Origin of the sequence: Piscinibacter gummiphilus, assembly GCF_032681285.1 — a bacterium.
Lineage (GTDB): Bacteria > Pseudomonadota > Gammaproteobacteria > Burkholderiales > Burkholderiaceae_C > Rhizobacter > Rhizobacter gummiphilus_A.
In genome coordinates, this window is the sequence record NZ_CP136336.1 from 5,411,433 (window position 1) to 5,467,222 (window position 55,790).

Sequence of the window (55,790 nt, forward strand, 5' to 3'; positions counted from 1 at the left end):
TGAAACGGGCATTGGGGTGGGCGGCCTTGGCGCCGGTTTCCTTGGCGAGCTGGGGCGTCCAGTCCTTGCCTTGCCAGTCGATGCAGTGGGCGGGGGCGTCGCCCATACCTTCCCACCACACGTCGCCGTCGTCGGTCAGCGCCACGTTCGTGAAGATCACGTCGCGGTTCAGGCTGGCCATGCAGTTGGGGTTGGTCAGCGTGTTGGTGCCGGGGGCCACGCCGAAGTAGCCGGCTTCCGGGTTGATGGCGCGCAGCGAGCCGTCGGCTTGCGGCTTCACCCAGGCGATGTCGTCACCGATGGTGGTGACCTTCCAGCCGTTGAATCCGGCCGGCGGGATCAGCATCGCGAAATTGGTCTTGCCACAGGCACTCGGGAAGGCGGCGCCCACGTGGTACTTCTTGCCCTCGGGCGAGGTCACGCCGAGGATCAGCATGTGTTCGGCCAGCCAGCCCTGGGCGCGGCCCATGGTGGACGCGATGCGCAACGCGAAGCACTTCTTGCCCAGGAGCGCGTTGCCGCCGTAACCCGAGCCGTAGGACCAGATTTCCTGCGTCTGCGGGTAGTGGACGATGTACTTCGTCTCGTTGCAGGGCCACGAGACATCCTTCTGGCCGGCCTCCAGCGGGGCGCCGACCGTGTGCACGCAGGGCACGAAGTGGCCGTCTTCGCCCAGCACGTCGAGCACGGCACGGCCCATGCGGGTCATGATCTTCATGTTGACGGCCACGTAGGGGCTGTCGGACAGCTCGACGCCGATGTGCGCGATCGGCGAGCCCAGCGGGCCCATGCTGAACGGCACGACGTAGAGCGTGCGGCCCTTCATGGCGCCCTTGAACAGGGCCTTCTCGCCGGTCTGGAGCAACTCGCGCATTTCGGCCGGGGCCATCCAGTTGTTGGTGGGGCCGGCGTCTTCCTTCTTTTCACTGCAGATGAAGGTGCGGTCTTCGACACGCGCCACGTCGCTCGGGCTGCTGCAGGCGAGGTAGCTGTTGGGGCGCAACTCGGGGTTGAGTTTCTTGAAGGTACCGGCGGCCACGAGCTGGGCGCACAGGCGGTCGTACTCCTCCTTGCTGCCGTCGCACCAGTAAACGTCTTTGGCTTCGGTGAGCGCCGCGATCTCGGCCACCCAGGCAATCAGCCGTGAGTGTTTGACATAGGCCGGTACGTTCAGGCGCAAGCCTTCCATGACGGGTCGGTTCATCGTGGGTCCAATCTGCAAAGTTGATAAAGCGGAATCGGGCGAATCTCATGCACCGGGAGATGCCGGTGCCGGGGGCTCGCCCCATGCCGCTTGGGCTACCGCTGTTGGCGGAGCAATCGACGTGCGACCCAGGGGTGAAACAGGACGCGAAATGATTGTCTTGCCAATGTAATCCGGCGGTAACCACCGGGTCGCAGGGGGTCATGCAAAGTTTGCATTGCGCCATGCAACCCGCATGTGAACTTGTTCCGCAGCGTCGAACGTGCGTGCAGTTACTTCGCGGGCACATGGCTTTTAAGATGCGCGGCATGACGACCTCACGCCGCCTCCTCCTCGCCGCGTTGGCTTCTGCGGGGTGGCCCGCCGCCCAGGCTGTGCAGCGCAAATCGCTCAGCGACCCGCTTCGGCTGGGGGCCGAGCAGGCCTTGATCGAGTCGGGACTCGCGCCGCAGTTTCAGAAGGCCTTCGGGCGTGACACGGGCGTGGCCGTCCAACTGGTGCCGGGTCGCAGCGCCGAGTTGCTCGAGTCGCTCGAGCGCGGCGAGGTCGACGCGGCGATGACCAACGCCCCCGAGCTCGAAACCGCACTCGAAAAGAAGGGCCTGGCGCACGACCGGCGACAGCTGGCCCTCGGCGACTTCGTGCTGGTCGGCCCGATGGAAGGCACCGGCAAAAAGGCCAAGGACCCGGTCGGCATTGCGGGTGAACGCGACGTGGCCGTAGCGCTCGCGCGCATCGCCGAGGCCAAGGCTCGCTTCATCGGCGCCCCCATGGGTTGCGGCGCCCAGATCGGCAGCCTGAAGTTGTGGCACGCGGCCAAGGTCTCGCCGGCAGCGCCCTGGTTTGTGGAAGCGAAAGGCAGCCCGCTCGACCAGGCCTTCGCGGAAGGCGCCTACACGCTGGTGGAGCGTGGCGTGTGGCTCGCCAAGGCGCGCAAGCCCTTCGCCCTGATGGTCGAGGGCGACCCGCGCCTCGCGACCGAGGTGCACGTGATGCGCTCCTTCCGGGTCAACCACCCGGCGGCCAAGCTCTTCAGTCAGTGGGTCGGCGGCCCGCAGGGCGCGCGGGTGGCCGCGAGCGTGCGCGGCTGGAAGGCCGCAACGCGCTGACCGGCCGCCGGCATGCGGCATGATGCGCGCCCATGCCGACCCTGCTCAGCGTCAATGTGAGCCTCGCCCGCGAGGTGGAGATCGCCGGCCGGCGCGTGATGACCGGCATCGGCAAGCGCCCCGTGCCGCACGCCGTGGCGGTCAAGCCACTCGGGCTCGACGGTGATGAACAGGCCGACCTCTCCGTGCACGGGGGGCTGCCGAAGGCGGTCTACGCCTACCCCGTCGAGCACTACCCCTTCTGGCAGACGGTGCGCGCCCAGGCCAAGGTGTCGGCGTGGGACGAGCCCCTGCCACCCGGCTCGATCGGCGAGAACCTGACGATCCGCGGCCTGCTCGAGCATCAGGTCTGGGTCGGCGACGTGCTGCGCTTCCCCGACTGCGAACTCGCCGTCAGCGAGCCGCGCTTCCCCTGCTTCAAGTTCAACCACGCGATGGGCTTCAACCAGGCAACGAAGCTGATGGGGCAGAACGGCTGGTGCGGCTTCTACCTCGCGGTGCGGGTGGCGGGCACGCTGCAGGCCGGGCAGGACTTCGAGCTCGTCCCCGGCCCGCGCGAAGTGGGCATCCGGGAGCTGTTCCTCTCCCGGCTGCACCGCAACAAGCTCTAGAAGCCCTCGAGCACCACCTTGCCGCGCGCCGTGCCGCTTTCGATGAAGGCGTGGGCACGTTTCAGGTTGGCCGCGTTGATGGGGCCGAAGTGCTCGGCCAGCGTGGTGCGCACCTGGCCGTCTTCCACCAGCTGCGCCACACGCTCCAGCAGCTCGTGCTGGGCCTGCATGTCGGGCGTCTGGAACATCGAGCGGGTGAACATCGACTCCCAGCGCAGAGAGAGGCTCTTGCCCTTGAGCAGCATCACGTCAAGCGGCTGGGCCGGGTCGTCGATCAGGCTCAGCCGACCCTGCGGCGCCAGCGCCTTCACGATCTCGGCGTAGTGCAGATGGGTCTGCGTGAGGCTGGCCACATGGCTCACCGCCGGCACACCGATGCGCGCCAGCTCCTCCGACAAGGGCTTGGTGTGGTCGATCACGTGGTGGGCGCCGAGCTCCTTCACCCAGGCCTGCGTCTCGGGCCGCGACGCGGTGCCGATCACGGTGAGCCCGGTCAGCTGGCGTGCCAGCTGCGTCATGATCGAACCGACCCCGCCCGCCGCGCCCACGATGAGCAGCGCGCCTCGCGTGTCGAGATCGATCTCGAGGCGGTCGAACAGCACCTCCCATGCGGTGATCGCCGTCAGCGGCAACGCCGCCCCTTGCGCGAACGACAGGCCCTTGGGCAGGTGGCCGACGATGCGCTCGTCCACACACTGCAGCTCGGCATTGCTGCCGGGGCGGGTGATGTCACCGGCGTACCAGACCTTGTCGCCCGGCTTGAAGAGCGAGACCTGCGCGCCGACCGCCTTCACCACGCCCGCCGCGTCCCAGCCCAGCACCTTCACCTCGCCGGCCAACGGGGCGGCGCGCTTGCGCACCTTGGTGTCGACCGGGTTGACCGAGACGGCCTTCACCTCGACCAGCAGGTCGCGCGGGCCGGGTGTCGGCTCGGGGAGGGTCACGTCGAGCAGCGACTCGGCGTGCTCGATGGGCAGGGACTGGCGGTAGGCAACGGCTTTCATGGTGGCTCCGGCGAAAGGAAATGAGAGTTCAGGCACTGTAGAAGTGCGGCCTGGATTTGATAATCCATCTCGAATCACAATCAGCTTCAACTCACATTTGAAGATGAACCTGCCGCCCGACCTTCAGCTATCGCAACTGCAGCTCTTCGTGCGCCTCGCCAACGCCGGCACGCTGAGCGCGGCCGCGCGCCAGCTGCAGCTGACCCCGGCCGCCGCCAGCGCAGCGCTCAAGCGGCTGGAAGCGGCGCTCTCGGTGCGCCTCGTCGAACGCTCGACCCGCTCGATGCGCCTCACGCCCGAGGGTGAGCTGCTGCGCGAGCACGCCGAGCGGGCCCTGGGCGTGCTCGACGACGCCCGCTCGCTGCTCGGCGCCCAGCGCGAGACGCTGGAAGGCGAGGTGCACCTCGCCGCCCCCGCCGACCTGGGCCGCCAGGTGCTGAGCCCGATGCTCGACGACATCCTCGCCCGCCACCCCGGCCTGCGCATCGCGCTGCAGGTGAGCGACGTGCGCCAGGACCTGCTGCGCGACCGCGTCGACATCGCCGTGCGCTACGGCGAGCTGCACGACTCCAGCCTCGTCGCACGCCGCCTGCATGTGACGCAGTCGACGCTCGTCGCCTCGCCCGCCTACCTGGCGCGCCACGGCACGCCGCAGCACCCGCGCGAGCTGGCCCAGCACAACTGCCTCGCGCTGCACCGCGCCGAGCGGCCACACACGCAGTGGGTGTTTCAGCGCGACGGTGCCGAGATCACGGTCAAGGTGGCCGGGAATCGCCGCGCCGACGACGGCGGCCTGGTGCGTGAGTGGGCGGTGCAAGGCCTCGGCATCGCGCAGAAGGCCCGACTCGACGTTCTGGCCGACTTGCGCGCCGGGCGTCTGGTCGAAGTCCTGCCGCAGTGGCAGGGCCTGCGCTACCCGCTGCACGCCATCGTCACCGCGCAGCGCCACCTGCCGCTGCGGGTGCGGCGCCTGCTCGACGAGCTGGTGGTTCAGTTCGCGGAGATCGATGAGGCCGACAATAGGGCGTCCACCCCAGCCTGAACCACCATGCTCGCCTACCGACACGCCTTCCATGCGGGCAACCACGCCGATGTGCTCAAGCACATCGTCCTCATGCGCGTGCTGCGCTACCTGAACCAGAAAGACAAGCCTTACCGACTGGTCGACACCCACGCGGGTGCGGGCGGCTACTCGCTCGAAGGCCAGTACGCGCAGAAGAAGAACGAATACGTCGAAGGCATCGGCCGGCTCTGGGAGAAGGAAAAGAGCGGCGAGGAGCTGCCCGAAGCCGTGGCCGACTACCTCGCCGCCGTGCGCCAGTTCAACCCCGACGGCAAGCTCACGCAGTACCCCGGCTCGCCGGCCTTCGCGCAGATGCTGCTGCGCCCGCAAGATCAGTTGCGCCTCTTCGAGCTGCACAACACCGACCACCGCATCCTTGCGTCCTACGTCGGCGACGCGAAAGGCGTGCAGGTCTTCAACGCTGACGGCTTCGATGGCCTCAAGGGCCAGCTGCCCCCGCCCTCGCGCCGCGGCGCGGTGCTGATGGACCCGAGCTACGAAGGCCACCACGACTACGGACGTGTGATCGCCTCGCTGCGCGAAGCACTGCTGCGCTTCGCCGAAGGCGTCTACATGGTCTGGTACCCGCAGGTCACCAAGCTCGAAGCGGCCCAGCTGCCGCGGCGGCTGGAGGCGCTCGCGCCCAAGGGCTTCCTGCATGTGCGGCTCACGGTGCAGCCGCTCGACTCGCAGGGCTTCGGCCTCGCGGGTAGCGGCATGTTCATCCTCAATCCGCCCTACACACTGCACGACGAGATGGCGGCATTGCTGCCGTGGCTGGTGGAAGCGCTCGGGCAGTACGACGGGGCCAACTATTTGATAGAACAGCGGGCCGCCTGATTCTTCGACGATCCTTCCCATGTCTTCCGACACCCCCTCCGCTGGCCCGCTGTCTGGGTTGAAAGTGCTGGAGATGGGCCAGCTCATCGCCGGCCCCTTCGCCGCCAAGACACTGGCCGACTTCGGCGCCGAGGTCATCAAGATCGAGCCACCCGGCAGCGGCGACCCGCTGCGCCAATGGCGGCTGCTGCACAACGGCACCAGCGTCTGGTGGCAGGTGCAATCGCGCAACAAGAAGAGCCTGACGCTCGACCTCAAGCAGCCCGAAGCCCGCGAGATCGTGAAGAAGCTCGCCGCCGAGTGCGACGTGCTGATCGAGAACTTCAAGCCCGGCGTGATGGAGGCCTGGGGCCTGTCGTACGAAACGCTGGCCGAGGCCAACCCCAAGCTCATCATGCTGCGCATCAGCGGCTACGGGCAGACGGGGCCCTACAAGGACCGGCCGGGCTTCGGCGTCGTGGCCGAAGCGATGGGCGGCCTGCGCTACCTCACCGGCGAGCCGGGCCGGGTGCCAGTGCGCGTGGGCGTGAGCATCGGCGACACGCTGGCCTCGCTTCATGGGGTGATCGGCATCCTGATGGCGCTGCACCACCGGCAGGCCTCCGGCAAAGGGCAAGTGGTCGACGTCGCGCTCTACGAAGCGGTCTTCAATTGCATGGAGAGCCTGCTGCCCGAGTACAGCGCCTTCGGCGCGGTGCGCGAGGCAGCCGGCTCCGCCCTGCCCGGCATCGCTCCCAGCAACGCCTACCCCTGCACCGACGGCTGGGTGCTGGTCGCCGGCAACGGCGACAGCATCTTCACGCGCCTCATGCGCACCATCGGACGCCCCGACTGGGCCGACGACCCCTCGCTCGTTGGCAACGCTGCCCGCGTGAAACGTGTCGACGAGATCGACGCCGCCATCGGCGCCTGGACGCAGACCCGCAGCGTCACCGAGGTGCTCACCGCCCTCAACGCCGCCCAGGTGCCCGCCGGCCGCCTCTACACCGCCCGCGACATCGCCGAAGACCCGCACTACCGCGCCCGCGGCATGGTCGAAACCGTGACCTCGGCCGACGGCCTCACGCTCGACGTGCCCGGCATCGTGCCCAAGCTCTCGGCCACGCCGGGGCGCATCACCCGCCGCGCGCCGACGCTCGGCGAAGACACGAGCGCCGTGCTGCGCGAGATCGGCATCACGCCCGAGCAGGAAGCCCGCCTGCGCGAACGCGGCGTGCTGTGACCGCGGGCGTGCCGCTCTACGCCCTGGCCGGCGCGCTGCTGGCCGCGGCCACACTCGCGGCCCTGGTGTGGCGCCGCCGGCGCCCACCCGCACGCAGCGACGACGGCAGCTCCCTGCTGCCCGCAGGCACCGACTACGAACAGCTCTTCACGCTGTGTCCCAACCCCATGTTCGCCTACGACGTGGAGACGCTCGGCTTCCTCGCCGTCAACGGCGCGATGCTGCGCCGCTACGGCTACACGCAGGACGAGCTGCTGAAGATGACGCTCGCCGACATCCGGCCGCCCGAAGACGTGCCGGCGATGCAGGCAATGGCGCGGGAGGTGCGTGAAAAGCCGAGCGTGTCGATCCCCGGCGTGTGGCGGCATCGCCGCAAGGACGGCAGCATCTTCCACGTGCGCGTCAGCGGCCACGCCCTCACCTACCGCGGCCGCCCGGTGCGGCTGGTGCAGGTGATGGACGTGAGCGCCGAGGTGGCGCTGCACGCCGAGCGCGAGCAGATGATCGCCAAGCTGCAGCACTCGCGCGAATGGCTGGCGACCGCCATCAACGCCGGTCGCGTGGCGCTGTGGGAGCGCGACCTCGTCACCGGCGGGCTGGTGCTGGGCGGTCGCTGGGCCCAGGTGCTCGGCACCACGCCGAGGGCCTTCGGCGCGGTGACGGTGCAGTCTTTCGAAGAGCGCTGCCACCCCGACGACCTGGCCGCGGCCGGCCAACGGTTCAACGCCTACCTGAAGGACCCGACCGCCGCACCCTACAGCGACGAGTTCCGCATCCGGCACGAAAGCGGCGACTGGATCTGGCTGCTGGCGCAAGGCCGCATCGCCGAGCGCGGCTCCGACGGCCGGGTGCGCCGCGTGGTCGGCACCTTCGTCGACATCTCGCCGCTCAAGGCCGCCCAGCACGCGCTCGCACAGGCCCAGGCCGCCGAGCAGGCGAGTGCGATGAAGACGCAGTTCCTCGGACGCGTGAGCCACGAGCTGCGCACGCCGCTCAACGCGGTGATCGGCTTCTCGCAGCTGCTGCAGCTCGACGAGCGCGCCCCGCTCACCGAGCAGCAGAAGGAACGCGTCGTGCACATCGAGCGGGCCGGCCAGCACCTGCTCGCGCTGATCACCGACCTGATGGACCTGAGCCGCATCGAGCTCGGGGCCGTCGAACTGCAGCCCGAGTCGGTCGACCTGCCGCGCCTGCTCGACGACAGCCTGGCGATGGTGCAGGCGCAGGCCGACGAGCGCTCGGTCACCCTGGAGCGCGAGATCGAGCCGGGGCTGCCGCCCGTGCAGGCCGACCCGCTGCGCCTGCGCCAATGTGTGCTCAACCTGCTGTCGAACGCCATCAAGTACGGGCTCGACCCCGGCCGGCTGCGCGTGAGCGCAGGCCGCACGGCCGCAGGCGAGGTGGCGCTCTCGGTGTGGAACGCCGGCGTCGGGATGACACCGGAGCAGCTGGCGCGCCTGTACGAACCCTTCAACCGGCTCGGCCGCAACGCGAGCCACGGTGAAGGCACCGGCATCGGCCTGGCCATCAGCCGCCAGCTGATCGAGCGCATGGGTGGCCGCATCGAGGCCGAGAGCGAAGCCGGCGCCTGGGCCCGCTTCACCGTGACCCTGCGCACCAGCGAGCGCTGACCGGCCGCGGCGCCGCGGGTAAACCCCGCCGCGCCCGGCTCAAAAACGACAAGCCCGTACAAGTGGCCGCCGCGAGCCGGGCGAAGAATCCGTTCGTGTGCACGAGCGTGCACAAAAAAGAGACAAGAAACACAAATCCGATTGGAGACGTCGTGAACCTGTCAACGCGCGCCCTGGTGCGGGCCCTCAGCCCCTTCGTCACCCCCTGAGGCTTAGTCCTCGCACACGCCCCAGGATCTGCCGTGGACCGCCTGGCCAATTCCCGCCACGCCGCTGCATCGCCCCGGGGGCGCATGCGTCTTTTCGAAGACGGTTTCCTCTACACCAGCACCGGCACCGATTCGCAGAGCGCGCGCCACAGCGCATCGCTCCTCCTGGCGCTCACCAACGCCGACTTCGAGATCGACGTCGGCGGCCAGACGCAGCGCGTGCGTGCGGTCGCGGTGCGCCCCTTCGCTGCCAAGCACCTGCGAGCCTGTGGCGTGCCCTTCGCGTGCATCGATGCCTCGACCGAGCACCCGCTGTACCGTGCCTTCGCCTTCCTGCCCGACCCGGGCTACAAGGTGCTGCCGCCCGAAGCCTTCGAGCCGGCGATGCCGGCCCTCGACGCCTTCCGCCGCGGCGAGATGAGCTCGCGTTCGAGCCGCCTGCTGTACCGCCGCATCTTCGAGCTGGCGCGCGACCTGCTGCCGCCGCCCCCGAAGATCGACCCGCGCGTGGAGCGTGTGATCGCCTTGCTCGACGCCGACCACACGCTGGGCGTGGCCGAGCTGGCCAATGCGGTGTGCGTGTCGCGCGACCGCCTGTCGCACCTCTTCACGCAGGAGATGGGGCTGCCGCTGCGCAAGTACTGCCAGTCGCTCAAGATCCGCGCCGCCGCGCGCCTGCTCGGCTCGGGCATGAACTTCACCCAGATCGCCGCCGCCGCCGGCTTCACCGACTCGGCGCACTTCTCGAAGATCTGGGCCCACGCCTATGGCGCCTCGCCCGCCTACTTCTACACGAGCGGTGCGGTCACCGTTCACCCGCCGCGCGCCGTGCGGATCGAAGGCAGCAGCGCCGTGTCGTCGCGCTTCAGGTCGCGGAACGCCGCAAACAGCCACGACCTCATCCCCACCACCAAGGTGTAGGGCCGCTTCTGGTCGGGCGGCAGCTTCTGGTCAGCCAGGTGCTGCTGGGCGAAGTCCTGCCCCACGCGCTGCAGGCGCTCCATGAAGGTGGCCGCGAGGCTCTTGCCGACTTGGCCGTGCACCAGCATCAGCATCTCGCCTTCGCCGTCGAAGCCGCCGCTGAAGTAGTCGTCGACCACGTGCTCGCGGAAGAAGGCCATCACCGGCCCGTCCGGCCGCCAGCGGAAGGTCTTGGCCAGCTGCAGGCGGTAGCGGTTGAGCGGGCGCAGCTCGATGATGCCGATCCTGTCGAGCTGGGTCAGGTACTTCACGCACTCGGCCTCGGTGAGCGTGTAGGTGGCGACCACCTGCTCGAAGGTCCACTGGCTCATGCAGCAGATGGCCATCAGCAGCAGGCGCTTGTCGGCGACCACCGCCTTCTCTTGCTCCAGCGTGAGCTCGCGGCGCAGCGGCTGCGCATCGGCCACCTTGCGGGCGAGTTCGGCGAAATCCATCTTCAAGACACGCAGCACGTCGTCGATGCGTGAGAGCGGCATGTCGGCCTTGGCAAAGATGCGCTTGATGCTCGACTCCGACATGTCGAGGTGCTCGGCCAGTTCGGCGTAGGTGATGCCGGCGGCCTTGAGTTCGGCCTTCAGCGCCGTGACCAGGTCCTGCGTCGTGCTCATCGAGAAGCCCTCCCAAAGTATCGGCAAACGATACCAGCCAGCCGGAGCCGCGCAACCCCTCCTGGAACGCTTGAACCGGATCGGCCGGGTGCAGATCATCCGCCCCGTGTTCAACGTCACCGAGGATTTCATGCACACCCCCGCCGCCCCCCGCCCCGACACCAAGGCCTGGAAGCTCCAGGTGTGGGTCTCGTTCGGCATCGCCGCCACGCTGTGCGGCACGGGCCTCGCCTACCTGCCCGGCGCCGACCTCGACCGCGCGTTCATGGTGATGGGCTACGTGTTCTGCCTGTCCACCGCCTTCGCGCTCGCCAAGTACGTGCGTGACAACGAAGGCCGCCGCGTCGACACGCCGATGTGGGGCAGCGTGGTCTGGGGCGGCTTCGCGCTCGCGATGGCGCTCACCGGCTGGGGCCTCTACCGCATGGAGATCAACCCGACCTACAAGGCCTACCTCGGCGTGTGCTGGCTGTTCCTGATCTCGAGCGTGTTCACGCTGGCCAAGACGCTGCGCGACGCGCACGAGGTGCTGATCGCCCAGGCCCGCCGCGGCGGCATGGCGATGCGCGGCGCACGGGACACCGAATGAGACGCCAGACCATGAAACGACTCGTCCTGCCCCTGCTGCTCTCGGCCCTGCTCGCGGTGAACCCCGCACGGGCCCACCCGCCCAACGCGTCGGATGCGAGCGCCTTGTCGATGCTGCCGATCGCGGTGTCGGTTGCCGCGCCGGCCGTGCTGCTGTCGGCCGGCGCGATGCTCACCGTCGTCGCCGTCGAAGCCTCGGCCGCTGGCGTGGTGTGCATCCTGGAGCGTGCGTCAGACGGCGCACGGGCCAGCGTCACACTCAGCACGCAAGGCGCGGCGGCCTTGTCGGTCGGCGTCGGCACGGTGGTCACCGTGAGCGCCTTCAGTGCCGGCTGGGTGCTCTCGGCCGCCGGCCGCGCCATCGCCTACATCCCCAACGAGATCGGCGCGGCGCTGCTCTACAACGAGCGGGTGACACGATGAGCCGGAGATGGGCTACCGCCCTGGTGCTGTCGGCACTCACCACCCTCGCCCACGCCGGCCGCACCTGCGAGCCCAAGCCGCCCGAGGCGCGCAACATCGAGCGGGCGATGGTGCTCGCCGAGCGCACCGCGCGTGCGCTCGATGCCAGCGGCGCGCAGGTGGTGGTGCTGGCCCGCGCCGGGCAGGACCTGAGCGAGTACGGCCTGCGCTACTCGCACCTGGGCCTCGCCTACCGCGACAGCGGCAAGTGGCGCGTGGCCCACAAGCTCAACCAGTGCGGCACCGCGCACGCGGCCGTCTACCGCCAAGGCCTGGGCGAGTTCTTCCTCGACGACCTGCACGACTTCCAGGCCGGCGTGGTGGTGCTGCGCGCCGACGTGCAGGCCCGCCTGCTGCCCGTGCTGCGCGACAACCCGCGCCTCGCGCAGCTGCACACCGAGCGCTACAACATGGTCGCCTACCCGTGGGCGCAGCGGTACCAGCAGTCGAACCAGTGGGCCATCGAGACGCTGGCGATGGCGATGGACCCGGGCGCGGTGACCCGTGAGCGGGCCCAGGTCTGGCTGCAGCGCGAGGGCTACCAGCCGACCACGCTGCGCCTCTCGCCCTTCAAGCGCCTGGGCGCACGGGTGACGGCGGCCAACGTCGCCTTCGACGACCACCCCGACGAGAAACGCTTCCGCGACCGCATCGAGACCGTGACGGTCGACTCGGTGTTCTCGTGGCTCGTGAGAACTGGCATGGGAAACCCCGTGCAAGTCATGCGCTGAGCCTGCGTGCGCGCCTGCACAATCGCCCACCATGTCTGTCGTCCGCTCCCCTTTCTTCATCGCCACCACCGCGTCGGCACTGGTGCTCGGCGCCGCCGCGCTGATGGCGCGCCCCGCACCCACCGAGTCTCCGCTTGCCCGCCTGAAAGACGCCTGCGCCTCGAAAGACGTCACCCTGCGTGGCGAGCCACACCGCCTGCTGGCGATGTGCACCCGCAGCGCCCGCGAGTCGGCCCCCAACGACCCCGGCCGCATCGACCTCTACCTGCTCAAGCGCGATGCCGAAGGCTGGCAGCCGGTCGCGCAGCAGCTGGGCCTGGAAAGCGGTCAGATGGGCCGGCCCGGCGAGGTCAACGTGCTGCAGCTCGGCGCGAACCTCTACGGCTTCGAGATCAGCGAAACCTCGGTGAGCCAGGGTTACCTGCTGGGCGGCACCCGCCTGTATGTGCCGCGCGAGGCGGGCTTCCAGGTCGCGCTCGACATCACCTCCACCGTGCGCAACACCGGCACCCACGAGTGCGCCCATGCCACGCCCGCGGTGTGCAGCGATTTCTCGCGCCGCCTGAAGCTCGAGGTACGCGAGGGCGCGGCGGCCTACCCGCTGCGCATCACGAGCCTTGGCCATTTCCGCGGCGCGCCGGTGTCGGCCACGCACGTGCTGAGCTTCGATGCCAAACGCGCGCAGTACAAGCTGCCGGCCGGCTTCGAAGCGCAAGTCGAATAACGATCGCGAGGGATCTCCTTGAGCAGCCACGACCACCCCAACCAGTTCGCGCTGCTCAAGCAGCGCCGCTTCGCGCCCTTCTTCTGGACGCAGTTTCTCGGCGCCGGGAACGACAACCTCTTCAAGTTCGCGCTCACGGTGATGGTGACCTACCAGATCCAGGTGAGCTGGCTGCCACCGTCGCTCGCGGGCCTGGTGATCGGGGCGCTCTTCATCCTGCCCTTCCTGCTCTTTTCGGCCACCAGCGGGCAGCTGACCGACAAGCACGACAAGACCGCCATGATCCGCTTCGTGAAGTGGTTCGAGATCGCCGTGATGGCGATCGCGGCTTGGGGCTTCATGAGCGTCAACATCCCGGTGCTCCTGGCCTGCGTGTTCCTCATGGGCCTGCACTCCACGCTCTTCGGGCCGGTGAAGTTCGCCTACATGCCGCAGCACCTCAACGAGCGTGAACTGACGGGCGGCAACGGCATGGTCGAGATGGGCACCTTCGTGGCCATCCTGATCGGCAACGTGGTGGGCGGGCTGCTCGTCGCGGTGCCGCAGGTCGGGCCGACCTACATCGCCTGGGCCTGCGTCGGCCTCGCCGTGCTCGGCCGTGTGCTCGCACAGGCCGTGCCGCCCACGCCGGCCACCGACCCCGGCCTCAAGATCAACTGGAACCCCTTCACCGAAACCTGGCGCAACCTGAAGCTTGCGCACGAGAACGTGGCCGTGTTCCGCTCGCTGCTGGGCATCTCGTGGATGTGGTTCTTCGGCGCGGTGTTCCTCGCGCAGTTCCCCTCGTTCGCGAAAGAGGTGCTGCATGGCGACGAGCACGTGGCCTCGATGCTGCTCGTGGTGTTTTCCATCGGCATCGGCATCGGCTCGCTGATGTGCGAGATGCTGTCGCGCCGGCATGTGGAGATCGGCCTCGTGCCGCTGGGTGCGATCGGCATGAGCGTGTTCGCGATCGACCTCTACTTCGCCTCGCGCGGCCTGCCGCCGAGCGCGCCGCTCACGGTGAGCGCGTTCTTCGCCCAGCCCGCCCACTGGCGTGTGATGGCCGACCTGCTGCTGCTCTCGCTCTTCGCCGGCATCTACAGCGTGCCGATGTATGCGCTGATCCAGTTGCGCTCGAAGCCCACGCACCGCGCCCGCATCATCGCGGCCAACAACATCCTGAACGCGCTCTTCATGATCGTGAGCTCGATCGGCGTGGGCGTGCTGCTGGCGCTCAAGTTCACCATCCCGCAGGTGTTCCTCATCGTCGGTCTGCTCAACGCGGTGGTGGCGTTCTACATCTTCATGCTGGTGCCCGAGTACCTGCTGCGCTTCGTGGCCTTCCTCGCCACGCGCCTGGCCTACCGCTTCCGGGTGAAGGGCGACGAGCACATCCCGACCGAGGGCGCCGCCATCCTGGTGTGCAACCACGTGAGCTTCGTCGATGCGGTGCTCTTGATGGCCGCGAGCCCGCGCCCCATCGTCTTCATCATGGACCACCGCATCTTCCAGATCCCGGTGCTGGGGTGGATGTTCAGGCTGGCGAAGGCGATCCCGATCGCGTCGCAAAAGGAAGACCCGGCCACCTACGAGCAGGCCTTCGTGCGCGCCCGCCAGGTGCTCGCCGAGGGCGACCTGCTGTGCATCTTCCCCGAAGGCGCGATCACCCGGGACGGCCAGCTCGCCGAATTCAAGGGCGGCATCATGAAGATCCTCGAGACGAACCCGGTGCCGGTGGTGCCGATGGCGCTGCAGAACCTGTGGGGCTCCTTCTTCTCGCGCATCGGCGGCAACGCGATGACCCAGCCCTTCCGCCGCGGCTTCTGCAGCCGCGTGGGCCTGCTGGCCGGCCCGGCCGTGCCGGCGGCGCAGGTGTCGCCCGCGCTGCTCCGGGAGCGGGTGGCCGCGCTGCTGGCCGAGCCACTTCCCGGCGTGCCGGCCGGCGTACCCCGCCCCGCCTAAAATCGCCGGCTTCCCCCAGCCCAACAGCGAGTACCCTGTGGCCGCCACCATCCTCCAGAAACTCCCCGCCGGCGAACGTGTCGGCATCGCCTTCTCGGGCGGCCTCGACACCAGCGCTGCCGTGCACTGGATGCGCAAGAAGGGCGCCACGCCCTGCGCCTACACCGCCAACCTCGGCCAGCCCGACGAGAGCGACTACGAAGACATTCCCCGCAAGGCCAAGGCCTACGGTGCCGACATCGCCCGCCTGGTCGACTGCCGCGCGCAGCTCGTGGCCGAAGGCATCGCCGCCATCCAGAGCGGCGCCTTCCACATCAGCACGGGCGGTGCGACCTACTTCAACACCACGCCGCTCGGGCGTGCCGTCACCGGCACCGCGCTCGTGGTGGCGATGAAGGAAGACAACGTCCACATCTGGGGCGACGGCAGCACCTACAAGGGCAACGACATCGAGCGCTTCTACCGCTACGGCCTGCTCGCCAACCCGGCCCTGCGCATCTACAAGCCCTGGCTCGACCAGACCTTCATCGACGAGCTCGGCGGCCGCAAGGAGATGAGCGAGTTCCTCATCGCCAACGGCTTCGACTACAAGATGAGCGTGGAGAAGGCCTACTCGACCGACTCCAACATGCTGGGCGCCACGCACGAGGCGAAAGACCTGGAGTTCCTCGACAAGGGCCTGCACATCGTCAACCCGATCATGGGCGTGGCCTTCTGGAAGGACGACGTGGTGGTGAAGGCCGAGCGTGTCTCGGTCGCCTTCGAGGAAGGCCGCCCCGTCTCGATCAACGGCGTGCGTTTCGGCAGCGCCGTCGCGCTCTTCGAAGAAGCCAACAAGGCCGGCGGCCGCCACGGCCTGGGCATGAGCGATCAGATCGAGAACCGCATCATCGAGGCCAAGAGCCGCGGCATCTACGAAGCCCCGGGCATGGCGCTGCTGCACATCGCCTACGAGCGCCTGGTGACCGGCATCCATAACGAAGACACCATCGAGCAGTACCGCAGCAACGGCCGCAAGCTCGGCCGCCTGCTGTACCAGGGCCGCTGGTTCGACTCGCAGGCCATGATGCTGCGCGAGAGCGCCCAGCGCTGGATCGCCAAGGCCATCACCGGCGAGGTGACGCTGGAGCTGCGCCGCGGCAACGACTACTCGATCATGAACACCGTGAGCCCCAACCTCACCTATGCGCCCGAGCGGCTGTCGATGGAGAAGGTGGAAGGCGCCTTCCAGCCGATCGACCGCATCGGCCAGCTCACCATGCGCAACCTCGACATCGCCGACACGCGCCAGAAGCTCGGCATCTACAGCGCCACCGGCCTGCTGGGCGACCAGAGCGAAGGCAGCCTGCCGCTCTTGACGGGCGACAAGCCGACGGCTTGATCCCTCAGCGCTGACACCCTTGCGACGGCCCCTCCGGGGCCGTTTGCTTAAGAATCGTCGCCTCAGCCTGAGGAGACGAACATGAGCAGCAACGAAGACCGCGTCCGCATCACCGTGGACGAACGTGGCGTGGCCGAAGTGGCCCTGACCCGCGCCGACAAGATGAACGCCATCGACGCGGCCATGTTCCGCGCGATCAACGACGGCATCGAGCAGCTGAAGGCCGATCCGCGTGTGCGCGTCGTCGTGGTCCACGGCGAAGGCAAGGCCTTCTGCGCCGGCCTCGACATGGGCCGCTTCGCGCAGATGGGCCAGGGCCAGACCAGCGGCACCATGGGCACCGACCTGCTCACCCGCAGCCGCGGCCTCGCCAACGATGCGCAGTACGTGGCCTGGGGCTGGCGCCAGCTCCCCGTGCCGGTGATCGCCGCGGTGCACGGCGTGGCCTTCGGCGGTGGCCTGCAGATCGCGCTCGGCGCCGACATCCGCGTCGTGCACCCCGAGGCCAAGCTCGCGGTGATGGAAGTGAAATGGGGCCTGGTGCCCGACATGGCCGGCATCGTGCTCATGACCGAGCTGATGCGCGCCGACGTCGTGCGCGAGCTGACCTACACCGGCCGCATCGTGTCGGGCGTGGAGGCGCAACAGATCGGTCTCGCCACACGCGTCAGCGACGACCCGCTGGCCGACGCCCGCGCCCTCGCCGCGCAGATCGCGGCGCAGAGCCCCGACTCCGTGCGCGCCAGCAAACGGCTGCTCAACGGCGCCTCGCCGGTGCAAGCCGGCGCGGTGCTGATGGCCGAGTCGATGGAGCAGAAGGCGCTGATCGGCAGCCCCAACCAGCGCGAGGCGGCCCTCGCCGGCCTGGAGAAACGCGCACCGGTGTTCCGCTAGGAGACGCCTCTCAGGCGATCCGCCTTGAACGCTGCGCGGAAGCTCTCGAACCGCCCTTCGTCCAGCGCCAGCCGCACCTCGCGCATCAGGTTCACGTAGTAATGCAGGTTGTGGATGCTGGTGAGCATGGGCCCCAGCATCTCGCCGCAGCGGTCGAGGTGGTGCAGGTAGGCGCGGCTGAAGCCCTTGCAGCAGTGGCAACTGCAGGTCTCGTCGACCGGCCGCTCGTCGGTCTTGTAGCGGGCGTTGCGCAGCCGCAGGTCACCGAAACGGGTGAAGAGGTGGCCGTTGCGGGCGTTGCGGGTGGGCATCACGCAGTCGAACATGTCGACACCCGCGGCCACGCCGTCCACCAGGTCTTCCGGCGTGCCCACGCCCATCAGGTAGCGCGGCTTGTGAGAGGGCAGTCGATGCGGCGTGTGCGCCATGATGCGCAGCATGTCTTCCTTGGGCTCACCGACGCTCACGCCACCGATGGCGTAGCCCGGCAGGTCGAGTTCGACGAGCGCGTTCAAGGACTCTTCGCGCAGGTGCTCGAACATCCCGCCCTGCACGATGCCGAACAAGGCATTCGGGTTCTGCAGTTTCTGGAATTCGGTGAGGCAGCGGCTCGCCCAGCGAAGGCTGAGCTCCATCGAGATGCGCGCTTCCTTTTCGGTGGTGATGTGGCCCTTGGTTTCGTAGGGTGTGCACTCGTCGAACTGCATGACGATGTCGCTGTTGAGCACCGTCTGCACCTGCATGCTCACCTCGGGCGTGAGAAAGAGTTTGTCGCCGTTGACGGGCGACGCAAACTTCACGCCCTCTTCCGAGATCTTGCGCATCTCGCCCAGGCTCCACACCTGGAAGCCGCCGCTGTCGGTGAGGATGGGTTTGTTCCACGCTTCGAAGCGATGCAGGCCGCCGAACTGCTTGAGGATGTCGAGCCCCGGCCGCAGCCACAGGTGGAAGGTGTTGCCGAGGATGATCTGCGCGCCCATCTCTTCGAGCGACGACGGCATCACGCCCTTCACCGTGCCGTAGGTGCCCACGGGCATGAAGACCGGCGTCTCGACGACGCCGTGGTTGAGGGTGAGGCGGCCACGGCGGGCGTGGCCTTCGGTCTTGAGGAGGTCGAACTGCAGCATAGGCGGCGATTGTCGCCGCCCATGAAAAAGGCCCGCCGGATCGGGCGGGCCTCGAACGCCGTGGCGTGACTTACTGGCGAGCCGAGAGCGAGAAGCGCGCGACCTGACCGTTGTGCGCCGGCAGGAACAGCGCGCTCAGGCCGAAGCCCGGAGCCGCGAGGCCGGTGAACGGGCGCACGCCGGTGCCGGCCGGGCGGTTCAAGTAACCGGCGCGACCCGAGTTGTAGGCGAGCGTCTGCGACGTGGTGCCTGCACCGACTTCGACGCTGGTGCGCACGATCGAGCTGGTGGCAGCGTCGACGCTTGCCACCGTGTGGCTCACCGACGTGGTGACGGCCGCAGCCACCAGGTTGCCGTCGACGTGCATCGACCAGTTCGCGTAGGTGTCGCCCACCGACGGCAGGGTCAGCACGCGGCGCTTGACGCCGATCGTCGGCTCGCCTGAATCGGTGAGCCCCACCAGGAGCACGTCACCGTTGCCAGCGCGGTAGGCGTAGACGGTGTCTGACCACTGGTCGGGATCGGCTGCGCCGGCGGCCCAGGTGAAGCTGCCGTTGCTGTTCTTGCTGAGCGCTTCGGCGTAGCCGCTGTCGATCGGCGTGCAGGCGGCCTCGGCCACGCTGAGGGCGTCCTCCCAGCAGCGGAAGGCGTTCACCGCACCGCTGGCCGTGACCGTGGCATAGCCGCCATAGGCCGCGAGCGGGTTGCGGTCGACACCGAGGAAGGCGTACTCGCCGGCCAGGTCGGCGACCGACAGGTCCTGCACCGGCAGGGCGATCATCATGCGAGCCACGCCGCGATCGCCCGTGCCCACGGTGTCGTCGTCGGCGCCGACCATGTGGCGAATCACGATCACCCCGGCCGGCGACACCACCGCTTCACCCTCGGGCAGCGTGTAGCGGCAGGTGCCGTTGGCGGTGAAGGCCATGGTGTCGTTGGGGGAGAACGTGGCGGTCAAGGTGTCGGCGTTGAAGCTCATGTCTTCGTAGGCGGTGCTCGGCGCCGTCGCGGCACCGTTCGACGCAGCGATCTTGATGATGCGGTAGCTGGTGCTGCGCAGCGCGTCGCAGTTGGCGGCCTTGGGACGCAGCAGCAGGTTGGCCGGCAGCGCCGAGGCCGGCGCAGCCACTTCGGTGCCGGGGCCGCTGCCGCCAGCGGTGTTCACCACGGTCTCGGTCAGCTGCGCGAGCGTCGTGCCGCTGCTGGTGAGTGCGGCGCCGAGCGCATCCAGCACACCGTCGTAGCCCGCGCCGGTGCCGGCGGCCAGCGTGCCGCTCACCATGTCGGCACTCGCAAGTGCGGCGGTGTCGAGGCCGGCGGCGGTGAGCGTCGCGATGACTTCCGTCTTTGCGGCGTTGATGTTGGTGGTGGTGACGGTGCTGTTGAGGGAGGTGGCATCGGCCGCCGCCATGAACGTGGCCGGGTCCTGGCCGGTGAGCTGCGCGACGAGCAGCTCCGTGACCGGCGTGACGTTCGAGGTAGCGCTGCTGCCGCTGCCGGTGGCCACCGAGTGCAGGACCAGGCCCGCATCGGCGCCGGTGCCGGTGGCCTCGAGCACGCAGGGCAGCACGCCGCCGGTGATCGTGAGGCTGTAGGTGCCGGTGCCGCTGGTGGTGGCGGGCGAGGCGGTGCCGGCCGCGCACTTGGCGGTGACGGTGGCGCCAGCCAGTGCTGCGCCCTTGGCGACCACGCCGCTCAAGGACAGCGAGCTGCTGCCACTCGGGGCCGGGGTCGATTCGCTGGGCGAGCCGCCGCAGGCGACGAGCAGGCCGGCGGTGGCCATGGCGATGACGAGATTCAGGTGCCGCATGTGTGTTTGCTCCGTTGAATGCATGACTCGTGACGAGTGACGGCAGCTTGCCGGTCGAGGGTCCGTGGAGGCTTCGACCAAACAGCCGATGGCCGACGCCGTCATGCGCAACAGATCACGCTCGCACATCACTTGATGCGGGCGCTTGGGCTGCAGGGCGGGGCAGAATCGTTCGGCCATGCAGTACCCCATGAAGACGCTTCTCATCGACGACCACCCGCTCTTCCGCGAAGGCCTCGCGCTCCTGATGGCCAGTGCCTTTCCCCAACTCGACATCCGCCAGGCCGACAGCATCGGCCAGGCCCTGGAGCGGCTGCAGGGCGAGGCCGACATCCGCCTCGTGCTGCTCGACCTGGGCCTGCCCGACAGCAGCGGCACGCTGAGCCTGCGCCGCCTGCGCGAGGCGGCACCCGAGGTGACGGTGGTGGTGCTTTCGGCCGACGAGACGCCCGAGACGGTGCTCGGTGCCATCGACGAAGGCGCGGCCGGTTTCATCCCCAAGACCTCGCAGCCGGGCGCGATGCGTGCGGCGCTGGAGACGGTGCTGGCCGGGGGCGTCTACCTCCCGCCGCGCGTGCTGGGCCTGCGCACCGAGGCGCCTCCCGTCGAGACGGTGCTCGGCCTGTCGCCGCGCCAGCTCGACGTGCTCAAGCTCCTGATCCACGGCAAGTCGAACAAGGTGATCTGCCGCGAGCTGGAGCTGTCGGAATCGACGGTGAAGACACACCTGGGCGCGATCTTCCGCAAGCTCGACGCCAACTCGCGCACGCAGGCCGTGGTGGCCGCGGCGCGGTTGGGGCTGCGGCTCAGCTGAGTTCGCTCAGCTCGAACACGCCGAGCCCGGCGATGCGCCCGATCGCGGCGAGCAGCTGTTCGGCCGGGAAGGGCTTGTGCAGCACCGGGATGCCGCTCGCGCTGAAGGTGGCGATGTCTTCGGGCGCGGTGTTGCCGGTGACCATCAGCACCGGGATCGGCCCGCAGGCCGCCCGCACTGCGTCGATGACCTGAAGGCCGTTGCCCACCGGCAGGCGGTGGTCGGTGAGCAGCAGATCGGGCAGGAAAGGCCGGTCGGCCAGCCACTGCTGCACGGCGGGCAGGCCGTCGAGCGCGGTGACCTCGGCGCCCCATGCCTCCAGACGCGAGCTGAGCGCGACCCGCACGGTCTCGTCGTCGTCGACCAGCAACACCCGCTGGCGGACGAGCGGGCGCACCGCGCCCGGCCTCACCGCTGCCGCCGGCAGCGCGGGCGCGGCGGGCAGGAGCAGGCCGAAGCACGAGCCGCGGCCCGGCTCGGAGCGCAGCTCGATGCGGCTGCCGAGCAGGTGCGCGCAGCGGGCCACGATGGCCAGGCCCAGGCCGAGGCCGAGCGAGCGGTCGCGGCCGGGGTTGTCGAGCTGCACGAATTCCTCGAACACCTCGGCCTGGCGCTCGCGTGCGATGCCGCGGCCGGTGTCCCACACCTGCACGCAGACCTGGCCGGCCTGTCGGCGCGCGGCGATCAGCACACCGCCGCGGTCGGTGTAGCGCAGCGCGTTGGCCACCAGGTTGCGCAGCAGCTGGTCGAGCAGCAGCGGGTCGGCGCGCACGCTGAGAGTCGTGGGGTGCACCCGCAAGCGCAGCCCCTTGGCCTGCGCGGTGGCGGCCTCGGTGGCGGCGATGGCGTCGAACACGCCCTGCAGGCCCACGCCTTCGAAGCGCGGCTTCACCACGCCGGAGTCGAGGCGCGAGAGATCGAGCAGGCCTTGCAGCAGCTTTTCCATCGCCATCACGGCGTCGTGTGCGCGGTCGATCAGGCGCCGCACGTCGAGGGCCTGCACCTGCTCGCGCACGAGGCCGATCAAAAGGCCGATGGCCACCACCGGCTGGCGCAGGTCGTGGCTGGCGGCCGCGAGGAAACGGGTCTTGGCCGCGTTGGCCGCCTGCAGCGCGGCGGTGCGGTCGGCCACCCGCTGCTCCAGCTCGGCGTTGAGGCGCGACAGGCCCTGCTGCGCATTCACCAGCCGCGCCACCAGCCCCCATGCGGCCGACACCAGCAGCAGCACGCCGCTGTAGTGCGACAGGTAGTAGGCCTCGTAGGGCAGGCGGCTGCCGAGCAGCAGCCCGTCGCGCGCCGACAAGGCGAGGAAGGTGAGCGCGGTGGCCGCCATCAACGCCGACTCGGTGCTGCCATCGCGCCAGCCCTTGCGCAGCAAGAGCCACAGCAGCGGGAAGTAGAGCGCGAAGCCGGGCAGCGCGAGCCAGCGCAGCATGGGTTCCACGAAGCCGGCCGAGGGCAGGCTGTTGGCCAGCGCATAGACAACCAGCGCCACCTTGAAGCCGCGCCACGAGGTGCCGGTGAAGCGCAGCACGAAGAGCCCGAAGAAGGCCGCGAACCACGCATGGCCGCCGCGCACGAGCGTGGCCCAGGCGTCGATCGGCACCGGCAGCTCGTTGAGGTAGAGATTGCTGTTGCGCGCCGCCCAGGCGAGGGTCGCGAGTGCGAACCAGAGGTACATCGGGTCGCGCCGTGTGCGCACCCACAGCAGCAGCATCAGCAGGCCGCCCACCAGTGAGACCACGCTGGAGATCAGCGCCCCATCCTTCTGCCACAGGTTGCGCCAGGTGTAGATGGGCACCAGCGCGTGCTGCGGCGCGAGCTGAACATGCGACAGGCCGGCGCGGTAGCGCGGCAGGCCCTGCACCTGGATCTCGAGCAGGTTGCCCTCGGCGCGGAGCAGGCCGCTCGGCAGCACGAGCAGCAGCGGCGCGTTCCAGCTGAAGGTGTCCTGCGGGCGGGTGCTGCGCCCGTCCCACAGGCGCGAGCCGTTGAGCCACACCTGCCCGCTCGTCGCGAGACGCGGGATGAGCACCGCCGGGTCGTCCACCGCCGCCGCGCTGAAGGGCACGCGGTACCAGACGGCGGGCGGGCCGTCGGGTCGCGTCTCTTTCCAGTTGTCGGGCAGGCGGGTGGGCTGCCACCCGCTCGCCTGGGCCGGCGGGCGCTCGCTCGTCGACACGAGCGACTCGGCCACGTCGAGCCGCTGGCCGGGCCAGCGCTTCACGTCATGCGTCAACGCATCGGCCCACCAGAGCGAGAGCAGCAGCAGCCCGAGGCAGGTGAGAGGCAGCAGCGCGCGGCGCCACGCGTGGCGCAGGGGAGAGATCGGTGCGGTGTCGGCAGGCAAGGGCGAAAGGCTCATGGCGGCACGCAGTATCCGGCGCGTGCCGCGAGGCTGATCGATGGATCAGAACACCGATTTGGTGAAGGTCGTGGTGGGCGCGTACTGCTGGTAGCCCGTGCCGAGGCTGCCCCAGTAGTTGTAGCCCACGCCGTAGATCTCGCCGGCTGCGTTGGCGACGAGCGTGATGCCCGCGCCCGCAGCCACCATCGTCCAGGCGGCGCTGCTCACCTGATGGGGCGACCAGGCATCGACGGTCGTGCCGTCGGCCAGCTGGCCGAAGTTGTTGTGCCCCCAGGTCCACAGCGTGCCGTTGGCCTTGGTCGCGGCCACGTGGTTGTCGCCGGCCGAGATGTGGGTGTAGAGCCCGGGGATCTGCACCGGCGCCGGGCGCGAGGTGGTGGTGCCATCGCCGAGCTGGCCCTTGTCGTTGCTGCCCCAGGCCCACAGCGTGCCGTCGGTCTTGAGGGCGTAGCTGGACTGGAAGCCGGTCGCGATCTGCGCCACGCCGGTCATCACCTGCACCGGCGTCTGCGCGTCGCTGCCGGAGGGTGTGGACTGCACCGTGCGGCCGAGCTGGCCGGCCGTGTTCTGCCAGCCCCAGGTCCACACGCTGCCGTCCTGACCGAGCGCCAGCGCATGGGCGTAGCCCATTGCGACCTTGCTGAAGCCGCTGCCGACGTTCTGCGGCCGGTAGTACGGCGCGGCGGCGTTGATGCGCGAGCCCCAGTGCCACAGCGTGCCATCGGAGCGCACCGCGGTCGTGAAGCTGCCCGACGCGAGCGAGGTGAAGCCGCCCACCACCGCCACCTGCGTGGGTGTGGTGCGAGCGGTGGTGGAGTTGTCGCCGAGCACGCCGGAGGTGTTGTCGCCCCAGCCGTAGGCGTACACACCCGGGCCGTAGGCGAAGCTCGTCTTGTAGCCCACGGCGACGCGGTCGAAGTCGGTGCCGAGCGCGCTCACCTCCATCGGCGTGAAGACGATGCTGTAGCCCGTGGCCTGCGGGCCGAGCTGGCCGATGTCGTTCAGGCCCCAGCTCCACACGGTGTTGTCGGTCTTCACCACGACCACGTGGGCCGCGTTGGGGCTGGTGTGGATGGCCTTGATCTGCGAGACGGGCGGTGGGGGTGGCGGGGGCGGTGTGCCAGCGCCACCCGAGCCACCACCGCCGCCCGATGACCCCCCGCAACCGGCCAGCACCAGGGGCACCAGCGCCATCAGCGCCACGACGCGGCGGCGCACCGCAGGGGTTGTGTTCATCTCAGCTTCATCCTCAGCGTGAATGCGGGCGGCACCTGCGCGCCTGCTGCAATTCATTCTGGAGAGAGCCGCTTGCCGCACCCATCGACCAAACGGCCGAAGCGGCGCCATGCCGCACGCGCAAGCGTGACGCAGTGCTCAGCGTGCGAGCAGCATCGCGTCGCCGTAGCTGAAGAAGCGGTAGCGCTCGGCGACTGCATGGCGGTAGAGCGCCATCACCCGCTCGTGGCCGGCGAAGGCACTGACCAGCATCAAGAGCGTGCTCTTGGGCAGGTGAAAGTTGGTGACGAGCACGTCGACCACGCGGAACGTGAAGCCCGGGGTGATGAAGATGTCGGTGTCGCGGCTGCCGGCTTGCAGCGTGCCGCCGCGCGCGGCCGATTCGAGCGCACGCAAGGTGGTGGTGCCGACCGAGACGACACGGCCGCCGGCAGCGTGCGTCGCGTGGATCGCATCCACCGTCGCCTGCGGCACCTCGAACCACTCGCTGTGCATCTTGTGCTCGGCGATGTTGTCGACGCGCACCGGCTGGAAGGTGCCGGCGCCCACGTGCAGCGTGACACTCGCGCTGCCCACACCACGCTCGCGCAACGCGGCCAACACACCCTCGTCGAAGTGCAGCGCTGCGGTCGGTGCGGCGGCGGCGCCGGGCTTGGCGGCAAACACCGTCTGATAGCGGCGCTCGTCTTCCGCATCGTCGGCATGCGTGATGTAGGGCGGCAGCGGCACGTGGCCGTGGCGCTCGATCAGCGCGAAGGGCTCGGACGGAAAGCGCAGGTGGAAGAGCGAATCCTCCGGCCCGCCGCGGCCCAGCATCTCGGCCTCGAAGTGGCTGGCGCCATCGCCGCTGGTGAATCGCACGACCGCGCCGGCCTTCGGCGACTTGCTCGCGCGCAGGTGCACGAGCACCTCATGGTTCGGCAGCACGCGCTCGACCAAGGCCTCGACCGCCCCGCCGGTGGCCTTGGCGCCGAGCAGGCGTGCCTTGATGACGCGGGTGTCGTTGAACACCAGCAGGTCGCCTGCCTTCAGCAGCGAGGGCAGCTCGCGAAAGATGCGGTCGACGGGCGGCGTGTGCGTGCCATCGAGCAGGCGCGAAGCGCTGCGTTCGGGCGCGGGGTGTTGCGCGATCAGCTCGGGCGGCAGCTCGAAGTCGAAATCGGCGAGTCGCAGGGAAGATGAGGCGGAAGACATATGCCGCAAAATTGTCCCATGCCCCCCGCCACCACCACGCCCGCACGCCAGGAGAAATCGGCTCCGCAGCGGGCGATGGAAAAGCTGGGCCTGGTGCGCGACATCGACCTCGCGCTGCACCTGCCGCTGCGCTACGAAGACGAGACCAAGCTCACCGCCATCGCCGACCTGCGCGACGGCATGACGGCGCAGGTGGAAGGCATCATCACCGAATGCCAGGTGCAGTTCCGCCCGCGGCGGCAGCTGGTGGTCAAGCTGAACGATGGCGGCGACGAACTCTTCCTGCGCTTCCTGCACTTCTATCCCAACCACCAGAAGACCCTCGCCGCCGGCAACCGGGTGCGCGTGCGCGGCGAGGCGCGAGGCGGCTTCTTCGGGCTGGAGATGGTGCACCCGGGCTTCAAAGGCGTGGACGAAGAAACGCCTCTCGCCACCGCGCTGACGCCGGTCTACCCGACCAGCGCCTCGCTGCCACAGGCCTACCTGCGCAAGGCGGTGGCCTCGGGCCTGAAACGCGCCGACCTCTCGGAGCTGGTGCCGCCGGCGCTGCTGCCGCGCGGCAGCTGGGCGCTGAAGGAGGCGCTGAACTTCCTGCACCACCCGGCACCCGACGTGAGCCTCGCCACGCTCGAAGACAAGACCCACCCCGCGTGGCAGCGGCTCAAGTTCGAGGAGCTGCTGGCGCAGCAGATCTCGCAGCTGGAAGCGAAGAACGAGCGGGCGCTGCAACGCGCGCCGCGTTTTGCGGTGCAGCGCGGTGGGCTGCAGGAGCGGCTGCTGGCCGCCCTGCCCTTCGCGCTGACGAGCGCGCAGCACCGCGTGGTCGAAGAGATTGCGCAGGACCTGCAGCGCGAGATCCCCATGCACCGGCTGCTGCAAGGCGATGTGGGTTCGGGCAAGACGGTGGTGGCCGCGCTCGCCGCCGCCATCGCCATGCACAACGGCTGGCAGTGCGCGCTGATGGCGCCCACCGAGATCCTCGCCGAGCAGCACTTCCGCAAGCTGGTGCAGTGGCTGGAGCCGCTGGGCATCCAGACCGCGTGGCTGACCGGCAGCCGCAAGGGCAAGGGCCGCCGCGAGATGCTGGCGCGCGTGGCGTCGGGCGAGGCGCAGCTCGTGGTGGGCACGCACGCCGTCATCCAGGACGAGGTGCAGTTCGCCAAGCTCGGCCTCGCGATCATCGACGAGCAGCACCGCTTCGGCGTCGCGCAGCGGCTCGCCCTGCGCGAGAAGCTGCAGGCGCAGTCGCTCGAGCCACACCTCCTGATGATGAGCGCCACGCCCATTCCGCGCACGCTCGCGATGACGCTCTTCGCCGACCTCGACATCAGCACCATCGACGAGCTGCCGCCCGGCCGCACGCCCATCGTCACCAAGGTGTTCAGCGATGCCAAGCGCGACAACGTCATCGCCACCATCGCCGATGAAGCCGCGCGCGGCCGGCAGGTCTACTGGGTCTGCCCCTTGATCGAAGAGAGCGAGAAGCTCGACCTGCAGAACGCGACGGCCACGCACGAGCAGCTGAGCGCGGCGCTCGCCGGCCACCACGTCGGCCTGCTGCACGGCCGCATGCCGGCCGCCGACAAGACGGCGGTGATGGATCAGTTCAAGGCAGGGGCGATGCAGGTGCTGGTGAGCACGACGGTGATCGAAGTCGGTGTCGACGTGCCCAACGCCAGCCTGATGGTGATCGAGCATGCCGAGCGCTTCGGCCTCTCGCAGCTGCACCAGTTGCGCGGGCGCGTGGGGCGCGGCTCGGTGGCGAGCGTGTGCGTGCTGCTCTACACCTCGCCGCTGTCGGACACCGGCAAGTCGCGCCTGAAGGCGATGGCCGAGACGCAGGACGGCTTCGAGATCGCGCGGCGCGACCTCGAGATCCGCGGGCCGGGCGAATTCCTCGGCGCACGCCAGTCGGGCGCCCCGCTGCTGCGTTTTGCCGACCTCAACGAAGACGCGCACCTCGTGCCACCCGCCCGTGCCGCCGCCGAGCGCTGGCTCGCGAGCGAGCCACAGCGCGCCCGCCAGCACGTGGCGCGCTGGCTGGGCAGCAAGGCCGAATACCTGAAGGCCTAGAGAGCCGCCTCGGCGTCGATGTGACGTTGGTCCTTAGGCAAAGCCGCGCACGGGGACTAGATTTCCGCTCGCGCCGTCGTGTGGCGCTTTGGAGTCACGCATGAACCTCGTCCAACGTGTGCAGGACATCCTGCTGCGCCCCACCACCACCTGGCCGGCCATCGAGCAGGAGCCGGCCGACGTGGCCTCGCTCTACACCCGCTACGTGCTGATCCTCGCCGCCATCCCCGCGGTGGCCGGTTTCATCGGCATGACGCTCATCGGCGTGGGCGGCTTCGGCATGCACATCCGCGTGCCCTTCATGTGGGGCCTCACGAACATGGTGGTGAGCTACGTGCTCTCGCTGGTGATGGTGTTCGTGATCGCGCTGATCGTCGACGCGCTCGCCCCCAACTTCGGCGGCACCAAGAGCCAGATCAACGCGCTCAAGCTCGTGGCCTATGGCGCGACCGCCGGCTTCGTGGGCGGCATCTTCGGGCTGATCCCGTCGCTCTCGGTGCTGGGGCTGCTGGCGGCGCTCTATTCGATCTACCTCGTCTACACCGGCTTGCCGGTGCTGATGAAGTGCCCGCCCGGGAAGGCGGCGGGCTACACCGCGGTGGTGGTGGTGTGCGGCATCGTCGCAGGCATCGTGATCGGTGCGATCTCGGCGGCCGTCACGCCCTCGCGCGGCCTCGGCCGCATGGGTGGCATGCACGGCGAGCGCGACGTGACCATCACCACGCCCAAGGGCGAGGTGACGCTCGACACGAGCAAGCTCGACGAGATGGCCAAACGCATGGAAGAGGCCGGCAAGCGCATGGAAGCGGCGCAGAAATCAGGTGACAGCGCCGCGGCCGGCAAGGCGATGTCGGAGATGGTGGGGGCGATGGCTGGCGCCACCGGCGAAGCACTACCGCCGCAAGAGCTGAAGGCCTTGCTGCCGGAAAGCCTGGGCTCCCTGCGACGTGATTCGATCGAGGCGCAAAGCAACCAGGCGATGGGCGTGGCCGGCTCGTCCGCCAAGGCGCGCTACACGGATGGCTCGCAGCGGGTGGACCTCAGCATCACCGACCTCGGTGGCATGGCCGGGATCGCGGCGCTGGCCGGCTGGGCCGGCACCACGCTCGACAAGGAAACCGACACCGCCATCGAGCGTGTCTACAAGCAAGGCAACCGCACCGTGCGCGAGAAGCACCGCAAGGACGGCAGCCACGGCGAAGTGACGGTGCTGCTGGCCAATGGCGTGGTGGTCGAGGCCGATGGCCGCAAGGTGGAGCCCGCCGCGCTCAAGGCCATCGTCGAAGGGCTGGACCTGGCGCGGCTCGAATCCATGAAGCGCCCCGCCAAGTCCTGAAGCGGCTCAGCCGCCGAAGTGCATCTGGTACTTCGCGCCGTCGGAGAAGAGGCACGCGCCGGTGCCCATCATCGGGCCGGTGATCAGGTATTCGCACTGCACGTTGACGCCCTTGGCGCCGTAGGCATTCGCGATGCCGCGCCGGCCGCTGAAGCTGCGCTGCGGGTTGGCACCCAGCACCTCGGTGTGCACACGGCCGAAGGCGGCGTAGCCGGCATCCACGCGCGAAGCTTCGCCCTGCAGCGCGTCGCCCAGGTAGCTCAGGGTGAAGGTGCCGCGGCCGGTGTTGTTGTCCATCACCACGGCGGTCAGCATGCCGCCCTTGTTGGCTTGAGGGTTGAGGGGGTAGAGCCGGGCGCTCAGGACCGTGGGCTGGGGTGGTGCCGGTGACGCGGGTGGGGTGATGATGGCCACGCTGGCCGGCTGCGAAGCGTCGCGCGGCACCGGGTAGGGCTGGCCGGTGCGCGGGTCGATCGGCACCACGTAGCAGGCCGACAGGGTGGCGGCCGCCAGGGCGGCCACGGTGGCAGAGACGAGAAAGCGCGCTTGACTCATACGGTTTTTCCAGGCGCGGCACATGCCGCGGCGGGAGAATCCGCGAAGCGCCCTCGCCCCTCAAGCGGGAAGTGATGCGGTATCGCAAGGCGATCCCAAGGGGCGCATGACGCGGCACATCGGCTCCGCTATCCTGCGCACCATATGACCCTCACCGAGCTTCGCTACATCGTGGCCGTCGCCAGAGAGAAGCACTTCGGCCGTGCCGCCGAAGCCTGCTTTGTGTCGCAGCCCACGCTGAGCGTGGCCATCAAGAAGCTGGAAGAAGAGCTCGACGTGAAGCTCTTCGAGCGCGGCGCCAACGAGGTCAGCGTGACGCCGCTTGGCGAAGAGATCGTGCGCCAGGCGCAGTCGGTGATCGAGCAGGCGGCCAGCATCAAGGAGATCGCCAAGCGCGGCAAGGATCCGGTCTCGGGGCCACTGCGGCTGGGCGTGATCTACACCATCGGCCCCTATCTCCTGCCCGACCTGGTGAAGGCCGCCATCGAGCGGGTGCCGCAGATGCCGCTCATGCTGCAGGAGAACTTCACCGTCAAGCTGCTCGACATGCTGCGCACCGGCGAACTCGACTGCGCGATCATCGCCGAGCCCTTCCCCGACACCGGCCTCGCGGTCGCCCCGCTCTACGACGAGCCGTTCATGGTGGCGGTGCCCGTTTCGCACCCGCTCGCCAAGCGCCAGCAGATCGCCGCCGAAGAGCTGAAGAAGGAGACCATGCTGCTGCTCGGCACCGGGCACTGCTTCCGCGACCACGTGCTCGAGGTCTGCCCCGAATACGCGCGCTTCTCGAGCAACGCCGAAGGCATCCGCAAGAGCTTCGAAGGCTCGTCGCTCGAGACCATCAAGTACATGGTGGCCTCGGGCATGGGGGTCACGGTGGTGCCGCAGCTGAGCGTGCCGAAAGACCCGCAGCCGCATGTGCACTACGTGCCCTTCAGCGAGCCGGTGCCCACACGCCGCGTGGTGCTCGCGTGGCGGCGCACCTTCACCCGCTACGAGGCCATTGCCGCGCTGCGCAACGCCATCTATGCCTGCCCGCTCGAAGGCGTGCAGCGCGTGTCCTGACCCCTCCCGTCCACCCACCACGACCATGGCCAAGAAGACCAAGACCCCCACCCCTCCTTCGGCAAAGAGCGCGAGCGCGCCGCAGATCAACATCGGCATCGGCGAGAAGGACCGCAAGGCCATCGCCGACGGCCTGTCGAAGCTGCTGGCCGACACCTACACGCTCTACCTCACCACGCACAACTTCCACTGGAACGTGACGGGGCCGATGTTCAACACGCTGCACCAGATGTTCATGCTGCAGTACACCGAGCTGTGGAATGCGGTCGACCCGGTCGCCGAGCGCATCCGCTCGCTGGGCTTCGCCGCGCCGGGCTCGTATGCCCAGTTCGGCGCGCTCGCCTCGATCAAGGATGCGCCGGCCACGCCACCCAAGGCGATGGACATGGTGCGCATCCTCGTCACCGGCCACGAGGCCGTGGCGCGCACCGCGCGCAGCATCTTCCCGCTCGCCGACAAGGCCGGCGACGAGCCCACCGCCGACCTGCTCACCCAGCGCCTCACGGTGCACGAGCAGACGGCGTGGATGCTGCGCAGCCTGCTGGAAGAGTGACCCGCATGGCCGCGCCGATTCCCGTGACCACCCGGGTGGCCATCGTCACCTTCGATGGCTTCAACGAGCTTGACTCGTTCATCGCGCTCGGCCTGCTCAACCGGCTGCGGCCCCACGGCTTCACCGCCGAGATCACCGGCCCCGGGCTCAAGCTGACCTCGATGAACGGGGTGACGGTGGATGTGCAGCAGCCGCTCGAGTTCGCCAACGAAGCCGAGGTCGTGCTCTTCGGCAGCGGCATCTACACCCGCGCCATCGCCGAGAACGCCGCGCTGATGGACCGCCTCACGCTCGACCCGCTGCGCCAGCTGATCGGCGCGCAGTGCTCGGGCACGCTGCTGCTCGCGCGGCTCGGCCTCATCGGCAACATGCCGGCCTGCACCGACCTCACCACCAAGCCCTGGGTGGTGCAGGCGGGCGTGCGCGTGGTCGACGAACCCTTCCACGCGCGCGGCCCGGTGGCCACCGCCGGCGGCTGCATGGCCTCGCAGTACCTGGCCACCTGGGTGATGCTGCTGCGAGCCGGCCAGCAGGCCACCGAACAGGCGCTGCACTACGTGGCGCCCGTCGGCGAGAAAGAGGCTTACGTGCAGAAGCTGATCAGCGTGGTGCAGCCCTTCGTCGCCGAGCCGCTGCGCCCCGATACCCCGCTGACCCCCTAGAACACGCATTCCCCCTAGAACCGCGTGATCCCCCTAGATCACATGAGGATCGCAGGTTAGGCGCTTCCTAGACTGACTCTGCGTGCCCTGTCGAATGGCAGCGCGCGGTCACCAGCCACAGGGAGACTCCATGACCACCTTCACCCGTTCATTGGCCGGCTTGCTGTCGGTCATCGCACTGTCGGCCATCACCACCAGCGGGGCACGGGCCCAGGCGGTGACCAAGCAACCGCCGAGCTTCACGCCCTTGCCCACCGAGCTCATCGGCGTGAGCCCGAGCGACCCGAGGCTCACGCCGATCCAGCGCGACAACGTGCTGCGCTTCAACATCGTCGACAAGCTCGACCTGCTCGACCGCGACTTCAACGTCAAGGTGTGCCTGCCCTCGCCGCCCACCTCGCCCGCCGACATCGACCCGCACCGCTCGCTGATGGTCCACGACCTGTCGACACTCACGGCGCGCGACTTCTCGCTCAAGCGCACGATGGACCAGCTGGCCTCGCAGGTGGTGGCGCAGGTGCCAGGCACCACGGGCGCATCGATCTTCCGGCAGTTCTGGGACACGCAGAACCCGGCCGCGCAGGCGCTCACCACCAGCCCGCGCTGCAGCGATGCGGGGGGCACGCTCAACGGCCTGCCGCACGCCTGCCGGCCGCGCAACTCGGGCGAGGAAGGCAACGAGGCCGTGGGCAGCGATGCCACCATCAACAACCGCATGAACGGCTCCTTCGACCGCTTCAGCGGCTACGTGCCCCTCGCGCTCGTCAACCGCCTCGACCTTGCGCACGAAGGCTGGCGCAATTGCGGCGAGTACCGCATCGTCTACGGCGAGCTGCTGGCCCTGCCCGGCGCGCGCAACCTCATCATCTTCGAAGGCGTGCTGCCCAACCCCACGCCCGGTTGTCGCAGCGGCTGCAAGCCGGTGATGCAGATGTGGAAGTCGCTCTCGGCGATGAGCTCGGCAAGCGACCGCGCCACCAAGCTCGAAGAGTTCTTCTACACCGGCCTGCCCGGCTTCCGGCCAGTGGTGCACGTGGACCACTACAGCAGCAAGGGCGTGACCGGCACCTATGGCGGCTCGGGCAGCGGGCAGATCCGCACCAACCAGTTCGCGACGACCTCGCGCTGGATGCTCAAGGAATTCAAGACCGTGCTCAACTGCAGCAGCACGCCGTGCAAGTTCGAGATCGTGCCGATCCCGGTGAAGGTCAACCCCTGGGGCACGCTGTGGAACGAGGACATCACCAACACGCCAGCCAACCCCTTGAGCCCGGCGGCCCTGGCCTTCCAGAACAGCGCCCTCGGGCAGACCGCCCTGCTCGGCGACCCGACGTTGATGCGCATTGGCTACTCCGTCTCGCCGACGCACAACGCGCCACAGAGCTTCTCGCAGGCGCCGGCCTCGCCCTTCCTCGCCACGCCCTCGTCGCTGCCGCCGTTCGACGTGTGGCATGACCAGTACCTGACGCAGTTCAACGCCGCAGTCGGGCCGATCAACACCTTCCGCACCGGCTTGCAGGGCGGCGCTGCCGTGCACGGCCTCACGGCCACCCAACTGGTGAAGCGCGCCACTGCGCAGAGCTGCGCGGGCTGCCACCAGCCGTCGGCCTTCGGCCTGCTCTCCGCCAACAGCATCGGGCCCGCACTCACACCGACCGGCACCACCGTCACCAGCTGGCCCAACTCGCTCGGTAACTTCGTGCACGTGGAAACCTCGCCCGCCGCGCTGACGGAGCTGTCGACCCCGGCCTTCGCGAGCAACCTGGGGCATGCGCTCTCGCCGGCCTTGCGCGATGTGTTCCTGCCCGATCGCAAGAACTTCCTCGTCGATCAGCTGAACGCGATCACCTGCCCGTGCACACACCGCTTCACGACGCTGGCCACCGAGCTGCGCGAGCCCGCCTTCAAGCGGCAGAACGCACTGCTGGAGCAGCTCGTGCCGCAGGCCACCGCATGGCAGAGCTTGCTCTCGGAGCGTCTGGCACGCAGCCGCACGCTGACACTCGCGGAATCGCTGAAGCTCGATGCGCAACGCGCGTCGATCAGCGAGCAGCAGGAGAAGTCATTGGCCGAGATGCGCAAGGCGTTGGGCATGCCGTCGATCGCCATCGGGCCCGCGTCGCAGCCGGTGACACGCGAGGTGGCGCTCGAGCCCGCCCGGCGCACGACCTCGGGGTCGTTCCGCACGCACTGAGGCGGCGGTGATGAGGCCGCTGCTTACTGCGGCGGCGTCACCGACCAGCGGCGCTGCACTTCGCCCGCGCCGTTGACACTTTCGAGGTGCACGCCGAAACCCCACAGGCGTGCCACGTGCTTGAGCACTTCGTTCGCGCCCTCGTGCAGCGGCCTGTCGTTGTGCTGTGCGTGGCGCAGCGTGAGCGAACGGTCGCCGCGAAGGTTCACGTTCCACACCTGGATGTTGGGCTCGCGCGCGCCGAGGTCGTACTGGTGCGACAAAGCTTCGCGCACACGGCGGTAGCCGCTCTCGTCGTGGATGGCGGCCACTTCCAGCTCTTCTTCCTTCTCGTCGTCGAGGATGGAGAAGAAGCGGAACTCGCGCATCAGGTTGGGTGAGAGGTACTGGCCGACGAAGCTCTCGTCCTTGAAGTTACGCATCGCGTGGTCGAGCGTTTCCAGCCAGTCCTTGCCCGCGATGTCGGGGAACCAGTGGCGGTCTTCCTCGGTCGGGTTCTCGCAGATGCGCTTGATGTCGGTGTACATCGCGAAACCGAGCGCATAGGGGTTGATGCCGCTGTAGTGGCGGTCGGTCACCTTGGGCTGGTAGACGACGTTGGTGTGCGACTTCAGCCACTCGATCATCATGCCGTCGGTGAGGTGGCCGTCGTCGTACATGGTGTTGAGCAGCTTGTGGTGCCAGAAGGTGGCCCAGCCTTCGTTCATCACCTGCGTCTGGCGCTGCGGGTAGAAATACTGTGCGACCTTGCGCACGATGCGCACGATCTCGCGCTGCCACGGCTCGAGCAGCGGTGCGTTCTTCTCGATGAAGTACAGCAGGTTCTCCTGCGGCTCTTCCGGGAAGCGGCGGGTGGCGGTTTCTTCCGCGGCCTTCTCGGCCTTGCGCGGCAGCGTGCGCCACATCTCGTTGACCTGCTGCTGCGCGTAGGCCTCGCGGTCCTTGCGGTCCGACAGCTCCTGCGCGAGCGACTTGCGGCTCGGGCGGCGGTAGCGGTCGACGCCGTGGTTCATCAACGCGTGGCAGCTGTCGAGCAGCTCTTCCACCGCGTCGAGGCCGTGGCGCTCTTCGCATTCGGCCACGTAGTTCTTCGCATAGACCAGGTAGTCGATGATCGACGCCGCATCGGTCCACATGCGGAAGAGGTAGTTGCCCTTGAAGAAGCTGTTGTGGCCGTATGCCGCGTGGGCGATCACGAGGGCCTGCATGGCCATCGTGTTCTCTTCCATCAGGTAGCTGATGCAAGGGTTGCTGTTGATGACGATCTCGTAGGCGAGGCCCATGTGGCCGCGCTTGTAGTTCTTCTCGGTGGAGATGAACTCCTTGCCGTAGCTCCAGTGGCGGTAATTGACCGGCATGCCCACTGAGGCATACGCGTCCATCATCTGCTCGGCGGTGATGATCTCGAGCTGGTTGGGGTAGGTGTCGAGGCCGTAGCGCTCGGCGGTCGCCTTGATGACCTCGTGGTAGCGCTCGATCAATTCGAACGACCAGTCGGAAGGCGACGGCAGCGGCTCATGCGTGCGCTTGGGCGCCACGAGGTCGCTCGCACGGCGGCGTGGCGACACGCTCCATTGCTCCTTGCGTCGTTCGTCGCCCCAGGGTGCGTCGATGGGTGAGTTCATGTGGCCGCCCCCTCCTTCTTGAACAGCTGACGGAAGACCGGATAGATCTGCGAGGCCTCGGTCACCTTGCGGATGGCGAAGTCCTTGGCGTCCTGCGCCAGGGCCGCGTACTCGTCCCACAGGTTCTGCTCTTCCTCGGCCACCTGCACATAGGCGAAGTAGCGGCACAGCGGCAGGATGTTGTTGGCGAGCAGCTCGCGGCAACGGCCGCTGTCGTGGTGCCAGTTGTCGCCGTCGCTCGCCTGCGCGCCGTAGATGTTCCACTCGCTGGTGGGGTAGCGCGCCTTGGCGATCTCTTCCATCAGCACCAGCGCGCTCGACACCACGGTGCCGCCAGTCTCGGTGGAGTGGAAGAAGTTGTGTTCGTCGACCTCCTGCGCCTGCGTGTGGTGGCGGATGAAGACGATGTCGATCTTCTCGTAGTGGCGCGTGAGGAAGAGGTACAGCAGGATGAAGAAACGCTTGGCCAAGTCCTTGCGGGCTTCGTCCATCGAGCCCGACACGTCCATCAAGCAGAACATCACCGCCTTGCTGGTGGGCACCGGCGTGCGCACGCGGCTGCGGTAGCGCAGGTCGATCGGGTCGAGGTAGGGAATGCGTGCGAGGCGGGCTTCGAGGGCTGCGATCCGCTCGGTCAGCTCGGCCACCTTGGCATCGAAGCCGGGCTTGTCTTTCACCTCATCGAGCTCGGCCTCCAGCTCGCGCAACTCGCGGCGCGATTCGTTGCCGAGCGCGATGCGCCGGCCGATGGCGCCGCGCATGCTGCGCACCACGTGCAGGTTGTTGGGCGTGCCGTCGCTGCTGTAGCCGGCGCGGTGGGTCTTGTACTCGGGCGTCTCGGCGAGCACGGTGCGCGTGAGGTTGGGCAGCGCCAGGTCGTCGAAGAAGACCTGCATGAACTCTTCCTTGCTGAGGTGGAAGACGAAGTCGTCGTCCCCCTCGCCGGAATCGCTCGCCTGCCCGCCGCCGCCCCCACCGCCGCCGCCTTTGGGCCGCTCGATGCGGTCACCGCGCACGTAGTCCTTGTTGCCGGGGTGCACCATCTCGCGCTTGCCACCCTGGCCGTGGCCGAACACGGGCTCGGCGATGTCGCGCTTGGGGATGTGGATGTCTTCCCCTTGCGCGAGATCGCGGATGCCGCGCCCATCGACCGCACGCTTCACCGCCTCGCGGATCTGCTCCTTGTGACGGCGCAGAAAGCGCTCACGGTTGCCGATGGACTTGTTCTTGCCTGCCAATCGCCGATCGATGATCTGCTGAAGCATGCTGGCCTTTCCAGAACTACCCACGCTCACCTGCTCGGTTAGGAACTCTTTCTGACGCGGAGATACCACTCGCAGAGCAGGCGCACCTGCTTCGGCGTGTAGCCCTTGGCCACCATGCGGGTGACGAAGTCCTCGTGCTTCTTCGCCTCGTCGGCACTCGCCTTGGCGTTGAAGCTGATGACGGGCAGCAGCTCCTCGGTGTTCGAGAACATCTTCTTCTCGATCACCGTGCGCAGCTTCTCGTAGCTCGTCCACAGCGGGTTGTTGCCGGCGTTGTTGGCGCGGGCACGCAGCACGAAGTTGACGATCTCGTTGCGGAAGTCCTTCGGGTTGCTGATGCCGGCCGGCTTCTCGATCTTTTCGAGCTCTGCGTTCAGCGAGGCGCGGTCGAAGACTTCGCCGGTATCGGTGTCGCGGTACTCGTGGTCCTGGATCCAGTAGTCGGCATAGGTGACGTAGCGGTCGAAGATGTTCTGGCCGTACTCGCTGTAGCTCTCGAGGTACGCCGTCTGGATCTCCTTGCCGATGAACTCGGCGTACTTGACCGCCAGGTGTTCCTTGATGAACGCCAGGTACTTCTGCTCCGTCTCGGCCGGGAACTGCTCGCGCTCGATCTGCTGCTCCAGCACGTACATCAGGTGCACCGGGTTGGCGGCGACCTCGGTCGAATCGAAGTTGAAGACCTTGGAGAGGATCTTGAACGCGAAGCGCGTCGAGATGCCGCTCATGCCTTCGTCGACACCGGCGTAGTCGCGGTACTCCTGGAAGCTCTTGGCACGCGGGTCGGTGTCTTTCAGGTTCTCACCGTCGTACACCAGCATCTTGGAATAGAGCGACGAGTTCTCGGGCTCCTTCAGGCGCGTCAAGATCGCGAACTGGCTCATCATCTTGAGCGTGCCCGGCGCGCAGGTGGCTTGCGAAAGCGACGAGCCGCGCAAGAGCTTCTCGTAGATCTTCACCTCTTCGCTCACGCGCAGGCAGTACGGCACCTTCACGATGTAGATGCGGTCGAGGAAGGCCTCGTTGTTCTTGTTGTTGCGGAAGGTCTTCCATTCGCTCTCGTTCGAGTGCGCCAGCACCACGCCATCGAACGGGATCGCGCCGAAACCTTCAGTGCCCTTGTAGTTGCCTTCCTGAGTGGCAGTGAGCAAGGGGTGCAGCACCTTGATCGGTGCCTTGAACATTTCGACGAATTCCAGCAGGCCCTGGTTGGCGAGGCACAGGCCGCCGGAGTAGCTGTAGGCATCGGGATCGTCTTGCGCGTAGGTCTCGAGCTTGCGGATGTCGACCTTGCCGACGAGCGACGAGATGTCCTGGTTGTTCTCGTCGCCCGGCTCGGTCTTGGCGATGCCGACCTGCTTGAGCACCGAGGGGTAGCGCTTCACGACCTTGAACTTGCGCACGTCGCCGCCGTACTCTTCGAGCCGCTTCACGGCCCAAGGTGACAGGATGCGGTTGAGGTAGCGACGCGGAATGCCGTATTCCTTCTCCAGGATCGGGCCGTCTTCCGTCAGATCGAAGAGGCCGAGCGGCGACTCGTTCACCGGTGAGCCCTTGATCGCATAGAAGGGCACTTCCTGCATCAGCGACTTCAGGCGCTCGGCGATCGACGACTTGCCGCCACCCACCGGGCCCAGGAGATACAGGATCTGCTTCTTTTCTTCCAGGCCTTGAGCCGCGTGCCGGAAGTACGACACGACCTGCTCGATCGCGTCTTCCATGCCGTAAAACTCGGCGAAGGCCGGGTAGATCTTGATGACCTTGTTGGCGAACAGACGCGACAGCCGCGGGTCGTTTCGCGTGTCGATGGTCTGCGGCTCACCGATGGCCTTGAGCATGCGCTCGGCAGCGGTGGCATACGCAATGGGGTTGCGTTTGCACTCGTTGAGGTACTCCTCGAGCGAGAGTTCCTCTTCACGCGTGCGCTCGTATCGCGCGGCGAAATGGCTGATCACATCCATGCTGACCTCCTGGTTCAGGAAGACACCACCGAGGGGCCACCTCGGTGACGTCTGGGGAAGTTCTGATGAAACCCGCTTCAAGGCTCCATCAGAGCTTTCCTGTTCGTCAGCCGCTCTGATCACGCAGTCAATGCGTCATCGTGTGATCAAGCTTGATTCATTGTGTGCACAACCAGGTCTCGAGAAGAAGCGAAAAATCACCGCAGTTCGAGCTTTGCTTTGCAAGGAGTGTGCCGCGGCCCCTTGCTCGACTTCATCAATGAAAACACTTCCTATCAACACAGAGCGCCATGCGACACCGAGAGTTCCTCATGGAATCCGACGTCAACCGATCGCACCGCCCTCAAGATACGCCTACGCGTCGGACAAGCCAAGTTTTTGAAGCAGGCCGTTGAGTTCATCCAACGAGCCGAACTGAATCGCCACCTCGCCTTGCTCGCCACGCTTGGTTCGCTTCTTCACGCGGATCTCGACCTGCGCCGTCAGCGCGTCCGAGAGTTCTTCCTCGATGCGTGAAATATCGCGTGATTTCTCTTTTGCGATGCGCAGCAGGGGCTTTTGGCGCGCAGAGGCCGTCTTCGCCACGAGCTTCTCGGCCTCGCGCACACTGAGTTTCTTGCCGACCACTTCCGCGGCGACCAGTATTTGTTGCGCACCTTCGAGCGGCAGCAACGCACGTGCGTGGCCCATGTCGATGTCGCCGGCCATCAGCATCTGCTGCACCGGCTCGGCCAGGTTCAGCAGGCGCAGCAGGTTGCTCGCGGCACTGCGCGATCGGCCCACCGCTTGTGCGGCCTGCTCGTGCGTGAGATGGAATTCGTTGACGAGGCGCGCGATGCCTTGCGCTTCTTCGAGTGGGTTCAGGTCTTCGCGCTGGATGTTCTCGATCAGCGCCATCGCAGCGGCGGCCTCGTCGGGTACGTCCTTCACGAGCACCGGCACGTCGTCGAGGCCTGCGAGCTTGGCAGCGCGTGTGCGGCGCTCGCCGGCGATGATCTCGTAGCGCCCTTCTCCCACCGGCCGCACGAGGATGGGCTGCATGACGCCCTGCGCCTTGATGCTTTCGGCCAACTCGTAGAGCGAGCCTTCGTCCATGCGCGTGCGCGGCTGGTACTTGCCGGGCTGCAACAGCGAGAGCTTGAGCGTGCGAGGCGCGCCTTCGTTGGCGGGCGCAGGGGTGTCGCTGACTTTCGGGCCGAGCAGTGCTTCGAGGCCCAGGCCTAAGCCCTTGGGTTTCTTCGTGACCATGGGCGCATTCTGTCTGATCGACAGCGCCGCCCGTCGAGCGGCCTCAGGTGCGCGCCAACAGCGCATCCAGCAGCGCGCGGCCCTCGGGCCAATCGCCCAGGCCCGATTCGCCGTTGAGGTGGCCGCGGTCGCCCACCGACACGAGTTCGCAGCCCCACTGCACCGCCATCTCGGCGGCCCGCTCGGGTGCGCAGTAGGGGTCGTCGCGGCTCACCACCGCGGTGCTCGGAAATGGAAGGCGCGCGCGCACGATGGGCCGCCACGGCGCGAGTTGTGGCGGCATGTCTTCACGCTCCACGTCGGGCGGTGCCACGAGCAGGGCCGCGGCCACACGCGCCGTGTGCCGAGAGTGCGCCGCCCACGCGGCCACGAGCTGGCAGCCCAGGCTGTGGGCCACGAGCACTGCGGGCGTGTCGTCTTGCAGCAGCACGTCTTCGAGCCGCGCCATCCAGTCGCCGCGCTTGGGCCATTGCCAGTCGTCCTGCGTGACACGGTGGTCGCCGTGCAGCCGCTCCCACCGCGATTGCCAATGCGCCGCGTCGGAATCGAGCCAGCCCGGCAGCAACAGCACGCGGAATACCGACAAGCGCGAAGCGGGCAAGGAGGTGCTGGGGGGTGTCGTCATGTGGCTGCCGTATCCTGTCGGCTTCTTTGAATTCAGAGGTGATGGAGATGACCTACAAGGTGTTCGTCGACGGCCAGGAGGGCACGACCGGCCTGCGCATCAACGAGTATCTGGCGAACCGCAGCGACATCGAAGTGCTGCGCATCGCGCCCGAGCGCCGCAAGGACACCGACGAGCGCGCCCGCCTGCTCAATGCTGCCGACGTGGCGTTCCTCTGCCTGCCCGACGCCGCCGCGAAGGAAGCCGCCGCGCTCGTCAACAACCCCAACACCTGCGTGATCGACGCAAGCACGGCGCACCGCACCGCATCCGATTGGGTGTTCGGCCTGCCCGAGCTCGCACCCGACCAGCGCGACCGCATCCGCGCCTCCAAGCGCATCTCGAACCCCGGTTGCCACTCCACCGCTTTCATCCTGCTGCTGCGCCCGCTGGTCGACGCCGGTCTCGTGGCGCCCACGCTGCCGGTCAGCGCCACCTCGATCACGGGCTACTCCGGCGGCGGCAAGAAGATGATCGAGCAGTACGAAGCCGGCGGCGACCCGAAGCTCGATGCCCCCCGCCCCTATGGCCTGACGCTGGCGCACAAGCACGTGCCCGAGATGTCGGCCCACACCGGGCTCAAGACGCCGCCCATCTTCCAGCCCATCGTGGGCCCGTTCCTCAAGGGTTTGGCAGTGAGTGTGCCCTTGCATCTTTCGCAGTTGAAGGCCGGCACCACCCCGGACGCGCTGCACAAGGCCCTGGCCGATCGCTACGCCGGCGAGCGCTTCGTGCGCGTGCAACCGCTGCGCGACGCGGCGACGCTGGAGTCAGGCTTCTTCGACGTGCAAGCCAACAACGACACCAACAACGTCGACGTCTTCGTCTTCGCCAACGACAGCCAGGCCATCCTCATGTGCCGCATCGACAACCTGGGCAAGGGTGCGAGCGGCGCCGCGGTGCAGTCGATGAACGTGCACCTGGGCGTGGACGAGTCACTCGGCCTGGTCTGACGGCGCAGGCCTAGCGCGTCCTGTAGTGGTAGGCGTAGCCGTCGGCAAAACCCAGCCGGTGGTAGATGGCACGCGCGCTGTGGTTGTCGTGCTCCACCTGCAGGTAGGCATGCCGCGCCCCGCGTGAGCGGGCGTGCGCGAGCATGTGCAGGCACAGGCGGCTGGCGCAGCCGCGGCCGCGGGCGTCTTCCGCTGTGTACACGTCGTAGAGCCCGACCAGATCCCCCTCCATCGCGTACTGGCCACAGGCCAGCACTTCGCCCTGCTCGCGCAGCTCGAAGGCCGTGAACGGCACCGGCGAATGCAGCAGCCGCTCGGCGTGGGCCTGGCGCTGCGACAAGGGCGAACCGCGCAAGGCGCCGACGCGCTGGGCGAATGGGTCGAGCCCGATGTTGTGGGCTGACCAGCCCGCGGGCCAATCGAGTGCGGGCAGCGCATCGAGCCGGTCCAGCACCATCACGCGGGTGTCGTCGATGCTGCGCAGGCCCATTTCGGCCAGGGTGTCGTCGAGGTGGGCCGGGCGGGTGAACGGCGTGATACGCACCACCATCGGCAACCCGGCGTCGGCATACACCTGCTCGCACTGCGCCAGCCGGCTGGCCACGCTCAGGCGGCCGTCGGCCACCGCGTTGATGCAGCGCGCCCGCTTGGCCTTGCCCGCGGAGAAACGCACCAGCCAGCCATCGACCCAGCGCTGCTGCGGCGGCGCGCTGGCGTTGAGCCCGGCGTCTTCCACCCGCGACAGCAACTGGCTGTCGAAGCGCGGGTTGAGGTCGGGGACAGGCAGCTGCATCGGTCGGTGGGTCAGAGCGTGTTGATGCGCTTCACCATCTCTTCGGCGAACTCGATGAAGGACTGCGCCCCCTTGGAGGCCGGGTCGAACACCACGCCGGGCAAGCCGTAGCTCGGCGCCTCGGCCAGGCGCACGTTGCGCGGGATCACGGTGTTGAACACCTTCTCGCCGAAGTGCGCCTTGAGTTGCTCGCTCACCTGCTGCTGCAGCGTGATGCGCGGGTCGAACATCACCCGCAGCAGGCCGATGATCTGCAGGTCGGGGTTGAGGTTGGCGTGCACCTGCTTGATGGTGTTGACCAAGTCGCTCAAGCCTTCGAGCGCGAAGTACTCGCACTGCATCGGCACGATCACGCCGTGGGCGCTGCACAGGCCGTTGAGCGTGAGCAGGCTCAAGCTTGGCGGGCAGTCGATCAGGACGAAGTCGTAGTCGTTGCGGACGGTTTCGAGGGCGGCCTTCAGGCGCTTGTCGCGGCGCTCCAGTTCGACCAGCTCGACCTCGGCGCCGGCCAGCTCGCGGTTGGCACCCAGCACGTCGTAGCCCACCTTCGCGCTGCGCTGGCGGGCTTCGGCGATGGAGGCCGACTCCAGCAGCACGTCGTAGACGCTGAGCTTCAAGGCCCGCTTGTCCACGCCCGAACCCATGGTGGCGTTGCCCTGCGGGTCGAGGTCGACCACCAGCACACGCTGGCCGATCCTGGCGAGCCCGGCCGCGAGGTTGATGGTGGTGGTCGTCTTGCCGACGCCGCCTTTCTGGTTGGCAACACAAAAGATTCGGGTCATGACCGATCCGGGAGGTGGGAAGAAAAATGGCGCTCAGGGCGCCGCGAGACGGATGCCGAAGGCGACCAGGAACAGGCCGGCGAGGCGCTCGAGCCCCTTGGCGAGCCGCTTGTGCGCCCTGACCTGCTGCGTCACCAGCCCGGCGAACGCACACAAGGTGAGGCAGTAGACCAGCGTGATCGCCGCAATGGTCACGGCCATCGCGGCAAATGTGACCCTGCCTTGGTGCGTGGCCGGGTTGATGAAGAGCGGGAAGAAGGCCATGTAGAACACGATGGCCTTGGGGTTCAGCAAGGTGATGAGGAATGCCTGGCGCAAGTAGCGGCGTGGCTCGATATGGATGGGCGACGCCGCGCCCTCCTTCGCGAAGATAAGCTTCAAGCCGATCCAGGCGAGGTAAGCGGCCCCTGCGTATTGGATCGCGTGGAACACCACCGGGTGGGCCGCCAGCAAGGCGGCCACACCGGCCACCGCGGCCCAGAGCAGCACCTGGTCGCCCACGATCAGGCCGAAGGTGGCGGCGGCCCCGGCACGGAAGCCGCCCTTGGCGGTGGACGTGAGCAGCGCGAAGGTGCCCGGCCCGGGCAAGGCGAGGAACACCAGGATCGAGAGGCAGTAGGTGCCGAAGTCGGAGATGCCAAAGACGGTCATGGGCGCCTCACCCGGCAGGTGCCTTGTGGATCCACACCAGGCACCGCTCAGCATCCAGACCCGGCACGGCCAGTTGTTCCACGTGAAACACCGACAACTCTGAGTCCAGCGCCGCGATTTCATCGTCCGGTCGCTTGCCCTTCATTGCCATCCAGACGCTGCGGTCTCCGGCCAGATGGCGTGTGAGGTGAGTGAAGTCGGCCAGCGAGGCAAAAGCGCGCGAGGTGATCACGTCGAACGGCGGCAGGCGCAGGTCCTCCACCCGCGCATGCACGGCGAAGAGGTTGGGCAGCTTCAGCTCCACCCCAACCTGCCGCACGAAGATGGCCTTCTTGCCCACCGTGTCGACGCAGGTCACTTCGAGCTTTGGCTCCAGGATGGCGAGCACGACGCCCGGCAGCCCCCCGCCGCTGCCCACGTCCAGCACACGTGCAGGCTTGCCGGCCAGATGACGGCGCAACGGGGGCAGCACGGCCAGACTGTCCAGCAGATGGTGGGTCACCATCTCGGCTGGCCGACGCAAGGAGGTCAGGTTGTAGACCCCATTCCACTTCTGCATGAGGCTGATGTAGCCGAGCAGCGACGTGCACTGCCCGTCGGTCAGCGGCACCCCCAGGGCCTCGGCGCCTCTCAGGAGCGCATCCCGCAGCGAGTCGAGGGACGGCTCAGGCGGCATTGCGACCCGACGGTTCGTTGGCCGCAAATCCCTTGAATCGCCCCTTCTTCAGGTGGATGAGCAAGAGCGAAATCGTGGCGGGGGTGATCCCGGAGATGCGCGACGCCTGCCCCAGCGTCTCCGGCCGGTGCAGCGCCAGCTTCTGGCGGGCCTCGAAACTGATGGCCGTGACCTGCGCGTAGTCGAGTTCGGCTGGAAGGCGCAGGCCCTCGTAGTGGGCAGCACGCTCCACTTCCTCGATCTGCTTGTCGATGTAGCCGGCGTACTTGATGCTGATCTCGGCCTGCTCGACCACGGCGTCCGCCAGCTCCGCACCCAGCTCCTGCCGCAGTGTTTCACGTGAAACACCGGCTTCCGGTTTCGCAATCGCGGCGACTTCGGCCACGGTGTCAAAACCGATACCGGGTCGCCGCATCAACTCGGCCAAGTTGTACTCGCGCTCAATCGCCTTACCCAGCAGCCGCTCGGCCGCGTCAGCCGGCAATGAACCCGGATGCACCCAGGCAGAGCGCAGCCGTTCGGTCTCACGGGCGATCGCGTCGCGCTTGCGGTTGAAGGCGGCCCACCGTTCGTCGTCGACCAAGCCCAGCTCGCGGCCGACCTCGGTCAGCCGCAGGTCGGCGTTGTCTTCGCGCAGCTGCAACCGGAACTCGGCCCGGCTGGTGAACATGCGGTACGGCTCGGTCACACCCTTGGTGATGAGGTCGTCCACCAGCACGCCAAGGTAGGCCTGGTCGCGCCGTGGCGACCAGGCGTCTCGGCCTTGCACCTGCAGCGCGGCGTTGAGCCCGGCGAACAAGCCTTGCGCCGCCGCCTCCTCGTAGCCGGTCGTGCCGTTGATCTGGCCGGCGAAGAAGAGGCCCTGGATCACCTTGGTCTCGAAACTCGCCTTCAGCCCACGCGGGTCGAAGTAGTCGTACTCGATGGCGTAACCCGGCCGCAGGATGTGTGCGTTCTCCAGGCCGCGCATCGAGCGCACGGCGGCCAGCTGCACGTCGAACGGGAGGCTCGTGCTGATGCCATTGGGGTAGAACTCGTGTGTCGTCAGGCCTTCAGGTTCCAGGAAGATCTGGTGCGAATCCTTGTCGGCGAAGCGATTGACCTTGTCTTCGATGCTCGGGCAGTAGCGCGGCCCCACCCCTTCGATCACGCCGGTGAACATCGGGCTGCGGTCGAAACCGGAGCGGATGATCTCGTGGGTGCGTTCGTTGGTGTGGGTGATCCAGCACGGCACCTGCTGCGGGTGCTGCGACACATGGCCCATGAAGCTGAACACCGGCACCGGGTCCAGGTCGCCGGGCTGTTCGGTGAGCATCGAGAAATCGATGGTCCGGCCGTCGAGCCGCGGCGGCGTGCCGGTCTTGAGCCGCCCCTGGGGCAGTTGCAGTTCCTTGAGCCGTGCGGAGAGCGACACCGCCGGCGGGTCCCCTGCCCGGCCGCCCGCATGGTTCTGCAGGCCAACGTGGATCTTGCCGTCGAGGAAGGTGCCGGCCGTCAGCACCACCGCCTTCGCCCGAAAGCGAATGCCAACTTGTGTGACAGCCCCGACCACCCGGTCGCCTTCGACCATCAGGTCGTCAACCGCTTGCTGGAAGAGCGTCAGGTTCGGATGGTTTTCCAGACGGCGACGGATGGCCGCCTTGTAGAGGATGCGGTCGGCCTGCGCCCGGGTTGCGCGCACCGCCGGGCCCTTGGAGCCGTTGAGGATGCGGAACTGGATGCCCGACTCGTCGGTGGCCGCGGCCATCGCCCCGCCCAAGGCGTCGACCTCCTTCACCAAGTGGCCCTTGCCGATGCCGCCGATCGACGGGTTGCAGCTCATCTGCCCGAGCGTCTCGATGTTGTGCGTGAGCAGCAGCGTGCTCACGCCCATGCGCGCCGCCGCCAGTGCGGCCTCGGTGCCGGCATGGCCGCCGCCGACGACGATCACGTCGAATTCATGGGGATACAACATGGGGGCTCCGGGAGAGGGGCACGGGGCGCGGTGTTCAGTCAACTCCGGAACACGCCCGTGCAGGCAGGGCGTGAATTTTAGGTGGGCCGGCCCTGGGCGTCACGGCCGGCGCGCCAAGACCTGCGCCACCGGCCACCGCCCCGTCAAATAATCGGCGCATGAACTGCCGACCCGGCTGCGGCGCCTGCTGCATCGCACCCTCGATCTCGTCGCCAATTCCCGGCATGCCGCTCGTCAACGGCATCAGCAAGCCGGCGGGCGTGCGCTGCTTGCACCTCACGCCGGACAACGCCTGCGCGATCTTCGGCCACCCGGACCGCCCCGCGGTGTGCAGCTCGCTGCAGCCTTCCACCGAGATGTGCGGTGACACCCGCGAGCAAGCCATGCGCTGGCTGGGCCACGTCGAAGAGCAGACCGCTCCTTGACGCGCCCATGTCACATCGGCTCCAGCAGCCCCTGCCACAGCGGCGAGAGCCGGAATTTCTCTGCCTCGGTCAGCCCTTCGCTCAGCAGCAGGCACTCGCGGTGAAACGCCCGCAGCCGCTGCCGCAGCTCGCTCTCGGCGAGCACCAGCTCCAGCCGCTCGCCCGGCGCCATGCCGGCCGTCACCGCTTCTTCGCCCCAGAGGCCGAGCGCATTCCACGCCACCCGCAGCCGCTCCAGGCGGTGCAGCGCATCGGCCACCACCTCGGTGATCTGCGAGGTGCGGCGCTGCTCGTTCAGCTCCTTCGCCAGCTGATGCGCCGCGGCCATCTGGTGGTCGATCTCGGCCAGCTGCGCAGCGAGTGTTGCCGCTTCGGGCTGCTCATCGATGGCGAAGTCTTCCGCTGCGTCGTTGGCCGCTTCGCAGACGAAGGCCGACCAGGTGGGGTCGAACTCGCCCGGCACCACGCGTAACGCGAAACTTGCACGGGTCAAGGGCGCATGCGAATCGTTGATGCTGCCGAGCGTGAGCTCCACCACCGACAGCACCCGCCCGAGCGTCGACAAGCCATCGGGCCCCAGCCGCGCCGGGTAGCCGGAGCGGTCGAGCCGCTCGTGGTGCTCGGCGATGCCCTGCCCCAGCGCCTTGGGGTAGTCGGTGAGCCCGGTCAGGAGCATCTGCGCCACGCGCGGGTGCACCACCAGGTGCTTGTGGCCGAGCAGGTCGAGTGCGTGGGTGTAGTCGAGGAAGGCGGGGTTGATGTAGATCTCGCCGATGTCGTGCAGCAGCCCGCCGAGCATGGCCAGTCGGATCTCGAGCGACGAGGCCTGGCGGCTCGCCGTCATCGCGCCTGCGAGCGCCATGCCGGTGACCGCATGCGCGAGGGCCTGCGGACGCGAGGCGGCGGCGGTGGTCAGCAGCAGCTGCGCCACGGCGTGCAGCGGCATCTGCTTGAGCTGGGCCACCAGCTCGCGCCCCTGCGTGCGCAGCGCCGGCGCCAGCGGGTGCGTTGACTCGAGCAGCGCCTGCAGGTCGTGCATCAGCGAGAACGGCGTAACACCGTCCTCCGCCTGCAGGCAGGCTTCGACGGGCTGCTTCAGCCGCCGCTCCAGCAAGCGCTGCTGCAAGGCTGCCGACACCGGCTGCCCGCGCGCCCACAGCTTCACGCCGCGGCTGTCGACGATGTCTTGCGACGCAACGATCGCGTAGCTCTCGGCCGCATGCGTGAGCGCCGCCAGCGCATGCGGATTGGGCTCACTCCCCGGTGAGAGAGACAGGTGCATGAGCGATGAATGAGTTAGCGGCCCGCACCGACGGTGCGAAGCTCTTGAGCCACATGCCCGTCCTTCAGCACGATCACGCGCGACGCCGAAGCGATGGTCTCGGGCCGATGCGCCACGATCACGCGGGTGAGGTCGAGCCGGCGGACCGCCTGGTTCACCAGGCGCTCGCGGTCCACGTCGAGCGCACTGGTCGCTTCGTCGAGGAACAGGATCTGGGGTCGCTTGTAGAGCGCGCGGGCCAGCAGGATGCGCTGCTTCTGCCCGCCGGAGATGCTGGCGCCCATGTCGCCGATGAGCGTGTGAAAGCCCATGGGCATCGCTTCGATCTCGTCATGCACGGCCGCGAGCCGCGCGCACTGGGCCACCCACGCCGGGTCGGCATGGGCATCGAAGAAGCTGATGTTGTCGGTGATCGAGCCGGCGAAGAGCTGGTCTTCCTGCATCACCGTGCCGACCATGTCGCGGAAGCTGCGCAGCCCCAGCTGGCGCAGCGGCACGCCGCCCACCAGCACCTCGCCCGCCTGCGGCTCGTGGATGCCGAGCAGGATCTTGAGCAGCGTCGTCTTGCCGCAGCCCGAGGGCCCCGAGATCGCCACCGACTCGCCCGGCTCGATGGTGAAGCTCACGTCCTTCAGCACCTCGGGCTCGTTGTCGGAGTAGCGGAAGCTCACGTTGCGCAGCTCCAGGCGCGCAGGCTCCTCGCCGCGCTCGCGCCCCGGCACGTCGGGCTCGGCCTCGGGTGCGGTGAGCACGATGTCGGCCAGGCGCTCGCCTTCGAGCTTGAGCATCTTGAGCTCGACCACCTTGTCGATCAGCCCGCTCACCCGGGTCGAAAACGTCTCGCGGTAGGCGAAGAACGCGAACAGCATGCCGACCGAGAAGCGCTGGTCCATCACCAGCAGCGCGCCGACCCAGATCACTGCAATGCGCTCCAGCCCGAACACCAGCTTGTGCAGCACGCCGAACAGCAGGTCGAGCTTGCGCGTGGCGATGTTGGCGTTCATCGCATCGACCACCTTGTTCATGAACTCGGCGTGGCGGTCTTCCTGGCGGTTGTAGAGCTTGATGCTCTGCACGCCGCGCAGCGATTCGAGGAAGTGCGTCGAGCGCTTGGCCGTGTGCACGATCTCTTCTTCGGTCGCTTCGCGCAGCGGCCGGAAGAAGGCCCAGCGCAGCAGCGCGTAGATCGCCACGCTGCCGGCCGCGATGGCGGCGAGCGTCACGCTGTAGACGCACATCACGGCAAACGTCAGCACGACCAGCAGCCCGTCGAGCACGGCTTCGATGAAGCTTGTGGTCAGCGTCTCCTGCATCTTCTGGATCGCCCCGAAGCGCGACATGATGTCGCCGGTGTGGCGCTTCTCGAACCAGCTCACCGGCAGCCGCATCAGGTGAGCGAACACATTGCCCAGCCACTGCAGGTTGAGCGTGGACGAGAGGTACAGCACCGCCCACGAGCGGATGGCCCCGGTGGCCACCTGCACCAGCACCAGCAGGCCGAAGCCGACGCCCAGCGTGAGGAGCAAGTCTCGATCGGCACTCACCAGCACGCCGTCGACCACCCACTGCATGAAGAAGGGCGACAGCAGCATGAAGGCTTCGAGCGCCAGCGCCAGCACGAAGATCTGCCCCAGCGAACGGCGCAGGCCCGACACGCGGCCCATCATCTGCCGCATGCTGATCGACTGCTTCTCTTCCTTGGGCTTGAAGTCGGGCGCGGGCGACAGCTCCAGCACGATGCCGGTGAAATGCTGGCTCACCTCGGACAGGCGCAACCGGCGCACGCCCCGCGCCGGGTCGTGGATCACCGCCACGTCGCCATGCAACTCGGCCAGCACCACGAAATGGTTCAGGTCCCAATGCAGCACGCAGGGCAATGCCAGCTGGGGCAGGTGCTCCATCTCGGCGCGCAGCGGCCGCGGGCTCAGCTGCATGCGCCCGGCCATGCGCACGAGGTCGGCCATCGTCGCGCCCTTGAGTGAGAGCGAGAAACGCTTGCGCAAGGTCGGCAGGTCGGTGCGCAGGCCATGCTGAGACGCGACCATCGCCAAGCAAGCGAGGCCGCATTCAGCGGCCTCGGTCTGCAGGATCATCGGAACGCGTCGCGCGCCCCAACCGAGGTGGAGTGAGTCCAGCATCAATACAACCCGTTCACGGCTTGGTTCACACGCGCCCCGTCACGCTCAGCAGGGGCTCGAAGATCCACTCGATCAGGCGACGGCGGTCGAGCAGCACGTCGGCGTCGAGTTGCATGCCGGGGGCGAGCGGCTGCGCACGGCCGTAGGCTTGCACCGCTTGCTGGTCCAGCGACACGGTGATGCGGTACAGCGGCTCGCGCTCGTCGGCGGCACGTGCCGGCAGCGAGAGCCCCGCCAGCTCGGCGGCCTGCAGCGGCGTGCGCGACACCTGCAGCACCTCGCCCGCGTGGTGGCCGAACTTCTGGTACGGATAGGCCTGGTAGCGCAGCTGCACCGGCTGGTGTGAGTGCAAGAACCCCACCGCGCTCGACGGCGCAAACAGATGCGCCTGCAGCCTGGCATCGGCCGGCAGCAGACTCGCCAGCGCCACCCCCGGCGTGACCGGCTGGCCACGCTCGGCGACCACGGCGGTCACCATGCCGTCTTCGGGTGCGCGCACGACGAGGCGCGACTGCGCTTCGCTTTCGGCGGAGCGCTGCGCGACGACCGCCAGGTCACGCTCTAGCTCGCCCTGCTGCGCCTGCATGCGCAGCGGCAGCTCGCGAGCCTGCGCTTCCAGGTTGCCAATCTCGCGTTGCTGCACCGCACGCTGGCGCTCCAAGCTTTGCAACTGGGCGCGCAAGCCGAGCACCTCTTCGGCCTTGGCCTGCACCTGTGCGGACGACACGAAGTTGTCGTTGCGCAGCGACTCCAGTCGCGCCTGCGCCTGTTGCGCGAGCGCGAGGCGCTGCGCCTGCAGTGCCGCCTCGGCACCGATCTGCGCCAGTTCCTGCTGCATGTCGGCGATCTGCCGCTGCAGCGCGACCGCCTGCGATTGCTGCAGGCGCTGCTGGTGTTCGGTCGATTGTTTGAGGCTCTTCTCGCGCGCGGCGAGCGAGGCCTGCACGGCGGCCTGCGTGTCGCCGCGGAGCGTGGCCCGCTCCATCGACAACACGAACAGCACGTCGCCGCGCTTGACCACCTGCCCTTCCGTCACGTGCCGCTCGACGACTGTCGCAGCCTGCGGCGGCACAAGGCGGATCACTCCGCGATCCGGTACCAGGTATCCACTCACACGTGCTTTGCGCGTGTACTCCCCGAGCGATAGGTATGTGGCCGCCGCCGCCGCCGTGAGGGCGACGAGAGCGGTGAGCACGGCGAGGGATACCGGCCGGATCAGCTGAATGCTGCCCAGCCACTGTTGCCGTCGACCTTCGACGACTTCAGGGCGGAAGAGGGAGGGCATGGCCCGTTACCAACAATCACCACATGGGGCGGGGTGCGCCACCGGACACCTGCCGCAGCAGTTCCGGCGGCAGCGGTTGCGGCGCAGGAACTGTCTGACCAGGCTGCTGCTTGGGAGAAACGCTAGAACCGGGAACGCTCTTGGTGGTGGTGGGCTGCATGGTGTGCTCCTGTGGGCTGTGCACAAGGCGATGTGCACTGAACACATTGCAGCAGCCACCACGTCGGCCGGTAACTGTCAGCTCTTACAGGGATGCGCTCGGTGAAATCCCCGGGGGGTGAGCCAGCTCAGCGGATCAAACCAAGTCGCAATGCTTTCAAAACTGCCTGGTGCTTGTTGACACACCCGAGTTTGTGCATCGCGTTGTTCGCGTGCAGCACGGCAGTGCGCTCGCTGATGCCGAGGACGTTGGCAACCTCCCAAGCGGTCTTCCCTTCCATCGTCCACCGCAATGTTTCGAGCTCACGCGGTGTGAGAGAAGGCCCTTCCTGGGAGACCACAGCCGGCTGCAACAAGCGAACCGAAGCTTCCTGTGCGTGCACAGCGTAGAGTTGCAACGCAGCGACCATGCGGGTAATTTCCGCCACGTCCTTGGGCAAGGGTTGGTCACGGTCCACGCCGAACAGGAAGTGCCGCCCCTCGGGCATATGGAGCGCAAGACAGATGCCATGTCGGTACCCAAACCTGGCTTGCTCCTCCCACACCTCAGCCTGACCGGCATCGAGGTAGGTGTTCTGGCTCCAGATAATGGGCACGCTCTTGTGCTTGCAATGCTGCATCACGGGATCGCGCTTGGCCGTATTACGGTCCTCTCCGATCTCGCGATACCCCGCCGGCGCGTTGTCGATCCATATGAATTCTGAATCGCCGATGAAGTGGTCGATGACGGTTGATGCGGTGACCGTCTGAAAGCCGAGGTCCCGCGCAAACCGCACAACGTGTGCCAGCAACTCGTCCTTCGTCTTGGCCTCAAGGACGGACAAGTAGCCACTTTGAAGCAGGCCTGACATGAGCTTGACTCCTAACTTGTTCCGGGCCGTCGCCAATAGCGTCAGCGCTCATGATACGAAAGACCGCCCCTCCAGATGCTCACTGAATCAACCCCAACCTCAACGCCTTCACCACCGCATGGAGTTTGCTCGAGCAACCCAGCTTGCGAGCCGCACTGTGGGCATGACGCGCGACGGTGTCCTCGGCAATTCCAAGAATGCGCCCCACCTCCCACGCCGTCTTGCCTTCCATCGCCCACCGAAGAGTTTCAAGCTCCCGAGGGGTGAGGGCCACCGTCTCCTGCGGAGCGACCGAAGGCAACAGAACATGAGTGGACGCCTCCTGGGCATAGGCGGCGTACAGCTGCAGCGCCGCGGTCATCCTGGTGATCTCTGACGGGCACGCTGGCAAGGCTTGGTCACGATCCACACCCAGAAAAAAGTGCCGTCCTTTGGGTAGGTGCATGGCGAGACCGATGCCGCAGCGATAGCCATATTGGGCCTGCTCCTCCCACTTGTTGCCCTCGCCCGCCACAACGTAGGTCGCCTGATTCCAAATGATGGGCACGCTCTTGTGTTTGCAGTGCTGCATCACCGGATCGCGTTTGCCGTTGGCTGGATCGCTGGCCAAAGCGTCATAGGCCGCAGGCCCGTTGTCGACACAATGAAACTCTGGTTCACCCAGGACGTGGTCGATCACAGCCATCGCCGTGACCGTCCGGAAGCCCAGCCCCTGGGCGAAACGCACGACATGCGCTTCAAACTCGTGCTTGGTCTTCGCGTCCAGAACCGATATGTATTCGCCTTGCAGCATGCTTTCCATTCAGGAGCCTCACTGAATCAACCCCAACCTCAACGCCTTCACCACCGCATGATGCTTGCTCGAACACCCAAGCTTGCGCGACGCGTTGTGGGCATGCCGGATCGCGGTGTTCTCCGCGATGCCGAGGATGCGCCCGATCTCCCAGGCGGTCTTGCCTTCCATCGTCCAGCGCAGCACTTCGAGTTCGCGCGGTGAAAGCGCGAGGCCCTTGTGCTGCTCCAGCTCCGGCGGGGCCAGAAGGCGCATCGCGGGCTCGAGTGCATAGGTCGCAAAGAGCTGTGCCGCCGCGAGTGCGCGAGTGACCTCCGCAGAGTTGGGCACGAGCCGCGCGGCGCGGTCGAGGCCGAACATCATGTGGCGCCCGTTCGGCAGGTGGTGGACCACCGCGATGCCGGTGCGGTAGCCGTGCTGCGCCTGGTGCTCCCAGGCCTCGCCCTGCCCGGCGTGCACATAGGTGGACTGGTCCCACACGAGCGGGCGGTGGCTGTGCTTGCAGTGCTGGCTGACCGGGTCGAGCTTGGCGTCGTCGAGGTTGGCAAAACTCTCGCGGTAGGCCGCGGGTGTGTTGTGCACCGAGCGGAATTCCGGCTCCTGGCCCGGCCGCTCCAGCACCGTGGTGAGCGAGACCGTCTGGAACTGCAGCCGCTGGGCGAAACGCACCACGCAAGCCTGCAGCTCGTCGGGGGTCGACACCTCGTGCACCGCGAGGTAGTCGCCGTGATGTAACTCGTGATCCATCCCTGTTCGGCCCTGAAGGCACTTGTTGCTGGCGGGGTCGCCCAGTTCTCGCGACCTGCGACAGATTACACCTGTCATGTTTGACAGCTGGCAGGGTTGACAGCTGCGAAGGCGCTGGCTTGTGCGCATCATGCCGCCACTCCAACAACCATCGGACTCTCATGCTGCGCCCATTGTCCAAACCCCATGTCGCTGCCGCGCCCGCGTGGATCGTGTGTGCGTGGCCCCCCGTCACCTGTCCCATCCAGCAGGCGCCCAGTCTCAACTTCGTGCACCTCGGAACCCGCGTGCTCAAGCCCGGCGACGCCGACAGCCCCACCACCGGCCAGACCCTCTGGGGCGGCCCCTCGGGCGAAGGCGCGGCCGGCGTGGCCTGGGATTGGGTCGAGATCCAGGAGGGCGTGGTCGCGATGGCCGACCCCTTCGGGCTCGTCACCAACCTGCAGTTCGTGGGCACCAAGGGCAAGGTGCTGACCGGCTTCGAGGCGACGCTGTGCCTCAACGAGCTGGTGCACGCCCTACCCTGGCAGAGCGAGGTGCAACGCGCGCTGGAACGTGTGGAGCACTGAGGCTCGCACCGCACAGGCACAAAGAACACAGGCACAAAGAAAGACAGGCCACCGCACGGGCATGGGTGGCCTGGGAAACACCCCGGTAGGTGCAGGTTGCGCGAGCAACCCGTTGGAGACCGATGCGGATCGGTGCGCGCCCGGCAGGTGGTCTGCCGGGCCGATGGATGCCGACGTGGCCAGGCCCTCGGGTTGGCGTGATGGCTGCCAGCGGCTCGTCGGCTGCCGCAGGCCTCACGCCTCCCTTGTGTCCTCCCCGACCCGGAAGCCTGTCCACGCCGGCCCCCTCTCTCGTGGAGCAGGGTCCATGCGTTTGCCGTGACGGCAACAGGCAAAGACTAAGGCGCCGGGGGGCGCGCGCCTATGCCAAGAGCTTGTCATTGACCGGCCGCCGGGTCAGCCGGTAGCAGCATCTCGATGTGCGGGATGCCGTCTTCCAGGTATTCCTCGCCCACGGCCTGGTAGCCGAAGCTGCCGTAGAAGCGCCGCAGGTACGACTGCGCCGAGATCCGATTGCCCTGCCCCGGAAAGCGCTCGGCCGACAGCCGCAGCACACGCGCCACCAGCTCGCGGCCGAGGCCGGTGCCGCGGCCCGCGGCGGTGGTGACCACGCGACCCATCGACGGCTCGGTGTACTTCACACCCGGGTCCACCAGGCGTGCGCAGGCAAGCGGCAGCTCGTGGCCCTCGGCCCACGCGGCAATGTGGAACGACTGTTCGTCGGCCTTGTCGGCGTCGAGGTAGACGCTGTTCTGTTCGATGGCAAACACCGTCTG

General features: G+C 67.8%; 50 protein-coding genes (2 of these 50 cut by a window edge). 24 read left to right on the forward strand and 26 right to left on the reverse strand.

What is annotated here, in order from left to right; all coding sequences use genetic code 11:
• Nucleotides 1-1,204 carry the 5' portion of a phosphoenolpyruvate carboxykinase (GTP) gene (locus RXV79_RS25725; protein WP_316701000.1) on the reverse strand. Its footprint begins 659 nt before the window's first position, so 1,204 of the gene's 1,863 nt are visible here — the first part of the coding sequence; its start codon is at nt 1,202-1,204; its stop codon lies off the left edge, out of view.
• Nucleotides 1,205-1,512: 308 nt separating this feature from the next.
• Between RXV79_RS25725 and RXV79_RS25730 the strand changes: the two genes are divergently transcribed.
• Together RXV79_RS25730 and RXV79_RS25735 are read left to right on the forward strand one after the other, a co-directional pair.
• Nucleotides 1,513-2,313 carry a substrate-binding domain-containing protein gene (locus RXV79_RS25730; protein WP_316701001.1) on the forward strand — a complete coding sequence of 267 codons (801 nt, stop codon included), beginning with the start codon at nt 1,513-1,515 and terminating at the stop codon, nt 2,311-2,313.
• 32 nt (nt 2,314-2,345) lie between these two features.
• A complete protein-coding gene (locus RXV79_RS25735) occupies nt 2,346-2,924 on the forward strand; it encodes an MOSC domain-containing protein (RefSeq protein WP_316701002.1) in 579 nt (192 codons plus the stop codon).
• Here RXV79_RS25735 and RXV79_RS25740 read toward each other — a convergent pair.
• Nucleotides 2,921-3,928, reverse strand: coding sequence for a zinc-binding alcohol dehydrogenase family protein (locus RXV79_RS25740; RefSeq protein ID WP_316701004.1), 1,008 nt, complete (start codon nt 3,926-3,928; stop codon nt 2,921-2,923). The two genes, RXV79_RS25735 and RXV79_RS25740, sit on opposite strands and share 4 nt — an antisense overlap.
• A gap of 103 nt (nt 3,929-4,031) precedes the next feature.
• Here RXV79_RS25740 and RXV79_RS25745 point away from each other — a divergent pair, with 103 nt between their 5' ends.
• The 5 genes from RXV79_RS25745 to RXV79_RS25765 all read left to right on the forward strand — a co-directional run bounded on the left by RXV79_RS25745 (nt 4,032) and on the right by RXV79_RS25765 (nt 9,814).
• Nucleotides 4,032-4,970, forward strand: a complete 939-nt coding sequence (locus tag RXV79_RS25745; protein ID WP_316701005.1) for a LysR family transcriptional regulator — start codon at nt 4,032-4,034, stop codon at nt 4,968-4,970.
• Between the two features lie 6 nt (nt 4,971-4,976).
• Nucleotides 4,977-5,831: a 23S rRNA (adenine(2030)-N(6))-methyltransferase RlmJ gene (locus RXV79_RS25750; RefSeq protein ID WP_316701006.1), complete on the forward strand. Its 855-nt coding sequence runs from the start codon at nt 4,977-4,979 to the stop codon at nt 5,829-5,831.
• Nucleotides 5,832-5,850: 19 nt separating this feature from the next.
• On the forward strand, nt 5,851-7,053 hold the full coding sequence (locus RXV79_RS25755) for a CaiB/BaiF CoA transferase family protein (RefSeq protein WP_316701007.1): 1,203 nt from the start codon (nt 5,851-5,853) through the stop codon (nt 7,051-7,053).
• A gap of 8 nt (nt 7,054-7,061) precedes the next feature.
• Nucleotides 7,062-8,684, forward strand: a complete 1,623-nt coding sequence (locus RXV79_RS25760; RefSeq protein ID WP_316701009.1) for a sensor histidine kinase — start codon at nt 7,062-7,064, stop codon at nt 8,682-8,684.
• A 242-nt stretch (nt 8,685-8,926) separates the two neighbouring features.
• A complete protein-coding gene (locus tag RXV79_RS25765) occupies nt 8,927-9,814 on the forward strand; it encodes an AraC family transcriptional regulator (RefSeq protein ID WP_316701011.1) in 888 nt (295 codons plus the stop codon).
• Here RXV79_RS25765 and RXV79_RS25770 read toward each other — a convergent pair.
• A complete protein-coding gene (locus RXV79_RS25770) occupies nt 9,706-10,482 on the reverse strand; it encodes a helix-turn-helix domain-containing protein (RefSeq protein ID WP_316701012.1) in 777 nt (258 codons plus the stop codon). The genes RXV79_RS25765 and RXV79_RS25770 overlap by 109 nt on opposite strands.
• A gap of 130 nt (nt 10,483-10,612) precedes the next feature.
• Between RXV79_RS25770 and RXV79_RS25775 the strand changes: the two genes are divergently transcribed.
• From RXV79_RS25775 to RXV79_RS25805, 7 genes are all read left to right on the forward strand, one after another.
• On the forward strand, nt 10,613-11,071 hold the full coding sequence (locus tag RXV79_RS25775) for a YiaA/YiaB family inner membrane protein (RefSeq protein WP_316704210.1): 459 nt from the start codon (nt 10,613-10,615) through the stop codon (nt 11,069-11,071).
• Nucleotides 11,072-11,082: 11 nt separating this feature from the next.
• Complete coding sequence (locus tag RXV79_RS25780) at nt 11,083-11,493, forward strand: hypothetical protein (RefSeq protein WP_316701013.1); 411 nt, start codon at nt 11,083-11,085, stop codon at nt 11,491-11,493.
• Nucleotides 11,490-12,263: a DUF2145 domain-containing protein gene (locus RXV79_RS25785; protein ID WP_316701014.1), complete on the forward strand. Its 774-nt coding sequence runs from the start codon at nt 11,490-11,492 to the stop codon at nt 12,261-12,263. The genes RXV79_RS25780 and RXV79_RS25785 overlap by 4 nt, the downstream gene beginning before the upstream one ends.
• A 31-nt stretch (nt 12,264-12,294) precedes the next feature.
• Nucleotides 12,295-12,987 carry a hypothetical protein gene (locus tag RXV79_RS25790; RefSeq protein ID WP_316701015.1) on the forward strand — a complete coding sequence of 231 codons (693 nt, stop codon included), beginning with the start codon at nt 12,295-12,297 and terminating at the stop codon, nt 12,985-12,987.
• An 18-nt stretch (nt 12,988-13,005) separates the two neighbouring features.
• A complete protein-coding gene (locus tag RXV79_RS25795) occupies nt 13,006-14,931 on the forward strand; it encodes an MFS transporter (RefSeq protein ID WP_413816642.1) in 1,926 nt (641 codons plus the stop codon).
• A 37-nt stretch (nt 14,932-14,968) separates the two neighbouring features.
• Nucleotides 14,969-16,312 carry an argininosuccinate synthase gene (gene argG, locus RXV79_RS25800; RefSeq protein ID WP_316701018.1) on the forward strand — a complete coding sequence of 448 codons (1,344 nt, stop codon included), beginning with the start codon at nt 14,969-14,971 and terminating at the stop codon, nt 16,310-16,312.
• Nucleotides 16,313-16,393: 81 nt separating this feature from the next.
• Complete coding sequence (locus RXV79_RS25805) at nt 16,394-17,206, forward strand: crotonase/enoyl-CoA hydratase family protein (RefSeq protein WP_316701021.1); 813 nt, start codon at nt 16,394-16,396, stop codon at nt 17,204-17,206.
• Here RXV79_RS25805 and tgt read toward each other — a convergent pair.
• Nucleotides 17,203-18,333 (reverse strand): tRNA guanosine(34) transglycosylase Tgt, encoded by a 1,131-nt coding sequence (gene tgt, locus RXV79_RS25810; RefSeq protein ID WP_316701023.1) that lies wholly within the window; start codon nt 18,331-18,333, stop codon nt 17,203-17,205. The genes RXV79_RS25805 and tgt overlap by 4 nt on opposite strands.
• A 70-nt stretch (nt 18,334-18,403) precedes the next feature.
• Nucleotides 18,404-20,143, reverse strand: coding sequence for a hypothetical protein (locus RXV79_RS25815; protein ID WP_316701024.1), 1,740 nt, complete (start codon nt 20,141-20,143; stop codon nt 18,404-18,406).
• A gap of 190 nt (nt 20,144-20,333) precedes the next feature.
• On the opposite strand from RXV79_RS25815, the gene RXV79_RS25820 reads away from it, so the two are divergent.
• Nucleotides 20,334-20,957, forward strand: a complete 624-nt coding sequence (locus RXV79_RS25820; protein ID WP_316701025.1) for a response regulator — start codon at nt 20,334-20,336, stop codon at nt 20,955-20,957.
• Here RXV79_RS25820 and RXV79_RS25825 read toward each other — a convergent pair.
• From RXV79_RS25825 to queA, 3 genes are all read right to left on the reverse strand, one after another.
• The gene (locus RXV79_RS25825) at nt 20,950-23,322 is read right to left on the reverse strand and encodes an ATP-binding response regulator (protein WP_316701027.1); all 2,373 of its coding nucleotides are present in this window, start codon (nt 23,320-23,322) and stop codon (nt 20,950-20,952) included. The genes RXV79_RS25820 and RXV79_RS25825 overlap by 8 nt on opposite strands.
• 45 nt (nt 23,323-23,367) lie before the next feature.
• The gene (locus RXV79_RS25830) at nt 23,368-24,561 is read right to left on the reverse strand and encodes an RCC1 domain-containing protein (protein WP_316701029.1); all 1,194 of its coding nucleotides are present in this window, start codon (nt 24,559-24,561) and stop codon (nt 23,368-23,370) included.
• 138 nt (nt 24,562-24,699) lie between these two features.
• On the reverse strand, nt 24,700-25,755 hold the full coding sequence (queA, locus tag RXV79_RS25835; protein ID WP_316701030.1) for a tRNA preQ1(34) S-adenosylmethionine ribosyltransferase-isomerase QueA: 1,056 nt from the start codon (nt 25,753-25,755) through the stop codon (nt 24,700-24,702).
• 18 nt (nt 25,756-25,773) lie between these two features.
• Here queA and recG point away from each other — a divergent pair, with 18 nt between their 5' ends.
• A complete protein-coding gene (recG, locus tag RXV79_RS25840; protein ID WP_316701031.1) occupies nt 25,774-27,828 on the forward strand; it encodes an ATP-dependent DNA helicase RecG in 2,055 nt (684 codons plus the stop codon).
• A 100-nt stretch (nt 27,829-27,928) separates the two neighbouring features.
• Complete coding sequence (locus RXV79_RS25845; RefSeq protein ID WP_316701032.1) at nt 27,929-29,164, forward strand: Yip1 family protein; 1,236 nt, start codon at nt 27,929-27,931, stop codon at nt 29,162-29,164.
• A 6-nt stretch (nt 29,165-29,170) separates the two neighbouring features.
• Here the strand turns inward: RXV79_RS25845 and RXV79_RS25850 are convergent, their stop codons facing one another.
• Nucleotides 29,171-29,719: a hypothetical protein gene (locus RXV79_RS25850; RefSeq protein ID WP_316701033.1), complete on the reverse strand. Its 549-nt coding sequence runs from the start codon at nt 29,717-29,719 to the stop codon at nt 29,171-29,173.
• A gap of 144 nt (nt 29,720-29,863) precedes the next feature.
• Between RXV79_RS25850 and RXV79_RS25855 the strand changes: the two genes are divergently transcribed.
• The 4 genes from RXV79_RS25855 to RXV79_RS25870 all read left to right on the forward strand — a co-directional run bounded on the left by RXV79_RS25855 (nt 29,864) and on the right by RXV79_RS25870 (nt 34,193).
• Nucleotides 29,864-30,784 carry a LysR substrate-binding domain-containing protein gene (locus RXV79_RS25855; protein WP_316701034.1) on the forward strand — a complete coding sequence of 307 codons (921 nt, stop codon included), beginning with the start codon at nt 29,864-29,866 and terminating at the stop codon, nt 30,782-30,784.
• A 25-nt stretch (nt 30,785-30,809) separates the two neighbouring features.
• Complete coding sequence (locus RXV79_RS25860; protein ID WP_316701035.1) at nt 30,810-31,337, forward strand: Dps family protein; 528 nt, start codon at nt 30,810-30,812, stop codon at nt 31,335-31,337.
• A 5-nt stretch (nt 31,338-31,342) separates the two neighbouring features.
• Nucleotides 31,343-31,999 (forward strand): type 1 glutamine amidotransferase family protein, encoded by a 657-nt coding sequence (locus RXV79_RS25865; protein ID WP_316701036.1) that lies wholly within the window; start codon nt 31,343-31,345, stop codon nt 31,997-31,999.
• Between the two features lie 130 nt (nt 32,000-32,129).
• Nucleotides 32,130-34,193, forward strand: a complete 2,064-nt coding sequence (locus RXV79_RS25870) for a hypothetical protein (RefSeq protein ID WP_316701037.1) — start codon at nt 32,130-32,132, stop codon at nt 34,191-34,193.
• Nucleotides 34,194-34,216: 23 nt separating this feature from the next.
• Here RXV79_RS25870 and RXV79_RS25875 read toward each other — a convergent pair whose 3' ends face one another.
• The 5 genes from RXV79_RS25875 to RXV79_RS25895 all read right to left on the reverse strand — a co-directional run bounded on the left by RXV79_RS25875 (nt 34,217) and on the right by RXV79_RS25895 (nt 40,917).
• Nucleotides 34,217-35,818, reverse strand: a complete 1,602-nt coding sequence (locus RXV79_RS25875; RefSeq protein WP_316701038.1) for a SpoVR family protein — start codon at nt 35,816-35,818, stop codon at nt 34,217-34,219.
• Entirely contained in the window at nt 35,815-37,083 is a 1,269-nt protein-coding gene (locus RXV79_RS25880) for a YeaH/YhbH family protein (RefSeq protein WP_316701039.1), read from the reverse strand. The genes RXV79_RS25875 and RXV79_RS25880 overlap by 4 nt, the downstream gene beginning before the upstream one ends.
• A gap of 38 nt (nt 37,084-37,121) precedes the next feature.
• On the reverse strand, nt 37,122-39,044 hold the full coding sequence (locus RXV79_RS25885; RefSeq protein WP_316701041.1) for a PrkA family serine protein kinase: 1,923 nt from the start codon (nt 39,042-39,044) through the stop codon (nt 37,122-37,124).
• Nucleotides 39,045-39,398: 354 nt separating this feature from the next.
• Nucleotides 39,399-40,292, reverse strand: coding sequence for a ParB/RepB/Spo0J family partition protein (locus RXV79_RS25890; protein ID WP_316701042.1), 894 nt, complete (start codon nt 40,290-40,292; stop codon nt 39,399-39,401).
• Between the two features lie 43 nt (nt 40,293-40,335).
• On the reverse strand, nt 40,336-40,917 hold the full coding sequence (locus RXV79_RS25895; protein ID WP_316701043.1) for an RBBP9/YdeN family alpha/beta hydrolase: 582 nt from the start codon (nt 40,915-40,917) through the stop codon (nt 40,336-40,338).
• Nucleotides 40,918-40,964: 47 nt separating this feature from the next.
• On the opposite strand from RXV79_RS25895, the gene argC reads away from it, so the two are divergent.
• The gene (gene argC, locus RXV79_RS25900; protein ID WP_316701045.1) at nt 40,965-41,909 is read left to right on the forward strand and encodes an N-acetyl-gamma-glutamyl-phosphate reductase; all 945 of its coding nucleotides are present in this window, start codon (nt 40,965-40,967) and stop codon (nt 41,907-41,909) included.
• Nucleotides 41,910-41,919: 10 nt separating this feature from the next.
• Here argC and RXV79_RS25905 read toward each other — a convergent pair whose 3' ends face one another.
• From RXV79_RS25905 to mnmG, 5 genes are read right to left on the reverse strand one after another with little or no spacing between them, the layout of a single operon-like run.
• Nucleotides 41,920-42,702: a GNAT family N-acetyltransferase gene (locus RXV79_RS25905; RefSeq protein WP_316701046.1), complete on the reverse strand. Its 783-nt coding sequence runs from the start codon at nt 42,700-42,702 to the stop codon at nt 41,920-41,922.
• Between the two features lie 11 nt (nt 42,703-42,713).
• Nucleotides 42,714-43,484: a ParA family protein gene (locus RXV79_RS25910; protein WP_316701048.1), complete on the reverse strand. Its 771-nt coding sequence runs from the start codon at nt 43,482-43,484 to the stop codon at nt 42,714-42,716.
• A gap of 33 nt (nt 43,485-43,517) precedes the next feature.
• Nucleotides 43,518-44,135 carry a LysE family transporter gene (locus RXV79_RS25915; protein WP_316701050.1) on the reverse strand — a complete coding sequence of 206 codons (618 nt, stop codon included), beginning with the start codon at nt 44,133-44,135 and terminating at the stop codon, nt 43,518-43,520.
• Between the two features lie 7 nt (nt 44,136-44,142).
• The gene (gene rsmG / locus RXV79_RS25920; protein WP_316701051.1) at nt 44,143-44,811 is read right to left on the reverse strand and encodes a 16S rRNA (guanine(527)-N(7))-methyltransferase RsmG; all 669 of its coding nucleotides are present in this window, start codon (nt 44,809-44,811) and stop codon (nt 44,143-44,145) included.
• The gene (mnmG, locus tag RXV79_RS25925) at nt 44,801-46,765 is read right to left on the reverse strand and encodes a tRNA uridine-5-carboxymethylaminomethyl(34) synthesis enzyme MnmG (RefSeq protein ID WP_316701052.1); all 1,965 of its coding nucleotides are present in this window, start codon (nt 46,763-46,765) and stop codon (nt 44,801-44,803) included. The genes rsmG and mnmG overlap by 11 nt, the downstream gene beginning before the upstream one ends.
• A 158-nt stretch (nt 46,766-46,923) precedes the next feature.
• Between mnmG and RXV79_RS25930 the strand changes: the two genes are divergently transcribed.
• The gene (locus RXV79_RS25930; protein WP_316701053.1) at nt 46,924-47,190 is read left to right on the forward strand and encodes a YkgJ family cysteine cluster protein; all 267 of its coding nucleotides are present in this window, start codon (nt 46,924-46,926) and stop codon (nt 47,188-47,190) included.
• Between the two features lie 10 nt (nt 47,191-47,200).
• Here RXV79_RS25930 and RXV79_RS25935 read toward each other — a convergent pair whose 3' ends face one another.
• From RXV79_RS25935 to RXV79_RS25960, 6 genes are all read right to left on the reverse strand, one after another.
• The gene (locus RXV79_RS25935; protein ID WP_316701054.1) at nt 47,201-48,472 is read right to left on the reverse strand and encodes an HD-GYP domain-containing protein; all 1,272 of its coding nucleotides are present in this window, start codon (nt 48,470-48,472) and stop codon (nt 47,201-47,203) included.
• 14 nt (nt 48,473-48,486) lie between these two features.
• Nucleotides 48,487-50,565, reverse strand: a complete 2,079-nt coding sequence (locus RXV79_RS25940; protein WP_316701056.1) for a peptidase domain-containing ABC transporter — start codon at nt 50,563-50,565, stop codon at nt 48,487-48,489.
• Nucleotides 50,566-50,635: 70 nt separating this feature from the next.
• Nucleotides 50,636-51,694 carry an HlyD family secretion protein gene (locus RXV79_RS25945; RefSeq protein WP_316701057.1) on the reverse strand — a complete coding sequence of 353 codons (1,059 nt, stop codon included), beginning with the start codon at nt 51,692-51,694 and terminating at the stop codon, nt 50,636-50,638.
• Between the two features lie 488 nt (nt 51,695-52,182).
• Nucleotides 52,183-52,905 carry an autoinducer binding domain-containing protein gene (locus RXV79_RS25950; protein WP_316701058.1) on the reverse strand — a complete coding sequence of 241 codons (723 nt, stop codon included), beginning with the start codon at nt 52,903-52,905 and terminating at the stop codon, nt 52,183-52,185.
• 79 nt (nt 52,906-52,984) lie between these two features.
• Nucleotides 52,985-53,707, reverse strand: a complete 723-nt coding sequence (locus RXV79_RS25955) for a helix-turn-helix transcriptional regulator (protein WP_316701059.1) — start codon at nt 53,705-53,707, stop codon at nt 52,985-52,987.
• A 9-nt stretch (nt 53,708-53,716) separates the two neighbouring features.
• Nucleotides 53,717-54,445 carry a helix-turn-helix transcriptional regulator gene (locus RXV79_RS25960; RefSeq protein ID WP_316701061.1) on the reverse strand — a complete coding sequence of 243 codons (729 nt, stop codon included), beginning with the start codon at nt 54,443-54,445 and terminating at the stop codon, nt 53,717-53,719.
• 161 nt (nt 54,446-54,606) lie between these two features.
• On the opposite strand from RXV79_RS25960, the gene RXV79_RS25965 reads away from it, so the two are divergent.
• Nucleotides 54,607-55,014 carry a DUF4902 domain-containing protein gene (locus RXV79_RS25965; protein ID WP_316701062.1) on the forward strand — a complete coding sequence of 136 codons (408 nt, stop codon included), beginning with the start codon at nt 54,607-54,609 and terminating at the stop codon, nt 55,012-55,014.
• Nucleotides 55,015-55,391: 377 nt separating this feature from the next.
• On the opposite strand, the gene RXV79_RS25970 is transcribed toward RXV79_RS25965, so the two are convergent.
• Nucleotides 55,392-55,790 carry the 3' portion of a GNAT family N-acetyltransferase gene (locus RXV79_RS25970; protein ID WP_316701063.1) on the reverse strand. The gene runs 96 nt beyond the window's last position, so the window shows 399 of its 495 coding nt (coding positions 97-495); its start codon lies beyond the right edge, outside the window — the gene reads right to left on this strand; the stop codon is at nt 55,392-55,394.

What these genes read in the sequence shown, in the direction of transcription:
- RXV79_RS25730 (WP_316701001.1), top strand. Translation starts at nt 1,513, where the DNA reads ATGACGACCTCACGCCGCCTCCTCCTCGCCGCGTTGGCTTCTGCGGGG.
- RXV79_RS25735 (WP_316701002.1), top strand. Translation starts at nt 2,346, where the DNA reads ATGCCGACCCTGCTCAGCGTCAATGTGAGCCTCGCCCGCGAGGTGGAG.
- RXV79_RS25740 (WP_316701004.1), bottom strand. Translation starts at nt 3,928, where the DNA reads ATGAAAGCCGTTGCCTACCGCCAGTCCCTGCCCATCGAGCACGCCGAG.
- RXV79_RS25745 (WP_316701005.1), top strand. Translation starts at nt 4,032, where the DNA reads ATGAACCTGCCGCCCGACCTTCAGCTATCGCAACTGCAGCTCTTCGTG.
- RXV79_RS25750 (WP_316701006.1), top strand. Translation starts at nt 4,977, where the DNA reads ATGCTCGCCTACCGACACGCCTTCCATGCGGGCAACCACGCCGATGTG.
- RXV79_RS25755 (WP_316701007.1), top strand. Translation starts at nt 5,851, where the DNA reads ATGTCTTCCGACACCCCCTCCGCTGGCCCGCTGTCTGGGTTGAAAGTG.
- RXV79_RS25770 (WP_316701012.1), bottom strand. Translation starts at nt 10,482, where the DNA reads ATGAGCACGACGCAGGACCTGGTCACGGCGCTGAAGGCCGAACTCAAG.
- RXV79_RS25775 (WP_316704210.1), top strand. Translation starts at nt 10,613, where the DNA reads ATGCACACCCCCGCCGCCCCCCGCCCCGACACCAAGGCCTGGAAGCTC.
- RXV79_RS25780 (WP_316701013.1), top strand. Translation starts at nt 11,083, where the DNA reads ATGAAACGACTCGTCCTGCCCCTGCTGCTCTCGGCCCTGCTCGCGGTG.
- RXV79_RS25785 (WP_316701014.1), top strand. Translation starts at nt 11,490, where the DNA reads ATGAGCCGGAGATGGGCTACCGCCCTGGTGCTGTCGGCACTCACCACC.
- RXV79_RS25790 (WP_316701015.1), top strand. Translation starts at nt 12,295, where the DNA reads ATGTCTGTCGTCCGCTCCCCTTTCTTCATCGCCACCACCGCGTCGGCA.
- RXV79_RS25805 (WP_316701021.1), top strand. Translation starts at nt 16,394, where the DNA reads ATGAGCAGCAACGAAGACCGCGTCCGCATCACCGTGGACGAACGTGGC.
- tgt (WP_316701023.1), bottom strand. Translation starts at nt 18,333, where the DNA reads ATGCTGCAGTTCGACCTCCTCAAGACCGAAGGCCACGCCCGCCGTGGC.
- RXV79_RS25815 (WP_316701024.1), bottom strand. Translation starts at nt 20,143, where the DNA reads ATGCGGCACCTGAATCTCGTCATCGCCATGGCCACCGCCGGCCTGCTC.
- RXV79_RS25820 (WP_316701025.1), top strand. Translation starts at nt 20,334, where the DNA reads ATGAAGACGCTTCTCATCGACGACCACCCGCTCTTCCGCGAAGGCCTC.
- RXV79_RS25825 (WP_316701027.1), bottom strand. Translation starts at nt 23,322, where the DNA reads ATGAGCCTTTCGCCCTTGCCTGCCGACACCGCACCGATCTCTCCCCTG.
- RXV79_RS25830 (WP_316701029.1), bottom strand. Translation starts at nt 24,561, where the DNA reads ATGAACACAACCCCTGCGGTGCGCCGCCGCGTCGTGGCGCTGATGGCG.
- queA (WP_316701030.1), bottom strand. Translation starts at nt 25,755, where the DNA reads ATGTCTTCCGCCTCATCTTCCCTGCGACTCGCCGATTTCGACTTCGAG.
- recG (WP_316701031.1), top strand. Translation starts at nt 25,774, where the DNA reads ATGCCCCCCGCCACCACCACGCCCGCACGCCAGGAGAAATCGGCTCCG.
- RXV79_RS25845 (WP_316701032.1), top strand. Translation starts at nt 27,929, where the DNA reads ATGAACCTCGTCCAACGTGTGCAGGACATCCTGCTGCGCCCCACCACC.
- RXV79_RS25850 (WP_316701033.1), bottom strand. Translation starts at nt 29,719, where the DNA reads ATGAGTCAAGCGCGCTTTCTCGTCTCTGCCACCGTGGCCGCCCTGGCG.
- RXV79_RS25855 (WP_316701034.1), top strand. Translation starts at nt 29,864, where the DNA reads ATGACCCTCACCGAGCTTCGCTACATCGTGGCCGTCGCCAGAGAGAAG.
- RXV79_RS25860 (WP_316701035.1), top strand. Translation starts at nt 30,810, where the DNA reads ATGGCCAAGAAGACCAAGACCCCCACCCCTCCTTCGGCAAAGAGCGCG.
- RXV79_RS25865 (WP_316701036.1), top strand. Translation starts at nt 31,343, where the DNA reads ATGGCCGCGCCGATTCCCGTGACCACCCGGGTGGCCATCGTCACCTTC.
- RXV79_RS25870 (WP_316701037.1), top strand. Translation starts at nt 32,130, where the DNA reads ATGACCACCTTCACCCGTTCATTGGCCGGCTTGCTGTCGGTCATCGCA.
- RXV79_RS25875 (WP_316701038.1), bottom strand. Translation starts at nt 35,818, where the DNA reads ATGAACTCACCCATCGACGCACCCTGGGGCGACGAACGACGCAAGGAG.
- RXV79_RS25880 (WP_316701039.1), bottom strand. Translation starts at nt 37,083, where the DNA reads ATGCTTCAGCAGATCATCGATCGGCGATTGGCAGGCAAGAACAAGTCC.
- RXV79_RS25885 (WP_316701041.1), bottom strand. Translation starts at nt 39,044, where the DNA reads ATGGATGTGATCAGCCATTTCGCCGCGCGATACGAGCGCACGCGTGAA.
- RXV79_RS25890 (WP_316701042.1), bottom strand. Translation starts at nt 40,292, where the DNA reads ATGGTCACGAAGAAACCCAAGGGCTTAGGCCTGGGCCTCGAAGCACTG.
- RXV79_RS25895 (WP_316701043.1), bottom strand. Translation starts at nt 40,917, where the DNA reads ATGACGACACCCCCCAGCACCTCCTTGCCCGCTTCGCGCTTGTCGGTA.
- argC (WP_316701045.1), top strand. Translation starts at nt 40,965, where the DNA reads ATGACCTACAAGGTGTTCGTCGACGGCCAGGAGGGCACGACCGGCCTG.
- RXV79_RS25905 (WP_316701046.1), bottom strand. Translation starts at nt 42,702, where the DNA reads ATGCAGCTGCCTGTCCCCGACCTCAACCCGCGCTTCGACAGCCAGTTG.
- RXV79_RS25910 (WP_316701048.1), bottom strand. Translation starts at nt 43,484, where the DNA reads ATGACCCGAATCTTTTGTGTTGCCAACCAGAAAGGCGGCGTCGGCAAG.
- RXV79_RS25915 (WP_316701050.1), bottom strand. Translation starts at nt 44,135, where the DNA reads ATGACCGTCTTTGGCATCTCCGACTTCGGCACCTACTGCCTCTCGATC.
- rsmG (WP_316701051.1), bottom strand. Translation starts at nt 44,811, where the DNA reads ATGCCGCCTGAGCCGTCCCTCGACTCGCTGCGGGATGCGCTCCTGAGA.
- mnmG (WP_316701052.1), bottom strand. Translation starts at nt 46,765, where the DNA reads ATGTTGTATCCCCATGAATTCGACGTGATCGTCGTCGGCGGCGGCCAT.
- RXV79_RS25930 (WP_316701053.1), top strand. Translation starts at nt 46,924, where the DNA reads ATGAACTGCCGACCCGGCTGCGGCGCCTGCTGCATCGCACCCTCGATC.
- RXV79_RS25935 (WP_316701054.1), bottom strand. Translation starts at nt 48,472, where the DNA reads ATGCACCTGTCTCTCTCACCGGGGAGTGAGCCCAATCCGCATGCGCTG.
- RXV79_RS25940 (WP_316701056.1), bottom strand. Translation starts at nt 50,565, where the DNA reads ATGATCCTGCAGACCGAGGCCGCTGAATGCGGCCTCGCTTGCTTGGCG.
- RXV79_RS25950 (WP_316701058.1), bottom strand. Translation starts at nt 52,905, where the DNA reads ATGTCAGGCCTGCTTCAAAGTGGCTACTTGTCCGTCCTTGAGGCCAAG.
- RXV79_RS25955 (WP_316701059.1), bottom strand. Translation starts at nt 53,707, where the DNA reads ATGGAAAGCATGCTGCAAGGCGAATACATATCGGTTCTGGACGCGAAG.
- RXV79_RS25960 (WP_316701061.1), bottom strand. Translation starts at nt 54,445, where the DNA reads ATGGATCACGAGTTACATCACGGCGACTACCTCGCGGTGCACGAGGTG.
- RXV79_RS25965 (WP_316701062.1), top strand. Translation starts at nt 54,607, where the DNA reads ATGCTGCGCCCATTGTCCAAACCCCATGTCGCTGCCGCGCCCGCGTGG.